At 56.9% G+C, this 57,671-nt stretch carries 48 protein-coding genes (1 of these 48 cut by a window edge); 12 read left to right on the top strand and 36 right to left on the bottom strand.

What is annotated here, in order from left to right; translation table 11 throughout:
* Positions 1-593, bottom strand: partial view of an acetolactate synthase 3 large subunit gene (locus QPM17_RS20000; RefSeq protein WP_285393203.1) — the start only. 1,126 nt of this gene lie to the left of the window's left edge; only the first 593 of its 1,719 coding nucleotides appear in the window; it begins with the start codon at positions 591-593; its stop codon lies beyond the left edge, outside the window.
* Positions 594-1,091: 498 nt separating this feature from the next.
* Between QPM17_RS20000 and QPM17_RS19995 the strand changes: the two genes are divergently transcribed.
* A complete protein-coding gene (locus tag QPM17_RS19995; RefSeq protein WP_285393201.1) occupies positions 1,092-1,550 on the top strand; it encodes a DUF4124 domain-containing protein in 459 nt (152 codons plus the stop codon).
* A gap of 80 nt (positions 1,551-1,630) precedes the next feature.
* Here the strand turns inward: QPM17_RS19995 and clpB are convergent, their stop codons facing one another.
* The 3 genes from clpB to rluD form a co-directional block, all read right to left on the bottom strand.
* Positions 1,631-4,210: an ATP-dependent chaperone ClpB gene (clpB, locus tag QPM17_RS19990; protein ID WP_285393200.1), complete on the bottom strand. Its 2,580-nt coding sequence runs from the start codon at positions 4,208-4,210 to the stop codon at positions 1,631-1,633.
* Between the two features lie 144 nt (positions 4,211-4,354).
* Complete coding sequence (gene pgeF / locus QPM17_RS19985) at positions 4,355-5,098, bottom strand: peptidoglycan editing factor PgeF (protein WP_285393198.1); 744 nt, start codon at positions 5,096-5,098, stop codon at positions 4,355-4,357.
* The gene (gene rluD / locus QPM17_RS19980) at positions 5,088-6,065 is read right to left on the bottom strand and encodes a 23S rRNA pseudouridine(1911/1915/1917) synthase RluD (RefSeq protein ID WP_285393196.1); all 978 of its coding nucleotides are present in this window, start codon (positions 6,063-6,065) and stop codon (positions 5,088-5,090) included. The genes pgeF and rluD overlap by 11 nt, the downstream gene beginning before the upstream one ends.
* A gap of 138 nt (positions 6,066-6,203) precedes the next feature.
* Between rluD and QPM17_RS19975 the strand changes: the two genes are divergently transcribed.
* Positions 6,204-7,037 carry an outer membrane protein assembly factor BamD gene (locus tag QPM17_RS19975; RefSeq protein WP_285393194.1) on the top strand — a complete coding sequence of 278 codons (834 nt, stop codon included), beginning with the start codon at positions 6,204-6,206 and terminating at the stop codon, positions 7,035-7,037.
* On the opposite strand, the gene QPM17_RS19970 is transcribed toward QPM17_RS19975, so the two are convergent.
* Positions 7,038-8,702, bottom strand: a complete 1,665-nt coding sequence (locus QPM17_RS19970; RefSeq protein ID WP_285393193.1) for an NAD+ synthase — start codon at positions 8,700-8,702, stop codon at positions 7,038-7,040.
* Between the two features lie 86 nt (positions 8,703-8,788).
* Between QPM17_RS19970 and QPM17_RS19965 the strand changes: the two genes are divergently transcribed.
* From QPM17_RS19965 to QPM17_RS19955, 3 genes are all read left to right on the top strand, one after another.
* Positions 8,789-10,438: a sensor histidine kinase gene (locus tag QPM17_RS19965; protein ID WP_285393191.1), complete on the top strand. Its 1,650-nt coding sequence runs from the start codon at positions 8,789-8,791 to the stop codon at positions 10,436-10,438.
* A gap of 53 nt (positions 10,439-10,491) precedes the next feature.
* Positions 10,492-11,880: a sigma-54-dependent transcriptional regulator gene (locus tag QPM17_RS19960; RefSeq protein ID WP_285393189.1), complete on the top strand. Its 1,389-nt coding sequence runs from the start codon at positions 10,492-10,494 to the stop codon at positions 11,878-11,880.
* A gap of 119 nt (positions 11,881-11,999) precedes the next feature.
* Positions 12,000-12,545 carry a GspH/FimT family pseudopilin gene (locus QPM17_RS19955; protein WP_285393187.1) on the top strand — a complete coding sequence of 182 codons (546 nt, stop codon included), beginning with the start codon at positions 12,000-12,002 and terminating at the stop codon, positions 12,543-12,545.
* A gap of 13 nt (positions 12,546-12,558) precedes the next feature.
* On the opposite strand, the gene QPM17_RS19950 is transcribed toward QPM17_RS19955, so the two are convergent.
* The 12 genes from QPM17_RS19950 to murJ all read right to left on the bottom strand — a co-directional run bounded on the left by QPM17_RS19950 (position 12,559) and on the right by murJ (position 28,453).
* A complete protein-coding gene (locus QPM17_RS19950; protein ID WP_285393185.1) occupies positions 12,559-13,032 on the bottom strand; it encodes a type IV pilin protein in 474 nt (157 codons plus the stop codon).
* A 12-nt stretch (positions 13,033-13,044) separates the two neighbouring features.
* A complete protein-coding gene (locus tag QPM17_RS19945) occupies positions 13,045-18,039 on the bottom strand; it encodes a pilus assembly protein (RefSeq protein WP_285393183.1) in 4,995 nt (1,664 codons plus the stop codon).
* 21 nt (positions 18,040-18,060) lie between these two features.
* Entirely contained in the window at positions 18,061-18,663 is a 603-nt protein-coding gene (locus QPM17_RS19940; RefSeq protein ID WP_285393181.1) for a pilus assembly PilX family protein, read from the bottom strand.
* Positions 18,660-19,682 (bottom strand): PilW family protein, encoded by a 1,023-nt coding sequence (locus tag QPM17_RS19935; RefSeq protein WP_285393179.1) that lies wholly within the window; start codon positions 19,680-19,682, stop codon positions 18,660-18,662. The genes QPM17_RS19940 and QPM17_RS19935 overlap by 4 nt, the downstream gene beginning before the upstream one ends.
* Before the next feature lie 14 nt (positions 19,683-19,696).
* Positions 19,697-20,173: a type IV pilus modification protein PilV gene (gene pilV / locus QPM17_RS19930; protein WP_285393177.1), complete on the bottom strand. Its 477-nt coding sequence runs from the start codon at positions 20,171-20,173 to the stop codon at positions 19,697-19,699.
* Positions 20,174-20,176: 3 nt separating this feature from the next.
* The gene (locus QPM17_RS19925; RefSeq protein WP_285393175.1) at positions 20,177-20,686 is read right to left on the bottom strand and encodes a GspH/FimT family pseudopilin; all 510 of its coding nucleotides are present in this window, start codon (positions 20,684-20,686) and stop codon (positions 20,177-20,179) included.
* A 156-nt stretch (positions 20,687-20,842) separates the two neighbouring features.
* Positions 20,843-21,796 carry a 4-hydroxy-3-methylbut-2-enyl diphosphate reductase gene (ispH, locus tag QPM17_RS19920; protein WP_285393174.1) on the bottom strand — a complete coding sequence of 318 codons (954 nt, stop codon included), beginning with the start codon at positions 21,794-21,796 and terminating at the stop codon, positions 20,843-20,845.
* 171 nt (positions 21,797-21,967) lie between these two features.
* Positions 21,968-22,420: an FKBP-type peptidyl-prolyl cis-trans isomerase gene (gene fkpB, locus QPM17_RS19915; protein ID WP_285393172.1), complete on the bottom strand. Its 453-nt coding sequence runs from the start codon at positions 22,418-22,420 to the stop codon at positions 21,968-21,970.
* A gap of 25 nt (positions 22,421-22,445) precedes the next feature.
* Positions 22,446-22,952 (bottom strand): signal peptidase II, encoded by a 507-nt coding sequence (lspA, locus tag QPM17_RS19910; protein ID WP_285393171.1) that lies wholly within the window; start codon positions 22,950-22,952, stop codon positions 22,446-22,448.
* 25 nt (positions 22,953-22,977) lie between these two features.
* The gene (ileS, locus tag QPM17_RS19905) at positions 22,978-25,797 is read right to left on the bottom strand and encodes an isoleucine--tRNA ligase (protein ID WP_285393170.1); all 2,820 of its coding nucleotides are present in this window, start codon (positions 25,795-25,797) and stop codon (positions 22,978-22,980) included.
* A 35-nt stretch (positions 25,798-25,832) separates the two neighbouring features.
* Complete coding sequence (gene ribF / locus QPM17_RS19900; RefSeq protein WP_285393168.1) at positions 25,833-26,804, bottom strand: bifunctional riboflavin kinase/FAD synthetase; 972 nt, start codon at positions 26,802-26,804, stop codon at positions 25,833-25,835.
* A 65-nt stretch (positions 26,805-26,869) separates the two neighbouring features.
* Positions 26,870-28,453 carry a murein biosynthesis integral membrane protein MurJ gene (gene murJ, locus QPM17_RS19895; RefSeq protein ID WP_285393166.1) on the bottom strand — a complete coding sequence of 528 codons (1,584 nt, stop codon included), beginning with the start codon at positions 28,451-28,453 and terminating at the stop codon, positions 26,870-26,872.
* A 285-nt stretch (positions 28,454-28,738) separates the two neighbouring features.
* Here murJ and rpsT point away from each other — a divergent pair, with 285 nt between their 5' ends.
* On the top strand, positions 28,739-29,008 hold the full coding sequence (gene rpsT, locus QPM17_RS19890) for a 30S ribosomal protein S20 (RefSeq protein WP_285393164.1): 270 nt from the start codon (positions 28,739-28,741) through the stop codon (positions 29,006-29,008).
* Positions 29,009-29,229: 221 nt separating this feature from the next.
* Here rpsT and proB read toward each other — a convergent pair whose 3' ends face one another.
* The 4 genes from proB to rplU all read right to left on the bottom strand — a co-directional run bounded on the left by proB (position 29,230) and on the right by rplU (position 32,461).
* Positions 29,230-30,354, bottom strand: a complete 1,125-nt coding sequence (gene proB / locus QPM17_RS19885) for a glutamate 5-kinase (RefSeq protein WP_285393162.1) — start codon at positions 30,352-30,354, stop codon at positions 29,230-29,232.
* A 164-nt stretch (positions 30,355-30,518) separates the two neighbouring features.
* Positions 30,519-31,715 (bottom strand): Obg family GTPase CgtA, encoded by a 1,197-nt coding sequence (gene cgtA / locus QPM17_RS19880; RefSeq protein ID WP_285393160.1) that lies wholly within the window; start codon positions 31,713-31,715, stop codon positions 30,519-30,521.
* Positions 31,716-31,852: 137 nt separating this feature from the next.
* The gene (gene rpmA / locus QPM17_RS19875) at positions 31,853-32,113 is read right to left on the bottom strand and encodes a 50S ribosomal protein L27 (RefSeq protein ID WP_137437961.1); all 261 of its coding nucleotides are present in this window, start codon (positions 32,111-32,113) and stop codon (positions 31,853-31,855) included.
* 36 nt (positions 32,114-32,149) lie between these two features.
* The gene (rplU, locus tag QPM17_RS19870) at positions 32,150-32,461 is read right to left on the bottom strand and encodes a 50S ribosomal protein L21 (RefSeq protein WP_285393158.1); all 312 of its coding nucleotides are present in this window, start codon (positions 32,459-32,461) and stop codon (positions 32,150-32,152) included.
* Positions 32,462-32,691: 230 nt separating this feature from the next.
* Between rplU and ispB the strand changes: the two genes are divergently transcribed.
* Positions 32,692-33,660: an octaprenyl diphosphate synthase gene (ispB, locus tag QPM17_RS19865; protein ID WP_285393156.1), complete on the top strand. Its 969-nt coding sequence runs from the start codon at positions 32,692-32,694 to the stop codon at positions 33,658-33,660.
* A 139-nt stretch (positions 33,661-33,799) separates the two neighbouring features.
* Here the strand turns inward: ispB and QPM17_RS19860 are convergent, their stop codons facing one another.
* Entirely contained in the window at positions 33,800-34,786 is a 987-nt protein-coding gene (locus QPM17_RS19860; RefSeq protein ID WP_285393154.1) for a glutathione S-transferase family protein, read from the bottom strand.
* Between the two features lie 278 nt (positions 34,787-35,064).
* On the opposite strand from QPM17_RS19860, the gene QPM17_RS19855 reads away from it, so the two are divergent.
* Positions 35,065-35,976, top strand: coding sequence for a LysR substrate-binding domain-containing protein (locus tag QPM17_RS19855; RefSeq protein ID WP_285393152.1), 912 nt, complete (start codon positions 35,065-35,067; stop codon positions 35,974-35,976).
* Positions 35,977-36,089: 113 nt separating this feature from the next.
* Positions 36,090-37,619 (top strand): WS/DGAT/MGAT family O-acyltransferase, encoded by a 1,530-nt coding sequence (locus QPM17_RS19850; RefSeq protein ID WP_285393150.1) that lies wholly within the window; start codon positions 36,090-36,092, stop codon positions 37,617-37,619.
* A gap of 47 nt (positions 37,620-37,666) precedes the next feature.
* On the opposite strand, the gene QPM17_RS19845 is transcribed toward QPM17_RS19850, so the two are convergent.
* Positions 37,667-38,341, bottom strand: a complete 675-nt coding sequence (locus QPM17_RS19845) for a DUF2057 family protein (RefSeq protein WP_285393148.1) — start codon at positions 38,339-38,341, stop codon at positions 37,667-37,669.
* A gap of 271 nt (positions 38,342-38,612) precedes the next feature.
* On the opposite strand from QPM17_RS19845, the gene QPM17_RS19840 reads away from it, so the two are divergent.
* A complete protein-coding gene (locus tag QPM17_RS19840; RefSeq protein ID WP_137437968.1) occupies positions 38,613-38,816 on the top strand; it encodes a DUF6316 family protein in 204 nt (67 codons plus the stop codon).
* Positions 38,817-38,856: 40 nt separating this feature from the next.
* On the opposite strand, the gene QPM17_RS19835 is transcribed toward QPM17_RS19840, so the two are convergent.
* The 8 genes from QPM17_RS19835 to glyA all read right to left on the bottom strand — a co-directional run bounded on the left by QPM17_RS19835 (position 38,857) and on the right by glyA (position 45,488).
* A complete protein-coding gene (locus tag QPM17_RS19835) occupies positions 38,857-39,384 on the bottom strand; it encodes a phosphatidylglycerophosphatase A family protein (RefSeq protein WP_285393146.1) in 528 nt (175 codons plus the stop codon).
* 3 nt (positions 39,385-39,387) lie between these two features.
* Positions 39,388-40,338 carry a thiamine-phosphate kinase gene (gene thiL / locus QPM17_RS19830; RefSeq protein WP_285393144.1) on the bottom strand — a complete coding sequence of 317 codons (951 nt, stop codon included), beginning with the start codon at positions 40,336-40,338 and terminating at the stop codon, positions 39,388-39,390.
* 3 nt (positions 40,339-40,341) lie between these two features.
* The gene (nusB, locus tag QPM17_RS19825; protein WP_422732787.1) at positions 40,342-40,821 is read right to left on the bottom strand and encodes a transcription antitermination factor NusB; all 480 of its coding nucleotides are present in this window, start codon (positions 40,819-40,821) and stop codon (positions 40,342-40,344) included.
* The gene (ribH, locus tag QPM17_RS19820) at positions 40,818-41,294 is read right to left on the bottom strand and encodes a 6,7-dimethyl-8-ribityllumazine synthase (RefSeq protein ID WP_285393143.1); all 477 of its coding nucleotides are present in this window, start codon (positions 41,292-41,294) and stop codon (positions 40,818-40,820) included. The genes nusB and ribH overlap by 4 nt, the downstream gene beginning before the upstream one ends.
* Positions 41,295-41,349: 55 nt before the next feature.
* Complete coding sequence (gene ribBA, locus QPM17_RS19815; RefSeq protein WP_285393141.1) at positions 41,350-42,465, bottom strand: bifunctional 3,4-dihydroxy-2-butanone-4-phosphate synthase/GTP cyclohydrolase II; 1,116 nt, start codon at positions 42,463-42,465, stop codon at positions 41,350-41,352.
* A gap of 69 nt (positions 42,466-42,534) precedes the next feature.
* A complete protein-coding gene (ribD, locus tag QPM17_RS19810; RefSeq protein ID WP_285393140.1) occupies positions 42,535-43,650 on the bottom strand; it encodes a bifunctional diaminohydroxyphosphoribosylaminopyrimidine deaminase/5-amino-6-(5-phosphoribosylamino)uracil reductase RibD in 1,116 nt (371 codons plus the stop codon).
* Positions 43,647-44,165, bottom strand: a complete 519-nt coding sequence (nrdR, locus tag QPM17_RS19805; RefSeq protein WP_285393138.1) for a transcriptional regulator NrdR — start codon at positions 44,163-44,165, stop codon at positions 43,647-43,649. Before nrdR ends, ribD begins: the two co-directional genes overlap by 4 nt.
* Before the next feature lie 66 nt (positions 44,166-44,231).
* Positions 44,232-45,488: a serine hydroxymethyltransferase gene (gene glyA / locus QPM17_RS19800; protein ID WP_285393137.1), complete on the bottom strand. Its 1,257-nt coding sequence runs from the start codon at positions 45,486-45,488 to the stop codon at positions 44,232-44,234.
* Between the two features lie 361 nt (positions 45,489-45,849).
* Between glyA and ettA the strand changes: the two genes are divergently transcribed.
* Together ettA and radA are read left to right on the top strand one after the other, a co-directional pair.
* Positions 45,850-47,511: an energy-dependent translational throttle protein EttA gene (gene ettA, locus QPM17_RS19795; RefSeq protein WP_285393135.1), complete on the top strand. Its 1,662-nt coding sequence runs from the start codon at positions 45,850-45,852 to the stop codon at positions 47,509-47,511.
* 133 nt (positions 47,512-47,644) lie between these two features.
* A complete protein-coding gene (gene radA / locus QPM17_RS19790) occupies positions 47,645-49,024 on the top strand; it encodes a DNA repair protein RadA (RefSeq protein WP_285393133.1) in 1,380 nt (459 codons plus the stop codon).
* A 226-nt stretch (positions 49,025-49,250) separates the two neighbouring features.
* Here the strand turns inward: radA and QPM17_RS19785 are convergent, their stop codons facing one another.
* From QPM17_RS19785 to QPM17_RS19765, 5 genes are all read right to left on the bottom strand, one after another.
* Positions 49,251-49,619, bottom strand: coding sequence for a PilZ domain-containing protein (locus QPM17_RS19785; protein ID WP_285393132.1), 369 nt, complete (start codon positions 49,617-49,619; stop codon positions 49,251-49,253).
* 260 nt (positions 49,620-49,879) lie between these two features.
* Entirely contained in the window at positions 49,880-50,950 is a 1,071-nt protein-coding gene (gene hemE, locus QPM17_RS19780; RefSeq protein WP_285393130.1) for a uroporphyrinogen decarboxylase, read from the bottom strand.
* 124 nt (positions 50,951-51,074) lie between these two features.
* On the bottom strand, positions 51,075-52,493 hold the full coding sequence (locus QPM17_RS19775; protein WP_285393128.1) for an FAD-dependent oxidoreductase: 1,419 nt from the start codon (positions 52,491-52,493) through the stop codon (positions 51,075-51,077).
* A gap of 77 nt (positions 52,494-52,570) precedes the next feature.
* Positions 52,571-57,019 (bottom strand): glutamate synthase large subunit, encoded by a 4,449-nt coding sequence (gene gltB, locus QPM17_RS19770; RefSeq protein WP_285393126.1) that lies wholly within the window; start codon positions 57,017-57,019, stop codon positions 52,571-52,573.
* Between the two features lie 256 nt (positions 57,020-57,275).
* The gene (locus tag QPM17_RS19765) at positions 57,276-57,542 is read right to left on the bottom strand and encodes an SPOR domain-containing protein (protein WP_285393220.1); all 267 of its coding nucleotides are present in this window, start codon (positions 57,540-57,542) and stop codon (positions 57,276-57,278) included.
* Positions 57,543-57,671 lie beyond the last annotated feature (129 nt).

The following is a 57,671-nucleotide window of genomic DNA, read 5'->3' as shown; positions in this document are numbered from 1 at the left end:
TTCTTGATCTGGCCGGCATGGCCGCGAATGGCCGGATTGTAAGAGCGCAGTTTCACCTTCTTCGGGAAAACATACTCGTAGCGCTCGTTGGGTGTGGTCATATCCTTGGGGATATCGACTACCACCGGCCCGGGCCGACCGGTTGCGGCGATGTAATAGGCCTTGCGGATGATTTCCGGGATATCCTCCGGATGACGAACGCTCAGGTTGTGCTTCACAACAGGACGGGAGACACCGATCATGTCAGTCTCCTGGAACGCATCTTCACCAATCAGGTTTGATGCAACCTGACCGCACAGAACCACCATGGGGATGGAGTCCATAAATGCGGTGGCAATGCCTGTAATGGTGTTGGTGGCTCCAGGACCCGAGGTCACCAGTACGGTACCCGGCAAGCCGGTGGCACGGGCATAACCGTCGGCCATATGGACCGCCGCCTGCTCGTGACGCACCAGAATATGCTTGACCTTGTCCTGCCTGAACAACGCATCATAAATATGCAGCGCTGCACCACCCGGATAGCCGTATATGTATTCGATCCCTTCATCTTGCAGGGACCGGATCAGCATATCGGCGCCAGACAATAACTCCACGATGTTCTACCCTCTTCTACGAGTGAATGAGCCGGGGAAACGTCCCGGTTGCCTGGATGTCCGAACCTCCGGCTTCTTGTGAAAGCCGAACCGGATACTCCGCCACACCAGCTGTAAGAGGTTGTCTCCTGGCCAGCCGCCCTCCTGAGGGTTGCGGAGAACGACCAATCAACGGGTTGCACGTAAGCAACAACCCGTCCGCGACCTGCGCGGGGCATTCGGTGTGGTAATTAACAGGGGATACTCGCACGGGATTGCCTGCCGTATTGACCCCAGTCTTCAGGCGATCTGCAATTTTGACAGCGCTGAACTCCCTGTCAATAGCGGCGGCGGTATTCTCTGCCCCATACCCGACAAAGGTCTGCCATACTTTGTGCCAGTATTTGAACCAGACTCGAGAAAGTTACCTTTACAAATGGCATGATAAACATAGGCTAGACAGAGATGGTGCTGTTTTAGGCAGTACTCCGACGAGGCTAACGCGGAATGAGTAGAGGCATGAACAGAAAAATTCTCACCCTGGCAGTACTTCTGGCTGTGGCACCGACGATGTCTTCGGCTGCCTCCGTCTACAAATGGACCGATGAAGAGGGGGTTACGCACTTCGGGGACCGGCAGCCAACCGGACAACAGGCAGAATCGGTCAGCATACGTACCGGCAAGCGCTCAGAGAACAACCGTCAGAGCCCGCAGGAGCGGGTTGAAGCTCTGGAAAACCGGGAAGCCGAAAATGCCGAACGGCAAAAAGAAACCGCCCAGGAAGAGGCACGCCGCAAGCAGCGGGAAGCAAACTGCGAAACTGCACGCAGCAACCTCAGCATATTGAAGCGTAACAGCCGGATTCGTGTGGAAGAGGATGGTGAGCAGCGTTACCTGTCGGAGGAAGAAATTGAAGAGCAGCGCAAGAAATTTGAGGAAATAGCCGAAGAGAATTGCGGCGAGCCTTCCGGAGACTGAACCTGAAAGGCACAAAGCAAAAGCCTTCAGGAATGCAGGAATAAAAAAAGGCGGAGCGAGCTGCTCCGCCTTTACCCCAATTATCCAGCCTTGGAAAATTCCAGAGCGTGATCCTTGACTGTCCCTTTGATGGTATCCCCGGGCAGGAAGTCACCCTGGAGGAGCCTTTGCGACAGCGGGTTCTCTATCATTCGCTGGATGGCGCGCTTCAATGGGCGGGCACCGTAAACCGGGTCATAACCCACTTCTGCCAGCAACTGCATGGCTCCATCGTCCAGCTCCAGCTTCATATCCTGTTCTTTCAGGCGTTTGCTGAGGATCTCGATCTGGATCTTGGCAATGCCCTGAATCTGGCTTTCTGCCAGCGGATGGAACACAACCACTTCATCCACCCGGTTGATAAACTCGGGCCGGAAGTGAGTGCCCACTTCTTCCATGACTGCTGACTTCATGGCTTCGTAATTCTCTTCACCTGCTTTCTGTTGGATGATATCCGAGCCCAGGTTAGAGGTCATCACGATGACAGTATTCCGGAAATCCACAGTCCTGCCCTGACCATCCGTCAGGCGACCATCTTCGAGCACCTGCAGCAGAATGTTGAATACGTCCGGATGCGCCTTCTCAACTTCGTCCAGCAACAACACTGAATAAGGCCTGCGACGCACAGCTTCAGTCAGGTAGCCACCCTCCTCGTAGCCAACATAGCCAGGAGGCGCACCAATCAGTCGGGCAACGGAGTGTTTCTCCATGAACTCGGACATATCGATCCGGACCATGGCTTCTTCCGTGTCAAACAGGAACGAAGCCAGCGCCTTGCACAACTCGGTCTTACCCACACCCGTTGGCCCCAGGAAGAGGAACGATCCATTGGGACGATGAGGATCCGAAAGGCCTGCGCGGGAACGCCGCACGGCATTGGAAACCGCTTCCACGGCTTCGGTCTGACCGATGACACGGCTGTGCAGCGCTTCTTCCATGCGAATGAGCTTGTCGCGCTCGCCTTCCAGCATCTTCGATACAGGAATGCCCGTCCACTTGGAGACCACTTCGGCGATTTCCTCGTCCGTCACACGGTTGCGAAGCAGTTTCATCTCCATCATTTCGGCCTGGCTCGCCATATCCAGCTGACGCTCCAGCTCTGGAATCTGGCCGTACTGCAGCTCGGACATGCGGCCGAGGTCACCGGCGCGACGGGCGTTTTCCAGGTCAATCCTGGCCTGCTCCAGCTGGCTCTTGATCTTCTGGGAGCCGTGCAATGCCGCTTTCTCAGTGTTCCAGACCTCTTCCAGATCCGCGTATTCCCGCTCAACACCGCTTATCACATCCGAAAGCTCTGAAAGTCGCTTTTTGGATGCCGCATCGGTTTCCTTTTTCAGCGCCTCACGCTCGATTTTCAACTGGATCAGGCGCCGCTCGAGGCGATCCAGCGCTTCCGGCTTGGAGTCCATTTCCATACGGATCTGGCTCGCCGCCTCGTCCACCAGGTCAATGGCCTTGTCCGGCAACTGGCGGTCCGTTATATAGCGGTGGGACAGCTTGGCTGCCGCGATAATGGCGCCGTCCGTCACTTCCACCCCATGGTGAACTTCATAGCGTTCCTTGAGGCCACGCAGTATTGCGATGGTATCTTCCTCATTGGGCTCTGAAACCAGTACCTTCTGGAAACGACGCTCAAGGGCTGCATCCTTTTCGATATTTTCGCGATACTCGTCCAGGGTTGTCGCGCCCACACAATGCAACTCACCCCGCGCCAGGGCAGGTTTGAGCATGTTGCCGGCATCCATGGACCCTTCGGCTTTACCAGCGCCTACTACGGTGTGGATTTCATCGATAAACAGGATGATCTGCCCTTCCTGCTTGGCCAGCTCATTAAGCACGGCTTTCAGGCGCTCCTCGAAATCACCACGGAATTTGGCACCGGCAATAAGCGACCCCATGTCCAGCGACAATACGCGCTTGTTCTTGAGGCCTTCCGGTACTTCGCCATTCACGATTCGCTGGGCAAGCCCCTCCACAATGGCGGTCTTGCCCACACCCGGCTCACCGATGAGCACCGGGTTGTTCTTGCGGCGACGCTGCAACACCTGGATGGTCCGACGAATTTCATCATCACGACCGATAACCGGGTCCAGCTTGCCGGCCTCGGCACGTTCAGTCAGGTCAATGGTGTATTTGGACAGAGCCTGGCGGTTTTCTTCCGCCGAGGCATCATCGACCGGTTCGCCACCGCGCACTTCATCAATCGCGCTTTCAAGTGACGACTTGTCGACGCCTTGCTCCCGCAGAACCCGCCCGAGGGTCCCCCGGTCTTCCAGGGCCGCCAGCAGCATCAGCTCACTGGAAATAAACTGGTCGCCGCGTTTCTGCGCCAGTTTGTCAGCGATATTGAACAGACGCCCCATGTCATTGGACATGGACACATCACCCGCCGAACCCTGTACTTCCGGCAGTTTCTCGATTTCCTGAACCACAGCCTGTCGGATACGGCCCGGCTCAGCACCAGCCTGTTTCAGTAGTGGCTTGATGGAGCTGCCTTCCTGATCCATCAGTGCCTGCATCAGGTGCACCGGCTCAATAAAATTATGATCCCTGCCCACCGCAAGGGACTGTGCATCCGCCAGTGCGGTCTGCAGTTTACTGGTCAGTTTGTCGATTCTCATGATCTTGGATTCCCCAATTTTTTCTCATGCCGCCCGGAACATTTCTCCGAGGGCAGCATTTGGTCTGCTTTGACAGTTAATGTAGGGGCGATCGGCAGGACTTCAAGCGACCGGGCTAAAGAAGTGTCAGAAAATTGACGGGCATCATGTAATATAGATCAGGCTGGCCATTCGTCCGGTCTGGCCATCACGGCGGTATGAAAAAAACCGATCCTGGTCCGTCACCGTGCAGAATTCGCCACCATACACCTGCAGCACGCCGGCGGCGGCCAGTCGCTGCCTGGCAAGTTGGTAAATGTCAGCAAGGTAATGCGCGTCATTGCGAGGGCTGGGGACAAAAGCTCCAGCTGCCAGCGGATCATTCAGAAGGAAGATCTCCCGCACCTCAGGGCCCACCTCGAACTGATCCGGGCCAATGGCCGGCCCCAGCCACGCCATAACGCAGGCGGGATTTCCGAACTGCGCAACCACCCGTTCAAGCACGCCATCCGCAAGCCCCCGCCAGCCGGCATGAGCCGCAGCCACCCGCCCATTGGATGGATCGCAGAAAAGAACCGGCAGGCAATCCGCGGTCAATACCACGCAGACGTTTCCTGCCGTGGATGTAACGCTGGCATCGGCGCGAACGTGCCCTGTGCCCGGCAACTCCACCACGTCAGTACCATGCACCTGATTCAGCCAGCCAAAACGCTCTGCTCCGGGACCCAGCCGTTGACGCAGAATATTGCGATTGCGATCCACATCCTCCGGCGCATCGCCTACATGAGCGCCAAGGTTCAGGGTATCCCAGGGCGCGCCGCTTACTCCGCCTGACCTGGTTGTACAGACAGCCCGGACCCAGTCCGGTGCCGGCCAGTCCGGAGTGATGAGGGGCAGATCAGAGGTCATGATGCTCCATGTCCTTGACGTGTTTACGCAGTGCTGCGAGTAGCGTCTCCATGTCCTCGGGCAGGGGCACTTCCCAGGTCATCACCTCCCCTGTTTTGGGATGTTGCAGGGTCAGCTGCCTGGCGTGGAGCGCCTGACGCTGAAACCCGGCCAACACATCCCGAAGTTCGTCGGTCGTTCCCTTGGGAAGGCGAAGCCGGCCACCATACTGCGGGTCGCCAACCAGAGGATGCTTGACATGGGCCATGTGGACACGGATCTGGTGTGTGCGACCACTTTCGAGCTTACACCGCACATGGGTATGCGCAGCGAAGCGTTCGACCAGCCGGTAGTGGGTAACAGCGGGCTTGCCCGTTGGCACCACTGCCATTTTCTTGCGCTCACGAGGGTGGCGGCCAATAGGCGCGTCCACTGTCGAGCCTCCTGTCAGGGTTCCCACCACGATTGCTTCGTACTCCCGCCCCATGGTGCGAGTCTGCAACTGGTCAACCAGTGATGTATGGGCAATCAGACTGCGAGCTACCACCATGATTCCCGAGGTATCCTTATCAAGCCGATGCACGATCCCGGCCCTTGGCAGATTTTCCACCTCAGGGGCGTAGTTGAGCAGCGCGTTCACCAGGGTACCATCCGCATGACCCGCGGCCGGATGCACAACCAGACCCGCCGGCTTGTTGATCACCAGCAGGTGCTCATCCTCATAGACCACATCCAGTGATATCGATTCCGCCTGCCAGCTTACCTGAGCCTCTGGTTCGGCATCCAGTTCGAGCCTGTCCCCCAGCATGACCTTGTCACGAGGCTTGCAGGTCTTTCCATTCACCGTCAACGACCCGCTTTTGATCCAGCCCTGCAGTCGTGAGCGCGAGTGTTCCGGCATCAACTCCGCCGCGGCCTGGTCCAGACGACGGTCGCTGTATTCCGGCGGTACGGAGAAGCTGGCGATAATACGGTTTTCAGATGACATTAAGCCCCCGGGGCCGGTGATAAGTGTTACGTGTGAGTCAGAAATTCCCCTTCGGCGGCGAGTGCCACTGCACAAGGGAGCAGATCCCCGTTACAATGGCTCACCATTCGAATATTCGCCATTATACGGGATTCCGGCATGAGATCAGTTTTTCGATTACTGCTAGTGACCATTGCAGCACTGATGATCAGTGCCTGCGCCTCCAACAAGCAGGAAGAAGTATTGCCGGAAGAGACCTATTACGAGAATGCCCGGGACGCAATGAACTCGGGCAATTTCAACGAGGCAGAACGGAACCTCGATTACCTGGAGACCTATTATCCGTTCGGCCGCTATGCGGAACAGGCCCAACTGGACCTGATCTATGCCCGCTACCAGAACCTTGACCTTGAAGGGGCGCGCGCAGCGGCTGATCGCTTCCTTCGCCTGAATCCCCAAAGCGACCACGCCGATTATGCACTCTATATGCGTGGCCTGGCCTCGTATAATCTGGATATCGGCCTGGCAGCAAGATACTTCCCTGTTGAAGTTGCGGCCAGGGATCCCGGCGAACAACGCCAGGCCTTCCGGGACTTTTCCGAGCTGCTGAACCGCTACCCTTCCAGCGAGTACGCTCCCGACGCCCGCCAGCGCATGATTGCCATCCGCAACCGTCTGGCCGAGCTTGAGCTCTTTGCAGCCCGCTACTACATCAGCCGCGAAGCCTATATCGCGGCCAACAACCGGGCACGCTTCATTGTGGAGAATTACTCGACCACGCCCTCGGTTGAAGAGGCGCTGATCATTCTCGCCGAAACTTTCAGCTTCATGGATCTGAAAAAAGCGTCGGCCGATGCAGTGGCCATGCTGCAGGAAAACTTCCCGGACAGCACGGCTTTCAATGAAGACGGTGAGTTCCAGGCAGATGTACTCAAGCGCGAGGACCGCTCGCTGTCCAGCGTGGTCACCTTTGGCCTCATGGGTGACGAATAGTCAGTTTCCGCTCTTCCAGCCATTGGTGATGGGGTAGCGGCGATCCTTGCCAAAGCCCCTTTCTGTAATTCGCACACCAATGGGCGCCTGCCTGCGCTTGTATTCATTGATATCCACCAGACGCACAACCCGATCCACGTCTGTCCTGTCGAAGCCCTGGGCGACGATGGCGTCGGCGCTCAGGTCCCGCTCCACATACAGGTTGAGTATCTGGTCGAGCACGTCATAACCGGGCAGGCTGTCCTCGTCTTTCTGATCCGGCGCCAGTTCAGCCGACGGCGGGCGGGTAATAACCCTTTCAGGAATGACCTGGGAAAGGCTGTTTCGATACCAGGCCAGCCGGAAAACCAGCGTCTTCGGGACATCCTTGAGCACGTCAAAGCCACCGGCCATATCGCCGTAAAGGGTTGAATACCCCACCGCCAATTCGCTCTTGTTACCCGTCGTCAGCACCATTGACCCAAACTTGTTGGACAGGGACATCAGCAACACGCCCCGCAGCCTCGCTTGCAGGTTTTCCTCGGTAGTGTCCGGCTTTGTTCCTTCGAAAGGGGCTGCCAGGGTTTTCATGAACGCATCGTACATGGGCTCGATGGAGAACACGTCATACTGCACGCCCAGGGTGGCTGCTTCGGTCTCCGCGTCCTCAAGACTGATACTGGCTGTATAACGAAAAGGCATCATCACGGCACGCACACGGTCGGCACCCAGGGCATCAACCGCCACCGCCAGGGTTACCGCGGAATCAATGCCCCCGGACAGCCCGAGAACCACCGATTTGAACCCGTTTTTATTAACGTAATCCCGCACCCCCAGCACCAGCGCCCTGTAGACATTTTCTTCCAGGGACGGCTCGGGAATGGCTGGCTGTAAAATTGGCTGGCAATGGTGCTCACAGATGAAGTCCACAGGATAGAGCCCTTCGCTGAACTGGGGAGCCTCGGCGGCGAGGCTGCCGGAGTGGTCGTACACCATTGAACCGCCGTCGAAGACCAGCTCATCCTGACCGCCCACCAGGTTCACGTAGACAATACTGACCCGGTTCTCACACGCCTTACGCTCAATCAGAGCCTTTCGGCGGGCCTGCTTGTCAATATCATAGGGGGACGCATTCAGGTTAATAACCAGTTTCGCGCCCGCTGCGGCAGCACTCTCCACGGGGCCATCGCTCCATATGTCCTCGCATACGGTGACACCCACCGGGACCCCCTGGATGTCCATTACGAGGGTATCCCGGCCATCGGCAAAGTAGCGCTTTTCGTCGAACACCTGATAGTTGGGGGGAAACTGTTTGAAATAGCGGCCGGTTATCTCGCCGCGCTCAATAATTACTGCAGCATTGTATAACAGCGCACCCTCTCTGACCGGTGCGCCGATGATGATTGAAGGACCGAGCTGTTCTTCACGCAGGCGTTCCAGAGCTTCCGCAATACGGACTTCCATGCTCGGGCGCAGGAGCAGATCTTCCGGAGGATAGCCGGTCAGGCATAGCTCCGGGAAAACCACCAGGTCTGCCTGGTGCTCCGTTTCCGCACGCCGGGTGGCCTCAATCACCCTGCCCGTGTTACCGGGAATATCGCCTACCAGGAAATCGAGTTGGGCCATGACCACTCTCAATTTGCCAGGATCCCGACCGCCGGGTGATTGATCCTTTTGCACGGACATAAAAGCAGCTCCTGTAACTCATTGCCATTAAAAGGCTATTATAACCCCGCAGGGCAACAGAATTCTCGCGGGACACCCATCGTATTATGACAAAAACATCAACTGCTGATCTCCAGCCCAACGCGGACGCTCCTCCCGCCAGCCAGAGAGGCAGGCTGTTTCGTATCTACAACCACTACAGAGTGGTCGTCAGCATTATCCTGGTGGCGCTTTTATTTGTTGATCCCATAAACTTTGACTCCCGCTTCCGGGCCATGGACTACTACCAGGCCGGAGTTGTCAGCTACCTGGCCATCAACGGTTTTATCGCCCTGGTGATGCTGGCCGGTTTCCAGCCAAGAAGCCGCCACATTACCATCTCAATACTCATGGACATCCTGCTGCTCCATGTACTCCTGTTTACCAGTACCGGCATCACCAATGGCCTGGCCAATCTGGTCATCGTCTCGGTAGCAGCCGGGAATATCCTGACACCGAGCAGAATTGGTACCTTCTATGCAGCACTGGGGGCCATCTGTTCACTGAGCATCTCAACCTGGTCTGTCATGGTATTTGACGAATCAGCCGACGAAATTGTCCGGGCAGGATCACTGGGCATTCTCTATTTCGCCGCGGCCTTTATCCTGCAGTACATCTCCCGGCGCATGCTTCGCAGCGAGGCCCTGGCCAGCTCAAGAGCCCGCAGCATTGCCGAACTGGAACAGATCAATCGGCAGATCATACAGCGCATGCGCACGGGTATTCTTGTCTTGAACCGATTCGGGCACATCCGCCTGGCCAACGCTGCAGCCGAAGAGTTGCTTTTCGGCCTGGCCGGTGAACAAGCCGACCACCAATCCAGTCGGGGGCGCAACCTGCCACAGCCTCTGCGCCTGGGCCTTGAAGACTGGCTGAAAGATCCGGCCCGCAGAACCGCTCCCTTTCAGGCCACTCCGACCTCGCCCATGGTTCAGGTTAATTTTACCCAGCTTGACCAGGAGCGTGGCGACCAGATTCTGGTGTTCATCGATGACATGAGCAAGGTGACCCAGCAGGCGCAACAGATGAAGCTGGCCTCCTTGGGTCGACTGACCGCCGGCATCGCCCATGAAATCCGCAACCCGCTCGGTGCCATCAGCCACGCCTCCCAGTTGATGGGAGAGTCCCCCAACCTAGACGACGGCGATCGCAAGATGCTGGATATCATTGAGCGGCACTCTCGCAGAGTTAATGGCATCATCGAGAATGTGCTGGATCTGTCCCGCCGCCGTGCTGCAAATTCGGATCTGGTGGACATCAGTCAGTGGCTTTGTGCATTTCGTGACGAGTATCTCCAGACCCAGGATACTGAACACCAGAAACCTGCCCACATCGGGTTGCGAACGGAAGAGAACCTGCCACAGGCCCGCTTCGACGTGAGCCAGATCGAGCAGGTTATGGTGAACCTTTGTGACAACGGCTTACGATACAGTGAACAGGCAACCGGCGAGCGCAGGATTGAACTCTATGCCGGCGCCACGGCGGATGGAGAGAGAGCCTTCGTGGATGTTCGTGACTTTGGCCCCGGCATTGCCCCAGAGCACCGGGTGTCTGTTTTTGAGCCGTTTTTCACAACTGATAAAAGCGGGACAGGCCTTGGCCTTTATCTGGCACGTGAACTGTGCGAGGCTAATCAGGCCCATCTGTCCCTGGTGGATGACAACCTGCCCGGCTGTTGTTTCCGCATTACATTCGCCCATCACGGGCGGATGATATAACCAACCCGGAAGCCCGGCAGTGTGAACAACGACATGGAACTGACAACAATCCAATGACCACTCATACAGCGCTGATCGTAGACGACGAACCGGACATCCGGGATCTTCTGGAAATCACACTCACCCGCATGGGCATTCATACGCTGACGGCCCCGGATATCACCAGCGCAAAGAAGCTCCTGGGTGAGCACCGGCCACAGCTCTGCCTGACCGACATGAACCTTCCCGACGGCAACGGTATCGAGCTGGTGCAGTGGATCCAGCAGAACACCCCCTGCACCCCGGTGGCTGTTATCACCGCCTATGGCAATATGGACACGGCTATCGAGTCCCTCAAGGCCGGTGCATTCGATTTTGTTTCCAAGCCCGTTGAACTGCCCCGCCTGCGGGAGCTCGTCAACAGCGCCCTCAAGCTCTCGGAACCAGAATCCGAGGCTGATGTTTCCCCCGATGAACCGGGCCTTTTGCTAGGTAATTCTGGTGAGATAAAACGCCTGAGAAATCAGGTCAGGAAGCTGGCGCGAAGCCAGGCGCCGGTATTTATCAGCGGGGAATCAGGAAGTGGCAAGGAACTGGTTGCGCGTATGATCCACCTACAGGGGCCCCGCCGGGACAAGCCGTTTGTTGCGGTCAACTGCGGCGCGATCCCATCCGAGCTGATGGAAAGCGAGTTCTTCGGCCACAAGAAAGGGAGTTTTACCGGTGCCGTGGACAACAAGGACGGCCTTTTCCGTTCCGCCGACGGTGGCACCCTGTTTCTGGATGAAGTGGCCGACTTACCCCTGGCCATGCAGGTGAAACTGCTACGGGCCATTCAGGAGAAAGCCGTACGGCCGGTAGGTGATACCAGAGAAGTGCCTGTGGATATTCGTCTTCTCAGTGCGACGCACAAGGATTTGCCAGGGCTTGTCCAGGAAGGGGAATTTCGTCAGGACCTGTTCTACCGCATCAACGTGATTGAGCTGCCGGTGCCTCCCCTGAGGGAGAGACCGGACGACATCAGCCTGTTGGCGAACCATATTCTTGAACGTATTGCCCGGGAATACGAATGCGAACCCGCTTCCCTGACTCCGGATGCCATTGACCGCCTTAAAGCCCATGATTTCCCCGGCAATGTCCGTGAACTGGAGAATATTCTCGAACGCGCCTTTACGCTGTGCGATGCCGAGCTGATTGGACCGGAGGACCTGCACATTGGGAACACCCCCTCGCCTGCCGGGCTATCGGGTGCAAACAGTATTGGAGCCTCGTCGAAGGGCCAGGATACGCTGACCTTGCCCGATGGTGAGATTGACCTGGAGGGCTACCTGGAAACCATTGAGCGCCAGGCCATAGAGAAAGCCCTTGAGGCGACCCGCTGGAACAAGACAGCGGCTGCCAAGCGGTTGGGAATCAGTTTCCGGGCGTTAAGGTACCGACTCAAGAAGTTGGGGATGGAGTAAGGGATCAGAGTCTGTCCGGCAGTATTCAAACACAGGTTCAGATTGTTTAGTATAGCGACTGCTCAGGATGAGCACTTACGCCAGCGGCGTTGATAGACAACACGGGAAGGAGCCCAGTCATGATCAATCTCAACCAGGCCCGGGGCGTTACGCTCCTGGAACTCCTTATCACCCTTGCGATAGCCACAGCTCTGATGACTGCCGTCGTACCAGGCTTCAGTAATGTTATCGCCAACACTCAGGTAGAAACGGCCACAGACAAACTCATCAGGGCCGCTTTCCTGGCGAGAACCGAATCAATCAAACGCGGACAACGAGTCATCACGTGCCTGAGTAATACAGACACTGCGTGCGATTCCTCCTCGCCAGCCAAACTCCTGATCTTCGCAGACCCGGACCGCAGTGGAGCGCCAACATCGCCCGCCGACATAATTCGAACGCTTGAACTCAAAGAGCCGGCCATTACCATTACCTACAACCGCCCTTTTCTTGCTTACTTGCCGACAGGTCACGCGGCCGGAACCAATGGCACTTTTACGGTGTGCCATACGTCGGGAATCGGAAACATGATCATTATTTCCACTCTGGGACGTCCCCGAAAGGCCATCGACTATGACGGCGATGGCATCGTCGAGAAGACCCCTGGGAAACCGCTCAACTGCTAGATTGATGCAGCGATTACCAGCAGGTACTGGCAGGATTTGCTGTGCCCGCCTTGTTTTCGGAACTCTTCCCGGTATTTGTGTGGGAAATATTCCAGCACTCCTCATCATCTGCCTGGCCTTCTCCGGCTGCAGGCTGGGCGGTTAGCGTGAAGCACGAATAAACAGTTGTGCTGCCTCCGACCGTAGAACTGCAACTGGGATTACTCAGCGAGATCGTGTAAAGCCCCTCATCAGAGCTGATGCTCGTCGTCCCGGTCGCAATACTGGTGTCATCCAGCAGCGTTCTGAAGTCTGCCGCATAGGTTGCGGGTGAACTCCTGGTATAGAAGCGCTCCTGTGCAGCCGCCAACCGCGCTACCGTGGTCGTCGCATCTGCACGCTGGCTGCGAACAACCGAGTCCCGGTAACTTGGGTAAGCTATCGCAGCAATAATGCCCACGATAGCCACCACAATCATCAGCTCAATCAGCGAAAAACCCTTTTGCATAATAATTTCCAATTAGAAAGAGAGTGATTCGATCTGTCGCCATGACTGGCGACCACTCACCGGGGCTCCCACGGTCTGTTCCGTGGTATTGATGGCACCGGTCGACATGTTGGTAATCGCCTTCACCGTGCCGGACGTTCCCTGATGATACGTTATGCTTGACGCATAACCCGGTCCGAGGCCCACCACACTTCGCGACATCTCGCGCGAATTCACCACATACTCATTCGATGTGGATAGCGGCGCATCCGGTGTCGCAGTTCCCGTCAGGATAGACAACGCATACAGGAAACTCTCCCCATCCAGCTCACAACTGAGGGCTGGTGGCAGATACTCGGTAAACCCGAAACTCTTGCGATCCGCAGGGTTGAGAGTCGCTTTATTGGTAACCCGCCCAGACGCCTCACCAGCGGTGTAGCTCATCCGAATCTTCCAGCCAGGATAATCCCGGAGCGTCGACTCAAGCTGATCAAACGTCGAAACGGAGTCGCCGCCAATCGAGAGGGTTGCGACAGATCCCGAGGAGATATCCTTTACCTCGCCACTCTCTTCAAATACGGCCACATCCGTTGTATCAACCAGTGCGGACGGATCGACGGTACCGTAAGTCAGGTCACCATCAGTGCCGCGCGGCTCCTTGATACCGTAAAAATACTGCTGATCATCCAGCGCATTGTCATCTGGCACCAACAGCTTCCCTGTGCCAAATAGCAGCCAGCGTTCGCCAAAGGTGTCCCGAACCGTGGTGGGTGCAGCCTGAATTGGCAACCCGGGGTTCATCATCACACTCTGCTGAGCGCCGGAAAGCCCGTAGTAAGTCTTGCTTGCTCCATCATTATCTTCGATAAGAATTCTGTGCAGGCGGCCAGAAGGCGAGCCTGCAGAGCCTTCAATAGTACTGACGTAAAGTGCGTCTTCACTGCTATCACGATCCCAGTCAGCCGTCTCCATTCCACCGACATAACCATTGGCTCCACCCAGATCAAGGGGGTCACTTCCGGCAATTGTTGTAAAATAGCTGGTGGATGCGCTACCGGTGTTGGCATTCTGAACCAGCTGGTTCAGATCAATGGCAAACAACCGGGCCGTCTGATCGCTCTCTGCTCCGCTGGTGGCATTTGTTCCTCTGGGGCCACTACCAAGCACGAGATACCAGTCATTGACTGAAGGTGAGCTCCAGTCACCGGTAGTCGTGTCGGGCGCACGATTCTTTACGACTGCGGGCCGACTAAGCGTAAAGCCGAGTTCCGGAGCGGTCACCTCTCCAAGCAGTTTCGGCGGCTGTTCGGGGTCTGTCACATCAAAGATCACATAAGCCGATCTCATCACCTGGGAAGCCCCGTCCACCTCTATTTCAAGAGGAGCACCACCAAAACGCATGCCCATCACCATAACGGTTCCCCAACCATCCGGGTGTACAGCATCATCCGGGAATATGTTGGCGTCGAATACCACGGGCTCACCGTCCATGTAGTAAACATGCTGATAATCGGGCTCGGCCAGCCACCTTAGGTGTGGAAGGAGGTTTGACGGCACATAGGCCCACATTTCCTGCCCAAGAGGTCGAGTGGTCTTGCCAGTTGAGGTTGTGGAGAACTTTTTCTGGCCCGCATCCCAGAAGCCACCATTGAAGGCGTGGATCATGCCGCCATTGGAGCCCACATATACAACCTGCCTGCGGTTGATGTACTGATCCACGAAGTTTTCATAGGTAGAGTCACCGAACAGGCGGTCGTAATTACCATTAGGCGTTGCCACCACTGCCGGCGTGGAATGAATGATGTCTCCAAGTCGCCAGACTTCATCAACTCCATCGTTGTCATAATCAATGGTTCGATTTCGAAGCCCCGCGATCTCTTTGCCTCGCAAAAAGTCCACCAGATCACCGAGGCCAATAGCGCTGGGTAAGCCGAAATATTCATGGTAATCAGCGTAGCTGCTACCCATCGCAGAGCTCGTAAAACCAGTGACATCCTGCTCATCAATCTCGCCATCGCTATTTCTGTCCAGGGCCGTCAGGATATATCGGCGGTCAGAATCTGCACTCGTGTAGGTGCTCCGCTGTTCCTCGGGAAATGAAGTCTCCGCCAGGGAATCCACTGCACTCCAGATCGGCTTCAGATCATTCAACTCCACTGCTGTGCCTAAGGGAACCAGGTCACCACTGGTATCGAACTCATAACGCTGAACAAAGGTTTTCTCGACACTGGGGTCAAACTCAAGCTGGACAACTCTGTCGGTGTCGTAGTCATCCAGTTGGGCGTTGTTGTTGGAATCCTCCCGGAGAAGACCGGCGTCATCGATAAATATCGCACGGAGCGTACCAGTCCAGGTAACCGTGTTATTACCAACCGAGTTCTGGGGCTGGTACAGCGCCTGATACACAGCACCAACACCCGAGCTGCTGTTGGCAACCACGGCAGCATTAGTACCCGATGCTGTGCGCGCAACCAGGGCTTCAAATATGCGCTGCAGCTGGTTGACCAGAAGCCCCGGGTTGCTTGAGAAGAAATAGTTGTCGGGAATTCCGTCCGAACCGCTCTCCCCGGTCCGGTTATTCACCAGGTCCCACTCACGGGTATCGCCGGTTGACCCTTTGTATGTCGGGTCACCGCTGCCGTCCTTGTCAGCAAAGCCACCGTATTTCGCTGCCAGGAAAAGCGGCTTGTCGAGAAGTTCCCCGCCGGAACTTGTACTTGGCTGATAATTCTTCGCTACCGGATCGTAACCGTAGTCGCTGCCAGCACTGCCACATCCTACTGACGCCGAAGCTCCGGTAGTTGGAACAGGCATCAGCGGGTTACCATCTGCGCCGTCCTGGTCTACCTGACACAGGTCATTCCGATTCTGCCCTCCCGGCCGGAGCAACCAGTCACTGATACCATCATCGTCGCTACCGGTGACAACATAACCAAACCTGATATCAAAACCGGCTGCGGTGTATGCAACGCCCTGGGCGATTCTAAGCCGCCCACTTGGCACGGCAACATCGTCATAATCTGCACCAGTGCGGGTATCATTATCAGTGTCGCCGCAATCCGAGTCGGAACCGCCTACGCAGAAGCTTATGACCTGCGAACCATCAAGGTCATAGTCGCTACCCCAGGAAGAATCCTCCCAGTGAAACATCAGTGTGCCAGAGATAACGTTCCCACTTCCGTCAGTTTCGGTAGCAAGGACTTCAACATCAAAGAGACTACAGGGTATCCAGTTGGTACTTCCCGTGCTTTTGGACTGGCAAGCAGGAAGAAAACGGATGGTGCCGGAACCGACAGGAATCTCAAAACTCGGAACAGATTCCGCCAGCTCGACTCCATAGGTATCGACTGTTTGATTACCATCCATTCCGGAATCAGCTCTCAAATCTGCGGTCTTCGCATGACTGGCCAGACCTGCAATCTGATAGCTACCTTCAAGAGCCGGGGCTTCCGGGCAAATGCCCAAGGCCACGCTTAGATTGCTAACGCTCTTCGAAGTACAGATCAGATCCCCGGTAGACGTGGTCAGGTCGCCCACCAGGAAATTTTGCGGAAACGCGCCATATTCAGCGGTCCCCACAGCATTTGTCTTGGCGGACACATCACTTACTCCCGAGAGGCCCTCAATATCACTGACAGACCCCAGGTTGTCGCCATCAAACGACGCAACGCCGGACGAGATCATGATGATTGAACAGGCTGCGCAACGGGTATCCGTGTTGAGAGGATGTACATCGAGGCTGGCCGGCCAGCTGGCGTCCTTCAGAGCGCTGATATACGTGGTATCGGAGCCGCTCGAAAAGTCGGCTGTGGGGCCGGAGGCCCCGGAAAAGTAACGAACAGCCTCGGCATAAATCTCGGCAATCGGGTTACCCCAGTCACGGCAGGCGTTGGTCTTATTCTTGAAATTGGTAATGGATATACCCGGGCCACCGCAATCATAATCGGAGCCGTCCCAGCCGATGATCCGGATGGCATCAATGGACGATATAATGCCATCAACGTTATTGAACACGCCGTTGCTCAGGTCAACTTCATCGTCAGCCGGGTCAGGATTAGTGCCAATAAGGCTAATATTCTTGCGCAGCCTGCCCCCGGCGATGTAGTTCTCGTAACCGCCACTGATCAGCCCGAACTTCAGATCGCCACCTTCACCATATTGCTGTAACAGGCCGGCCGGCTTTGCATTCCCAGCACTGTACTGTCTGCAACTGCTGCTTTCGGAATCTTTTCCCGAAACGCAGGCTTTAACCCTGACAACATGCTCAGAGCCATTGTTCAGTTGATCATCGCTGGATGGACGATTCGCTCCAGATCCCCACTGGCACTGGCGCGACTCATTTACCGACCACCGCCTGTAACTGCCTTCCGCCAGACGCAACTGCGGCTCGCTGGTTGACGAGTATGGGTGGGCAGAGGAAACGTTACACATGGACAGTGCGCCATCATCCAGGCTCGTGCTTTCGTAAGGTGTAAAGCTCCGGATATCAGATCCGTCGTATACCTTTGCAAAAGCATGAACGTCACTTGGAATGTAGGCACGCTCAAGAATCGTGGAACTGGCCGTATCCGTAGAACGTTTGCCGCCGTACATCACGCGCCGCAAGACATCGACGCGCGTCATGGTTGCCCAGTTGAGGAAGTTACCACTCCACTGGCCAGACCCGCCGCAACTGTGCTCGTTGCTACCACCAGCAACCGCATCCGGCTCAAAGGCCTCATCCGTAGAATTGTAGGTATAGCACCAGTTGCTATCGAAATAGCCATAATAATCAAAGGTATCGATATAGGTGATGTCCAGCTCGCCATCACTATCGATATCCGAATAGTCTGTATACGCCTTGTAGAAAAGCTGGTTGTCGACCGACAGCCCTAGCATGACCAGCGGCGTTTCCTGGGAGGTCAGCACCGGCGGCTGCATCGTAAAGTCGCCCGATTTCAGAGTTGGCGAGTTCACGGTCACGCCCAGAGAGGTCTGGGACAGGAGCAGCAGACAGACAGCGCCAACTGAAACAATTTTGGTTTTCATATCCAGTCCTCCCGGTGCCTTTTAGTTCACCAGCTTATAGATTGATTGCAGCATGACCTGCGCGTCTGTCGATGAGCCACTGGCAACTGCAGTAATGCGGAATGACGGCGACCACTGGGCAAAAATATCCGGATCCGGGTCCGCATTGGTTGGGTCCCTTGGCACGAAGCACCGGAACTCAATGATATACCGGGCATTCTCAACGGTTCCGGTTACCTGTGTCTGAATAGATCTTGTCTTGCTCGCATCGGCCCAGAGTGCGCTGTTCTCCCACTCTTTCGTTGTCCCTGCATCACAGCTAGACACAGGAGTGGAAGAATTCTGGAACTCACCATGGAAACACAGCCCGCCATTACAACTTGACGAATAGCAGTTGGTTCCGGAACAGGCGGGATCCGTCAAAGCCCGATCGATATCAAAGGTTGTCTCTACAAACTCCTCGGCGTCCAGCAAAGCGGTCTCAGCCGTCTGGAAAGCAAGGTCATGATCACGGAAATTACCGCTCATTTTCTCTTCCAGATTGGTCATGTTCATGGCACTGACACCAACAATGGTCAGCAACAACAGGAACACCAGGCTGACAATCAGAACACTGCCTCTATTGGATCTGGACTGGATAATCATCGGTTTCTCAACCTCACTGTTCTGACGAAGTTTCGAACAATTGGAGCACCGTCAACCTGTGTCAGACTCTGTGCTTCCACATCAAGGCGAACGGCTATTACATCATTCCACTCATCTGCGGCCTCCACCACATCCGCAGTTTTGTACTGAATGTTGCTTCCGTCCCTGACACCGTAAAGAATTTCCAGATCTGAGACGCCTTCAACCAATGGCTGTTCAGTCGTTGAACCTCCCAGATAAGCAGCTCCGAGATTTACTCTGTAAAGCGTCGGGCTGGATATGGTGGCTACCTTGTCGGGATCTTTGATGTAGTAACCAATCGACTTGATAGAGAAAACGGTCGACCCATCGGAATAGGCCGTGCTACTCGCTCCTGCGGTATTGTCGCAATCGAAATTGCCCTTCAGGGCTTTCGTACAGTTACCAACCCCGGAAGTCCCACCAACGGTAAATGTCTTACCGGTATTATGAACCGCATTGTTTTTGGTTCCGGAACTGGGCCCGGTCAACAAAAATATCCCCTGACTGGAGCAATCACTATCGACAATCATGAGTATGCTGCCCACATCAAATTCATGGGTACCCACGATTGAAATTTGTGCTGCGTCGGGATTGTGGTTTGTCACAGGGAATTCATTGTCCGTGTCCGCCATATGAACAATGACCGCATCGGTACCGGCAAGCGCATCCGGGAATTGCGCCGCAGGCGGCGTTCCGGTGAACCCCTCAATTCCCTCCCCAAAACTGGCGAGTGATGGTGGAGGGTTCTCAACGCTGTTCGCCGTGGGCATCTCATTACTGCAACCGGTATAGCCAGCCATCCGGATATCGCTCGACAGAAACTCAAGGCTGAACCGGCCATTTTCCTGCACCTGGGAAACCGCATCCTGAACCTGATAGTCCTGTTTTGCGGATATAAAAATGGTAATCACACCAGCAGAGAGCAGCAGACCCAACACCAGTGCCACCATCAACTCAACGAGAGACAGGCCTGCCTGCCTGGCGCGATGGTAATTCATAGGGAGATGTGCCATCAGATCCTTACCCTGTAACGAAATATCTGGTCGGTTGCGCTTTCAGTGCTGCTGAACTCAACCTCGATTACATAACCTTGCCACGGAGTTGCAGTGCCGGTTGCCTCGGGTGTCAGCTCAACAAGCCCCCCGGGGAGCACCTCCTCAACCCGGGCCCGCCACTGCTGGAAATCAAATGCTGCGACTTCTGCAGGCGTACATTCATTGGCCGTACAGTCTTTGCCCCCGGTGGGAACCGTTTCCGTTTTGGTAAAGGTATAAAGCGCCGAGTTCGTTCGTGCCGTTTCCTGGTTTGCCCTGAGACGGTCCGCCATATCCATTGCCAGCAACGTAGCCTGAGTTCTGAAATAGGCCTCGTTGTTGAATCGAAGGCTCTGCGTCTGGAGGCCCGCCAGCCCCAGCAGCCCGATGGCCAACACCAGGACCGCAACAAGTACTTCAATAAGCCCTACACCCTGCTGGTGACGATAATTCATTTGTCAGCTACCCTTCATCGCTCGGCCCGTAACACCCAGATCGACTGTCCTGTCGTACTTGCTATCAGATGAGTGCGCAAAGGTGATAAGCCCATCGCCTCTCAGCAACATACCGCGACTGTTGTAGGTAATTCGATCATCGCTGCCGCCATGGGACATGCTTACCGCCCCTTCAAGGCCGGCGACACTCCTTACCACACGATCATCCGTATCAAGATTTCCATCCTGATTTCGGTCGACAAATACCAGCCAGCCATCATTCCAGGAGAGACTGTCGTCGCAACTGGTGGCGTTGGCTGATTTGCAGATGGTCACAGAGGTTCCGGACTTGATTGCTTCACTGCGGGCATAATTCAGTACCGTGAAAAATTCATCGCGGCTGAACGAGACGCTATTGGAGACAATGATATTCCGAAAGGAGGGGACTGCGATGCCCGCAATAATCCCGACGAGCGTCAGGGTTATGAGCAGCTCAATCAGCGTAAAGCCGTTTCTGGAAAACTTGTTGGACATGGTTCGCTTCCATTCTTGCATGGTGGAAGATTAAGCAATCTTCACAAAGCCATCCATAGCTTTTCGACGAGCGGTTACTGAAAAGAGATAGGCGGTATCGTGAGGTAGCGGTATGTGACGCGTGTCATTGTTTGAACAAACACCAGGCTCAAACCCTCAGGACACCTCCACCACATCAATCCGCAATTCTCTGGGCATGGAGAAAACGATATTCTCCTCACGGCCCGACACCTCCTCCGGCATATCACCACCAAGCTCCCGAAGCCTGGCGATCACATCATTCACCAACACTTCCGGCGCGGAAGCGCCAGCGGTCACGCCGATAGAGGTCTTGCCGTCAAGCCATTGCGAGTCGATCTGAGAAGCTTCATCAATAAGGTAGGCAGGAGTGCCCATACGTTCGGCCAGCTCCCGCAGGCGGTTGGAGTTGGAGCTGTTGGGAGAGCCAACCACCAGCATCAGGTCGCAGTCACCGGCGAGCTGTTTCACCGCATCCTGCCGATTCTGGGTGGCGTAGCAGATATCGTCCTTGCGAGGCCCCTGGATTTCCGGGAACTTCGCCCGCAGCGCATCAATTACGCGGGCGGTATCATCCATGGAAAGCGTTGTCTGGGTCACATAAGACAGCTTCGAAGGGTCTTTTACCGCCAATTCGGCAACGTCTTTCTCGTCTTCAACGAGATAGATCTCGCCACCATTGCCGTGATCATACTGGCCCATGGTGCCCTCAACTTCCGGGTGGCCATGGTGACCAATCAGAATACATTCACGGCCGTCACGACTGTATTTCATGACCTCCAGGTGAACCTTGGTAACCAGCGGACAGGTGGCATCAAAAACCTTCAGACCACGGCGTGCTGCTTCCTTCTGCACCGCCTGGGACACGCCGTGAGCACTGAATATCACCAGTTTGTCGTCAGGCACCTCTTCCAGTTCGTCGACAAAAACAGCACCACGCTCACGCAGGTTATCCACCACAAACTTGTTATGCACAACCTCATGACGCACATAGATAGGCGCACCAAACACATCCAGGGCACGGTTCACGATCTCAATGGCACGGTCTACACCGGCACAGAAACCACGGGGATTAGCGAGTCGGATTTGCATATTAATAATGGCCCTGCGATATCAAAAAAGTCTGCGGAAGTCGGTGGGCAGGCCACTTCGGGATCGTCAAAAACATGGATGTTTTTGTCGAGCGTACATGGACGTATTCACCGCGTATCCCGAAGTGGCCTGCCCACCGACTGACATGCACCTTAATAAAAGGCTGCGATGTCAGTGAGCGGCCCCAACAGGCTCCACATCAATAATTTCCACCTCAAACGTCAGTGTACGCCCCGCCAGAGGGTGATTAAAGTCCACCTCAACCTGATCCCCCTCAACATGGCTCACCACCCCCGGCAGCTCACTCTGGCGAGCATCCGCGAACGAGATCATAACGCCTTTTTCCAGCACCATATCAGCGCTGAATTCGCTGCGCTTGAAGGTCTGCACGTTATTCGGATTATGTTGCCCGAAGGCCTTCTCCGGCGGCACTTCATAGCTGTCCCGATCACCGGCCTTCATGCCCATCAGATAGGCTTCAAAGTTCTCCGGCAGGTTTTCATCACCGATCTCCAGCGTCGCCGGCTCCTTCTCGAAGGTGGAATCAATGACTTCACCATCACTGAACTTCAGCGCGAAATGGAGAGTGACACGGGTGCCCTTATCTATGGGAAGTTCTTTCATTAGCAGCTGTCGCTCCTGTCTTCCTTCACTCCGGGTCGCCGTCAGGCTCCCGGGGTTTACGGAAAATGTCGAGAATCATCATGCCGGCACCAATGGTGATGGCGGTGTCGGCAATATTAAAAGCAGGAAAATGGTAGCCGTTCCAGTAGAAATGCAGGAAATCCACCACATAGCCATGCACAACGCGGTCGTATACGTTGCCAAGAGCACCGCCAAGGATCAATACGATGGCAATGGCCGACCAGGTTTCATGGCGCCGCAGGGATTTCAGCCAGTACACCAGCACCACACTGACCACCAGCGCCAGAGTGATGAAGAACCAACGCTGCCACCCTGCAGCGCCGGCCAGGAAACTGAACGCGGCGCCCGTGTTGTGCAGCAGGGTCAGGTTGAACATCGGCATCACCGGCACCGGGTTGCCATAGGTCAGCATCGCGGTTGCCATAGCCTTGGTGCCCAGGTCCAGCACAATCACCAACACCGCCAGCCAGAGCCAGCGGAGCTTGGAGCCGGTTACTTCCCTATCGTTCATTACGCTTTCCACAGTCCGGCTTCCATCAAGCAAAGGAGCGGGTCTCACCCTGCCCTTCCACATTGGTCACACAACGGCCACAGAGATCGGTGTATTTTTCATTCTGGCCAACATCCGCGCGGTGGTGCCAGCAACGCTCGCATTTGGCATGGCCGGCCGGAGCCACTTTGACCAACAAACCTTCATGGGAGGTCTGTTCGGCATCACCAGCTTCTGACACCGGTTTCACCGTTGCCTCAGAGGTGATGAGCACAAACCGCAACTCTTCGCCCAGATAGTTGAGGTCATTCGCCAGATCGCCTTCACAGTAAAGTGTTACTTCCGCACTCAGCGAACCCTTGATCTCACCACGGCCACGGGCCTCTTCCAGGCGCTTGTTCACCGCTTCCTTGACGCTGTATATGCGGCTCCAGTAATCACGGCCCAGCTCGGCGTTTTCCGGCAGTGCCGTGAGGCCTTCATACCAGGTTTCATAGAACACCGTTTCACCGCGCTTACCCGGCAGGTGCTGCCAGATTTCATCAGCAGTAAAGCTCAGGATCGGCGCAATCCAGCGCACCAGCGCCTCTGCCACATGGTACAGGGCCGTCTGGCAGGAGCGACGCTCGCGGCTGTCGGCCTGGGTGGTGTACTGGCGGTCCTTGATGATGTCCAGATAGAACCCACCCAGGGTGGCCTCACAGAAGTTGTAAACCTTCTGGTAAATGCGCAGGAAGGCGTAATTCTGGTAGTCCTCATGCAGCTCTTCCTGAAGCCTCAGGGCCTTGTCCACCATCCAGCGATCCAGAGCGATCATATCTTCCGGTGCAACAGCGTGCTGTTGCGGATCAAATCCGGTGAGGTTACTGAGCAGGAAGCGGGCGGTATTACGGATTCGGCGATAGCCATCCGCCGTCTGCTTGAGGATATCCTTGGATACCGTCATCTCACCGCTGTAGTCGGTGGCCGACACCCACAGGCGCAGGATATCCGCGCCCAGCTCGTTCATGACCTCCTGTGGCGCAATCACGTTGCCCAGGGACTTGGACATCTTGCGCCCCTTGCCATCAACCGTGAAGCCGTGGGTCAGCACCTGCCTATAGGGTGCAACGCCATTCATCGCAATGGAGGTTTTCAGGGACGACTGGAACCAGCCCCGGTGCTGGTCAGAGCCTTCCAGGTACATATCCGCCGGGAACTGCCCCAACTCTGTACGGGGGCGCAGTACCGACTCATGAGTTACACCGGAGTCAAACCACACGTCCAGTGTATCGGTGACCTTTTCGTAATGGTCAGCGTCACTGCCCAGAAGCTCGGCGGTGTCAATGTCGTACCAGGCGTCAATCCCGCCCTTCTCGATTTCCTTTGCCACCGCTTCGATCAGGTTCTGGGTATCCGGGTGCAACTCCTGGGTTTCCTTGTGGATAAACAGCGTGATCGGCACGCCCCAGGTACGCTGGCGGGAGATACACCAGTCCGGGGACTGTTTGAACATCGCCTCAATGCGGTTCTGCCCCCAGGCAGGGATCCACCGTACACCCTTGATGGCTTCCAGAGCGTCATTGCGGAGGTTTTCCTTGTCCATGCTGATAAACCACTGCGGGGTTGCACGGTAGATCAGCGGCGTCTTGGTTCGCCAGCAATGTGGGTAGCTGTGGCTGAATTTCTCGGCCCGAACCAGCTTTCCCTCACGCTCAAGTGCCGAGCACACCGGGTCGTCCGCCTTGTATACGTGCACCCCGGCAAATTCGCCAGCGGCCTGGGTGTAAGTGCCGTCGGCCTTGACCAGGCTGATGGTATCGATGCCGTAGGCCTTGCCCACTTCAAAGTCTTCGATACCGTGGTCGGGAGCCGTGTGAACGGCGCCGGTACCTGCGTCAGTGGAGACATGGTCTCCCAGGATCAATGGAACCTGCTTGTCATAAACGGGGTGATGAAGAGCCAGCTTTTCCAGTGCGGCGCCCGGTACCGTGGCCAGAACCTCGAAGTGGTCGACACCCCAGCGCGACATGATGCCATCCACCATCTCGGCCGCCAGAATCATCCGCTCAGGGCCCTGGCCGGTATCTACCTGCACCAGCGCATAGTCCAGCTCGGCATGAATGGACACCGCCTGGTTGGCCGGAATGGTCCAGGGGGTGGTTGTCCAGATCACAACCGATACATCTCCCTCACCCTGGTCCGTGCCGAACAGGTCGAGTACGCGTTCCTGATCCACTACCGTGAAACGCACATCGATCTGTACCGAGGTCTTGTCCTGGTACTCGACCTCTGCCTCCGCCAGCGCGGACTGCCCTACCACGCTCCAGTACACCGGCTTGAAGCCACGCACCAGGTGGCCCTTGGCAACGATTTTACCCAGGGCACGCACAATCCCTGCTTCCACTTTCGGGTCCATGGTCAGGTAGGGCTTTTCCCACTCACCCATCACTCCCAGGCGGATAAAATCGGCTTTCTGGCCGGCAATCTGTTTGGTGGCGTAGTCACGACAGGCCTGGCGGAAGGTCTTGTAATCCACCTTCACTCCGGCCTTGCCGATTTCCTGCTCCACCTTGTGTTCAATGGGCAGGCCATGGCAGTCCCAACCCGGCACGTAGGGTGCGTCATAACCCATAAAACTACGGGATTTGACGATCATGTCCTTGAGAATCTTGTTGACCGCATGACCGATATGAATGCTGCCATTGGCGTAAGGAGGGCCGTCGTGGAGGATGAACTTCTCCCGGCCTTCGCGCTGCTTGCGCAGGGTGCCGTAGACATCCAGATCCTGCCAGCGCTTGAGCATGTCCGGCTCACGCTTGGCGAGGTTACCGCGCATCGGGAAGGCGGTTTCAGGCAGATTCAGAGTGTGCTTGTAGTCGCTCATGGTAATGGTGCGTAGCTCAGGTTGTTAAATGTCGGTCAGTGTCCGGTGGCCAGGGAGCCATGGTCTGCAATCCATGCCCGGGCGTTGTCGAAATCACGGGCAATCTGCTTTTTCAGGTCATCCACCGAGTCGAATTTCACCTCGTCCCGCAGTGCATGGCGGAAGACCACATCAATACGCTGGCCGTAAAGTGTGCCAGCAAAGTCAAACAGGTGCACTTCCAGCGATGGTTGCCTGCCATCCACTGTGGGGCGCAATCCGATGTTGGCAACGCCGTCCAGCACACGGCCATCCGCCAGGGTAGCGCTGACAACATAGACACCTTTCAGGGCTGGCATGTGGGGCAACAGGACATTGGCCGTTGGCGCTCCGATCTCCCGACCGAGCTGACGCCCGTAAACCACCCGCCCGCGAATACGGTAAGGGTGACCCAGCAGCTCTTCAGCCTCTTCAATCCGGTTCTCTGAAAGCACCTGACGGATACGGGTGCTGCTGACCCGCTCACCGTTCACGGTCACTGTGCGGGTATTTTCAACGGTAAACCCACGCTGCTCACCCACTTCACGCAACAGCCTGAAATCGCCGGCGCGGTCGCATCCGAAACGGAAGTCGTCTCCCACCACCAGATGGCGGACTCCGAGGCCATCAATCAGTACGTCTTCAATAAACCCCATGCCGGAGTAACTCCGGAACCGCTCGTTGAAACGCAGGCACAGGACAATATCAATGCCCGAGGCCAGCAGTGCCTCGAATTTCTGCCGGAATGCCGTCAGCCGGGGCGGCGCGTCCCGGCCCTGGAAAAACTCCCGCGGCTGGGGCTCGAAAACCATCACCACGGAAGGTACCCCCAGCTCCAGGGCTTTTTCATGGACCTGATCGATGATGGTCTGATGCCCAAGGTGGACACCATCGAAGTTCCCGATGGTCGCAACACACCCTTTGGCCAGCGGCCCCTCGGCCTGCTGCGCAAAGTGTTTCAGGTTGGTCAGGCCCCGGATCAGACGCATGTAAAGCGAACCCTTGTTTGCCAGCGGTGCATGGTTTCACTGGTGAGAAAACGCGCGATTATAACCTACCTGTGGCGGAAATGTCTTACCCGAACCCCGGCCAGTGCCAACACAATAAAATACACGGCAATGCCGGAGACTACGAGAATACCCATATCCGTGGCCCGTTGAAGGCCGCCGGCCCCCAGCCACCGATCCACCGGCGGCTGCAGCCACAGGATTGTCCCTGTCAGGGCGGCGTTGGCAAGCCCTATCTGAATCAGGAATCGGCGCCAGCCCGGCTGCCACTTCCAGGCACCCTCCTTGATCAGACCCCGCCACAACAGGCCTGTGTTCAGCCACGCTGACAGAGACGTGGCCAGCGCCAGCCCTGCGTGTGCCAACGGGAAGATCAGTGCCAGGTTGAACACCATATTGGCCACCATCGCAATGATCCCGATCTTGACCGGGGTCTTGGTGTCTTCGCGGGCAAAATACCCGGGCGCCAGCACCTTGATCAGCATGAAAGCGAGCAGGCCTGCTGAATAGGCACGCAGGCTCTGGGCCGCCATGGCGACATCCCGGTCGGTAACCTCCCCATAATGGAACAGGGTTGCGATCAATGGTTCCGCCAGCAGGGCCAGGGCCAGTGCGGCCGGTAGACCAATCAGAAGTACAGCCCGTACAGCCCAGTCCAGCGTCGCCGCAAACTGGTCTGCCGACGCGGCGGCGTGTTTGCGGGACAGGCTGGGCAGGATGACCGTGGCGATGGCAATACCAAAGACACCCAGCGGCAACTCAGAAAGCCTGTCCGAATAATAGAGCCAGGAAACACTGCCGGTCTGCAGGAAAGAAGCAAGCACGGTGTCCAGCAAAAGGTTGATCTGACTGACTGACACCCCGAACAGCGCTGGCACCATCAACTTCAGTATGCGGCTGACACCCTCATGCTTGTAATCCACCTTTGGTCGCGGCATCAGCCCCAACTGCATCAGGAAGGGAATCTGGAAGAACAACTGCAATGCACCGGCAATAAATACGCCCCAGGCCAGAGCAATGATGGGCGTTTCCATCAACGGGGACAGGAAGATGGCTGCCCCGATCATCGCCAGGTTCAGTAGTACCGGGGTGAAAGCGGGTATGGCAAAGCGGTCATAGCTATTGAGGATGCCGCCGGCAAAGGCCGTCAGTGAGATCAGCAACAGATACGGGAAGGTGATCCGCAACATGTCGCTGGCAAGGCCGAATTTGAGGTCGTCGTCCAAAAAACCCGGCGCGAAAACCGCGGTCAGCAACGGCGCCCCCAGCATGGCGACAGCAGTCACTCCCAGCAACACCAACCCAAGGGAACCGGCCACTGCGTTGACCAGGCGCCGGACTTCGGTGACGGACTCCTGCTCCCGATAGGAGGAAAGCACTGGCACAAAGGCCTGGGAAAAAGCCCCTTCGGCGAACAGGCGACGCAGGAAGTTGGGAATCTTGAAGGCGACAAAAAAGGCGTCAGCGCTGGCGCCGGCACCAAAATAGCGGGCAATCACCATGTCCCTCACCAACCCAAGGACTCGTGAGAGCATGGTCATTACGCCAACGACTCCGGACGACCTCAGTAGTCCCGGTGGTTTGGGCAACGCCTTCTGTTGCGTTTCTGTCTGCTCAGGTTCGGACGACATTCGTGGCCTGGAAGATGATTTGGTAAACTTCGGACAATTCGGGAGCACAACGGGCCCGGTTTCGGTAATTCCCTAGGACCATCGAGAAGTACTCCTGCGACGAGCGGCGAGTTTACCACAGGCCTTGTGAATACCGGGATGAAATAGCGTTGAGTCTTGACATTTTGGGACGTTGGCGGCATAGTTCCGCGTCATTTATTTCGACGCGCTGGTTTTGGCGCGCCCGCGATTTTTACGAATCGTTTCACACGAATTTCGGATTTCACAGATCTCAGGAGTTATACGGTGGCAAATTCCCCGCAAGCCAAGAAGCGCGCACGTCAGAACGAGAAGAACCGCAAGCATAATGCCAGCCTGCGTTCCATGGCGCGCACTTACATCAAGAAAGTCCAGGCCAACATTGAAGCTGGCAAGCCGGAAGAAGCGCAAGCGGCTTTCCTGAAGGCTCAGCCGATCATGGACAGCATGGTTAACAAGGGTGTGTTCGCCAAGAACAAGATTGCTCGTCAGAAGAGCCGTCTGAGTGCCCGCATCAAGGCTCTGAAGAGCGCGTAAAACGCTCTTTCGGAACTTTAATGAAGAAACCGGCCAGATTGGCCGGTTTTTTTGTGCCTGTCTGCTTCTTGCCTTTATGACTTCGAGCACAGTCAGGGCTGATCACCTACTCCGAAAACACGCCGTGAACCCATCCATGGGGGCTCGGCATTGCCATCCATGGCAATGCACGGTTTTCGGAGTAGGTGATCAGCCCTGCCTCCAGAGTTGGGAGAGAACTTCTAGACAATCACCATGTTGTCTCTGTGGACCATTTCTTCATCGGAGATGTAGCCCAGTACTTCGGTAATCCGGTCGCTGGAGCGGCCGGCGATGGCTCTGGCTTCGTCGGCGTCGTAGTTGACGAGGCCGCGGGCGATTTCTTTGCCGGTTTCGTCGACACAGGAGACCATTTCGCCGCGGCGGAACTGGCCGGAGACGCTTTTTACGCCAACCGGCAGCAGGCTGCGGCCGCCTCGGCAGAGGACGTTGACGGCGCCCTGGTCTAGGGTGAGTTTGCCGCGGGTCTGGAGGTGGCTGGCCAGCCATTGCTTGCGGGCGGCGATCCGGCCCTGTTCGGGGAGCAGGAGTGTACCGATGCTTTCGCCGTCACGCAGGCGGGAGATGGCTTTTTCGATCCGGCCGCCGACAATGACAGTGAAGGCACCGGAGCGCGCCGCCAAACGGGCCGCGCGGACTTTGGTCTGCATACCACCGCGGCCCAGGGCGCCCGCTCCGCCTGCGGCCATGGCGTCGAGTTCGGAGTCGCTGGCGCGGCGTTCGTCGACCATTTTTGCGTCCGGGTTTTTGCGGGGATCCTTGTCGAACAGGCCGAGCTGGTCGGTGAGTATGATCAAGCCATCCGCTTCGATCAGGTTGGCAACAAGAGCGCCCAGGGTGTCATTGTCCCCGAAGCGGATTTCATCGGTGACCACGGTGTCGTTTTCGTTGACGATGGGCACCACGCCGAAATCCAGCAAGGCTCTCAGGGTACTGCGGGCGTTGAGGTAGCGTTTGCGGTCAGACAGATCATCGTGGGTAAGCAGGATTTGAGCGGTATGAATGTCATGGCGCTTGAACTGGGCCTCCCAGGTCTGCACCAACCCCATCTGGCCAACGGCGGCTGCGGCCTGCAGCTCGTGCAATTGCTCAGGGCGAACAGTCCAGCCCAGGCGGCTCATGCCCTCAGCCACAGATCCTGAAGACACAATAACCACTTCAACCCCATCACTGACCAATTCGGCAATCTGGTCCACCCATAACCCCAGGGCGGCCACATCCAGACCACGGCCATCGTTGGTCAGCAGCGCGCTTCCGATTTTAACAACCAGGCGGCGGGCCTGGCGGAGCTGGGTGCGTTTACTCATTGACTTCCAATCCACGGAACGGTCGGGCAGATGCCCTGTTGCTGGATACGCGGTAAATACGTCCATGTACGCTCGACAAAAACATCCATGTTTTTGACGATCCATCAACAGGGCACCTGCCCGACCGATGATACTTGGCAGTTAACTCAGACAAAAAAGAGCCGCTATTCAGGAGCGTAAACCACTTCCACGTCGTAATCATCGTCATCGAAGTCGTCGTCATCATCGTCGTTCTGACGGGCCTCACGGCGGAACTGGCGCTCAGCTTCAATCCTGGCACGCGCCTCTTCGTCCATCTGGCGACGGCGCGCAGCTTCTCTCTCGGCGAACTCGGGATTCTCCGCCTCTTCCCGGGCCTGATCTTCAATCCAGCGCATTACTGCCTGGGTAAGCGGCTTGGTGCCTTCGCCGCTAAGGGCGGAGATACTGAATACCGGGCCTTTCCAGCCAAGCTCGTCGACAATTGCCTGGCAGTGGGCCTCCCGCTCTTCTTCCGAGACCATATCCACCTTGTTCAGTACCAGCCAACGCTCTCGGTTAGCCAGGGTTTCACTGAATTTTTCCAGTTCGTGCTCGATGGCGCGGACGCTGTCTACCGGTGAAGAGCCGTCATAAGGCGCCACGTCCACCAGGTGCAGCAACAAGCGAGTGCGAACCAGGTGCTTCAGGAAGCGAATACCAAGGCCAGCGCCCTCGGCCGCTCCTTCAATCAAGCCCGGGATATCAGCAATCACGAAGCTCTGGTGAGCCTGTACGCTGACCACTCCCAGATTCGGCACCAGGGTGGTGAACGGGTAGTCCGCTACCTTTGGCCGGGCCGCCGATACCGAACGGATAAAGGTGGACTTGCCCGCGTTGGGCATGCCCAGCAAACCGACATCCGCCAGCACTTTCAGTTCCAGCCGCAGGTTGCGAAGCTCACCTTCGGAGCCTTTTGTGGTCTGGCGCGGAGCCCGGTTCACCGAGGACTTGAAGCGGGTATTGCCCAGGCCGTGGAAGCCGGCCTGAGCCACTTTCAGTCGCTCACCGGCGCGGGTCAGATCGCCCAACACTTCGTGGGTGTCCATGTCCACAACCGTGGTGCCCACTGGCACTGGCAGCACAAGGTCTTCGCCCTTGATACCGGTACAGTTACGGCCGGAGCCCGGCTGCCCGTTCTCCGCCTTGTGTTTGCGCTGGAACCGGTAATCGATCAGCGTATTGAGCGCGCTGTCGGCTTCCAGGTACACAGACCCACCGTCGCCGCCGTCACCACCATCGGGGCCACCTTTGGGCACGTATTTTTCACGGCGGAAACTCAGGCAACCGTGGCCGCCCTTGCCCGCCTCAACAATGATGGTGGCTTCGTCTACGAACTTCATTCATTAACCCTTTGCGCACTGCGCATAAACTAAAAAGCCCCGCAGCCTCAAGGAAGCTATGCGGGGCTCCAGGTGGCTCTGATATCAAATCATATCAGGGCCGCCCAAGGTTCAACAGAACCCGAGATCGCCGCTGCTTACGCAGCCGGAACGATGCTCACGAACTTGCGGTTCTCAGGACCTTTCACCTCGAACTTGACCTGACCATTTGCAGTTGCAAACAGAGTGTGGTCCTTGCCGAGGCCAACGTTGTTACCCGGATGGAAACGGGTGCCGCGCTGACGAACAATGATGCTGCCTGCAGATACAGTCTCACCGCCGAAGCGCTTCACACCAAGTCGTTTCGACTCGGAATCGCGACCGTTACGGGTACTACCTGCTGCCTTTTTATGAGCCATTACAAGCCTCCTTATCTAAGGGGTTACTCGAGGGTCTTAGCCCTTGATACCCGTGATCTTGACTTCAGTAAACCACTGACGGTGGCCCTGACGCTTCATGGAATGCTTCCGACGACGGAACTTGATGATCTGGATCTTGTCGTGACGGCCGTGATTGATCACTTCCGCTGTCACTTTCGCACCATCAACAACCGGCGCACCAACCTGAACCTTGTCACCATCGGCGATCAGCAGAACGCGATCAAACTCGACGTTGCCGCCAGTCTCGACTTCCAGCTTTTCCAGCTTCAGAGTTTCGCCTTCTTTTACACGGTGCTGCTTACCACCGCTAACAATAACTGCGTACATTAACGTTCTCCGCGATTGACCCATCCCTGCTCTTATCCACCTGGTTCTAAGGGAAGCGCTTCGGCAACCCTATAGCAGGGAGCGCAGGTTGGGATGAGTTGGGCGCGTGATTGTACGAAAAGCGCTGACGCTTTACAAGCCAAGTTGACACTGATCACCGCAATACCTAGCATTGCGGCACCTGCCTATTTTACCAACGAAAACACCAGACAAGGGACCGGACCAGCCGCATGACAGCCCAGCCCATTTACGACACCGTCGCGGACGACTTCAGCCGCGTCAACGATCTGATCATCAAGCGGCTCTCCTCAGACGTTCCCCTGGTGGAAAAAATCGCCCACTACATTATTGAAAGCGGCGGTAAGCGCCTGAGACCACTACTTGTTTTACTTTCAAGCCGTGCGCTGGGCTATGACAGGGATGACCATCTCAAGCTCGCCGCAGTGATTGAATTCCTTCACACCGCGACACTTCTGCACGACGATGTGGTGGACACCTCCGACATGCGCCGGGGCCGCAGCACCGCCAATGCCCGCTGGGGCAATGCCCCCAGTGTACTGGTAGGTGATTTCCTCTACGCCCGCGCCTTCGAGATGATGGTCGAGCTACAGAGCCTCCGCATCATGGACGTTCTCTCCCACGCCACAGCAGTCATTGCCGAGGGCGAGGTGTTACAACTGATGAACGTAAAGAATCCGGACGTCAGTGAGGAAAAGTATATGGAAGTCATCCACAACAAGACCGCCATGCTGTTCGAAGCCGCCTCCCATACCGGCGCCTTGCTGGCCGGTGCCGATGAAGACCGGGAACGGGCAATGAAAGACTATGGCAAGCACCTTGGCCTGGCCTTCCAACTGGTGGATGACGTTCTGGACTATCGCGGCGACGCCGAGGCCATGGGCAAAAACGTGGGCGACGACCTGGCCGAGGGCAAAACCACACTGCCCCTGATTTACGCCATGGCCGAAGGCAGTGACGACGAGAAACAACTGATCCGCCAGGCCATCCGCAAGGGAGGGCTGGACGACCTGCCCCGCATTCTCCAGATCGTCAACCGCTCCGGTGCGCTGGAGTACACCATGGGAAAAGCCAGGGAGCAGGCGGCGCTGGCGGCCGATTGCCTGAAAAGCCTTCCCGAGTCAGATCATAAAGAGGCGCTGGTACTGCTCACGGAGATTGCGGTTGCCCGGGTTAGCTAGGGCTTCCCCAAGACCAGTTTGTCGGATTACGCTTCGCTAATCCGACCTACGCGGGATGAATCAGAGGTCAGTGCAAATCGTAGGTCGGATTAGGCGAAGCCGTAATCCGACAAGCCCCAATCTTCTCACCTCCAGCTACTCACCCCAAGGCTTCCCGCCCATGAGGCGCATCAAAATCCAAAGCCGGCCCCACCGGCACAATCTGCGTCGGGTTAATGGTCCGCTGGCTTACATAGTAATGCCTCTTGATCTGTCCTAGATCCACCGTCTCCGCCACACCTGGCACCTGATACAGATCCCGCACATAGCCGGACAGGGCCGGGAAATCCGAAATCCGCTGCCGATTGCATTTGAAGTGACTGTAGTAAACCGCGTCGAAACGGATCAGCGTGGTGAACAGCCGCCAGTCCGCTTCCGTCAACCGGTTTCCCGCCAGGTAACGCTGTCCTGAAAGCCGTTCCTCCAGCCAGTCCAGAGAGTCAAACAGCGCACCATACGCCTCCTCATACTTGTCCTGGGCTGTGGCAAATCCCGCCTTGTAAACGCCGTTGTTAACCATGTGGTAAACCCGCTCATTCACTTCGTCGATTTCGCCCTGCAACTGTTCCGGATAGAAATCCAGATCATCCCGAACACCCTCAAGCCCATCGAACGCTGAATTGAGCATCCGGATAATCTCAGCAGACTCATTGCTGACAATCGTCTGCCTCTTCTTGTCCCAGAGCGTGGGCACCGTCACCCGCCCGGAATAAGCCGGTGCGGCCTTCAGGTACACCTCGTAAAGGAAGCGCTTACCGTTAACCTCATCCTGATGCGCAGCATCCTCCGGCCGGAACTCCCAACCGTTTTCCAGCATATCGGGATGCACCACCGACACGGAAATATGCTCTTCCAGTCCTTTCAGAGCCCGAAAAATCAACGTCCGATGCGCCCAGGGGCAAGCCATGGACACATAGAGATGATACCGCCCCGACTCCGCCGGGAAACCACCATCCCCGTCCGGCCCGGGCAAACCATCCGCCGTCACCCAGTTGCGAAACCTGGCGGCCTCACGCTCAAACTTGCCACCGCTTTTCGAAGTGTCGTACCACTGATCGTGCCATTTGCCATCGACGAGAAGTCCCATAATTGTTTACTCCTGAAGCTGATGCACTGAGAAGGCAACCGCGAAGTGAGGTGATCGCGCCAGGGATGGGTAGGAAAAACCGTGCATTGCCATGGATGGCAATGCCGAGCCCCCAGGGATGGGTTTACGGCGTGTTTTTCCTACCCATCCCTGGCGTGATCTGACTCCGAGCCTTCAAATATTTGAATAAGTCTGCAATCTTTAACAGGAAGAATACCGGCCACCCTGCTACGCTCTCAAACAATCAATTCTGGCCAACACAATCAGATAATTCGAACATGCACACAGCCATCACCATAGACGCCCTCAAAGTCCTCGATGCCATCGACCGCAAAGGCAGCTTCGCCGGTGCCGCCAACGAACTCTTCCGCGTACCGTCCGCCATCAGCTACACCGTCCAGAAGCTGGAGGAAGACCTCAACGTTGCCATCTTTGATCGCACCGGACACCGGGCTGCCCTCACCCCGGCCGGTCGCTACCTGCTGGAGGAAGGGCGCACCCTACTGGAAGCCGCAGAGAACCTGGCTCATACCACCCGCCAGGTAGCCCAGGGCTGGGAAACCCGTCTTCGGATCGGGATCAACTCCCTGTTACCGGCCCAATGCCTGTTCCCGGCGGTTAAAGAGTTCTATGAGCTCGGGGTGCCTGTGGAAGTACAACTGGTGGAAGAGGTTTTTGCCGGGTCCTGGGATGCACTGCAAAGTCGTCGGGTGGACATTGTCGTTGGTGCCGACCAGATGAGTAAACCGGCTGGCTCATTTACCACCCGCCCACTCGGGGAAATGCGGTTTGTCTACGCCATAGCGCCTGACCACCCCCTGGCCGCGGCAATACAACCGCTGACCGAAGAGGACATCGCCCAATTTCCTGCGGCTGTGGCAGCCGACACATCACGCTCGCTGCCTCCGGGCCATGCCGGCATATTCCGCCGCCAGAGAACCCTTACCGTTGCCAATATCGACCAGAAAATCGCCATTCAGGAGGCTGGCCTTGCCGTTGGCTGGCTGCCAGAAGCACGTGTGCGCGACCAACTGGCCAGAGGCACCCTGGTTGCACTGGATGTTCACGAACCCCGGCAACCGATCATGCTGCATCTTGCCAGACACTCGGAAGACCAGGGCAAAGCGCTGATGTGGTTCTGGGAAAAACTGGGGCAGTCACCAGCCATTACTGCCTGGCTGCAGGACTGAATCGGGCTAGTGTCCCGTCTGGACGGACATTGCTGAGGCAAAAGAGCCAACGGAATTGCCGCCCATTCGTTTATACTGCCCCGACGCAAGAACCTGTGAACGGAGTTCAAATCATGCGGCAGCTGTCTGAGCTGGATGCCTCATTTCTCTACCTGGAATCGGAAACCGCCCCCATGCACATTGGCGGCGTGTACCTCTTCGATGCCCGGGATCGGGATCAACCGCTGGCGTTCAGCACCTTTGTAGCCTACCTTCGCAGTCGACTCCATGTGGTGCCACTGTTCCGCCAGCGCCTCAAGGAAATCCCCCTGGGACTTGGGCGCCCATACTGGATTGACGATCCTGAATTCAGTATTGAAAGACACCTCGCCTACGTAAATCTTGGCGATCATGGCAAGGTCGGAAGCCTGATGGGGCTTGCCTCCCGAATTCTGGAGGAGCCACTGAAAAGAGACCGCCCGCTGTGGCACATTACCTTTGTTGACGGCTTTCAACTGGACGAGAACGACCCCGACAGCAAGAGCTTCGCGCTGATCGTCAAACTGCATCACGCAGCCATCGATGCATTCAGCGGTGAAGAGATCATTGGCAAGCTACTTGAGTACACACCGGAAGCCCGCATCATTGAGCCGCCCCGGCCATGGAATCCACAACCGGAGCCATCAGAAGAACGGGTTATACTCCAGGCCGGCGCCAACCTCCTGCGCAAGCCCCTGCAGGTAACATCACTGGCCTTCAACGCTGCGGAAGCTACGGCCAGAGGGCTGATTCAGAAACAGATGCGGAAACTGCCGCTGCCATTTCCATTGTTTTCCGCACCCCACAGCCCCTTTAACCGGCAGATTACCGCCAACCGCCAGATCGTTTCCACCAGCCTGGACCTGTCTCGCCTCAAGGCCCTCAAGGCAACTCTGGGCAATGTCACATTAAACGACGTGGTCCTGGGCCTGTGCGCAGAAACCCTGCACCGGTATCTGGCGGGCCACAACGTGAAAACCGACCGTTCCCTGGTAGCCATGACCCCTATATCTGTTCGCTCCAGCAGCCTGCGCAAGGCGACAGGAAACCAGATGTCCGCCATGCTCCTGGATCTGGCCACCAATGAACCGAATCCCGCGAAACGGATTCACCGAATCCACTGGAATGCCGTGGAGTCCGAGCCATACCGGGAAGCTATCGCAGCAGACCGCCTCACCGAACTGCTGCCCTCCACCATGCTGGCGCTCTCTGCGCGGCTCTATTCCGAGCTTCAGATAGCCCAGCGGTATCAGCCGGTCTTCAATCTTCCAATCACCAACGTACCAGGGCCCCAGGTTCCGCTATACCTCCAGGGGGCCAGGCTGGTTCGCCAGTTCAACTCCGCGCCACTGTTTGACAGTCTTGGGCTGGTTATCGTGGCGGTCAGTTACCAGGGCAGCCTCACTGTGAACTTTACCCTGTGTCCGGATGTAGTGGCCGACGGCGAATCGCTGACAGGCCTGCTGGAAGAAAGCCTGTCAGCAATCGAGTCCGCAGCTTTAACTCTTGCACCGGAGAGCGAGGAGCCGGAATACCACCAGGACAGTCATAAAACCCTGACCGATGAAGCGCTCACTTTGATGGAAGGCGCAATGCGGAAAGTGTTTCAGCGGTTTCGCCGTTAACGCGCGTTGGAAAGAAAGGGGGCGGGCTGAATCCCGCCCCTTCAGTGTTACTCGAAAGCCCAGCGCAGGAAAGTGCGCCGTTCTTCTTCACTGGCCTCGCCCCAAAGCGCCTTGAGCTGCTCCAGAGTGTCCTTACCAGCGTCACCCTTAGCGGTTGCATCAGCCTCTCCAGAGCCAACAGGCGCCCGTGCAACCCTGGATTCGCCGCTTGCGCGACCGTCCCAGGAGTCAGAAGTTGCAACGACCTTACCGGCCGCGTTCACAATATCCGAGGAGAAGTTACTGGCAAATTCCTGTGCGTCACTCCGGTTTGCCGGCGATTCGAAACTGAAAGAATAGGTTTCACCCGCACGGGCATCAATAGTCACAACCTGCGGATCGGTTTCAACAACATGGACTTTGGACTCTCCATTGCGGACAACTCCGCTTTTGGCCCAGATGGTCTTGTAGGTGAACACCACCTGATTTTCGCCAGGAAGAAGCTCGTAGTCCAGGGCCAGATCATCCATCAGGAAATTGGTCAGCTTGCGGCCATTGACCTGTTGCACCTGGATCTGTCCGGGGGCTTTGAGTTCCGCAGTTTGTGAGGAATTTGCGTCTCCGTCCCAGGTTTTCACATTGCTCATGGTAGAGCTGCACCCGACAAGGGCGAACAACCCGACAAGGGCTGCCGCCAGGAATCGCGACTTCTTGAAAAAAAACGAAACGTGATAGATGCTCATGTTATATCCTTGTGCTGAGAACCGAGTGATACCCGTCGGATGATCGCTGGTGATTGAAAGGCATTTTGAAGAGTGACTGTGTGAAGAGCAAGACATGCCGCCTGTTTACAGCAGCCTGATGACAGTTCGATTACGTGAACGGAATCACGCCAGAGCGATAAATGTAAAAAAATGTTGAATTTGGCGGGAATTGATTTAATTTTAGACAATCGGTGAACAAATCATTCTACTGCTCGGCATAACGAAAACGATAAAGGGCTCAGGAGAAAACATGGACACCCAACGTCGGTCCGGAGAAAACGGTCCCGCACCTTTCCGAAGCAGTCGGTTCTTCTGCGTCGGAAGCAAGTGGTACTTCACGACCCGGGAGGGCTTTGACAGCGGTCCTTTCGCCTCCCGTCAGCGCGCGGAAACCGGTTTGAGGCGTTTTCTGCATGTCGTCCGGCTTCTTCCGGAAGAGCAACAGATTCACTGAACCGGGCCGCCCTTCCCGCCTCTGAAAAGCAGAAAAGCGTTCAGACAATGACCGGCATCAGCCACCGGTCAATGGCGAACAGGCTGGCCAATGCCATAAAACCCGCCACCACATCATCCACCATGATCCCGAGACCCCCGGGCATATACCGATCAAGCCAACTGATGGGCCAGGGCTTTACCACATCAAACAGCCGGAACAGCGCGAACGCCAGAAGAACGCCATACACCGTGTCCGGAAACAGCCCAAGAGCGATCCACATACCCACAAACTCGTCCCAGACAATCCCGCCGTGGTCATGAACCTTGAGGTCTTCTGCGGTCTTTCCACACAGCCAGATGCCCACCACGAAAGCGGCCAGCACAACCACCCAGTAGGCAACGGGAGGTAACCAGGAAAAACAGAACCAGACCGGTATCGCCGCCAGACTTCCCCAGGTACCCGGAGCTCGCGCCGCTGCACCACTGCCAAATCCGAACGCGAGAAGATGGACCGGATTCCGCAGAAAGCCGGGCGGCAACAGAGCATCGGGGACTTCGGGCTCCTGAGGGTTGTTATCGCTACTCATGATTCAGTTCCTGAAATGATCATAGCCGCCTGCCGGGAGGGCTTGTGAGTGGCCATCGTGCATGATGGTAAGTCCTTCCCCGGATACTATCTCACCAATGATGGTCAGTTCGCTGCGAACGTTCTCTGGCAGAAATCTCCAGGCCTCCGGACTGATGGTGATGCATAACTCATAATCATCACCGGCGTTAAGTGCCAGGTTGACTGCCTCCTGGCCGGCAAGTCGCCTCAATGGCGCCGACAACGGGAGTTTCCCCACCTCGAGACGAGCGGCTACCCCAGAGGCCTCGAGAATATGCCCCAGGTCCGCCACCAGCCCATCTGATATATCCACGGCAGAGGAAGCACGGCCACGCAGGGCCGAGCCGAGGGAAAGCCTTGGTTCCGGATAATGGTATCTGGCCAACACCGCTTGTTCATCCGGCCCGGGATTACCGCTGGAAAGGTAATGCAGGGCGGCACCTGCGTCCCCCAGAGTGCCGGAAACACAGATATAGTCCCCAACCCGCGCCCCGGAACGCCGAATCGCCTGCTCGCGAGGGACCGTACCATGGACCTGAATGCTCAGTGTTAGCGGCCCACGGGTGGTGTCCCCACCCGCCAGCGACAAACCGAAATGACGGGCTGCGGTTGCCAGCCCGCGGGCATAGGCATGCAGCCAATCGGGATCGGCATCCGGTATCGTCAAAGCCAGAGTAAAACAGGCAGGATCGGCGCCCATGGCCGCAAGATCACTCGCCGCTACGGCCAGGCTTCGCCAGCCAAGCTTTTCGGGGTCATAGTGATGGGGAAAATGGACACCTTCGACCAGCGCGTCTACCGAGAAAACCAGATCACTGTCGGGGTCCACGCGCTGGATCGCACAGTCGTCACCGGGCCCGAGCAGAACCGCAGAGGTGCTTCCCGCCTCGGCGATGGGGAAGAAGTACCTACGGATCAGCTCGAATTCACCCATCAGTCAGCGGGGGCGGGTCTCGGCCATGCGCAAGCGATGGCTGAGCTTGTCCAGTAGGCTGTTGACGAACTTGTGACCTTCAGTGCCACCAAATTTCTTGGCCATCTCGATGCCCTCATTAATCACGACCTTATAGGGCACATCCAGCCGGTGCTTAAGCTCATAAGCGCCAAGGCGAATGATGGCGAGCTCAATGGCATCCACTTCGTGGATCGGACGATCAAGAAAGGGCTCCAGCAATCGGTCCAGCTCGGCCTGCTCCCGATGCACGCCCCGAAGGAGGTCACGAAAGTAGGCGGTGTCCACCTTGGACATGTCGTTGTCGACAATAAACTCAGACTCAATGTCGGTAATCGAGCTCTTGCTGAAGTGGCGCTGATACAGGCCCTGCATGGCGAGAGCCCGTGCCCTGCGCCTGTCGCCAGCCTTGGGCTGGCCTGCAGGACCGGGTTGCGCGGTGCTGTCTTCCGTTGTGTTCATCATTCACCCAGCTTCTTGAACAGGCTGACCATTTCCAGGGCCGTAATCGCCGCTTCAGCGCCCTTGTTGCCAGCCTTGGTGCCAGCGCGCTCGATTGCCTGCTCAATGGAATCAACTGTCAGCACGCCAAAGGTAACCGGCACATCGGTCTCCAGGCTTACTGCACCCAGGCCACTGGATGCTTCACCGGCAACATACTCGAAATGAGGTGTACCACCCCGAATAACCGCGCCAAGAGCAATAATGGCATCGTGATTCCCGCTCTCGGCCACACGCTTGACCGCCAGCGGCATTTCGTAGGCACCCGGAACCCGTACGATGGTGATGTCCTCATCGGCAATGCCATGGCGACGCAGTGTATCAATGGCGCCTTCCACCAGACTTTCCACGACAAAACCGTTAAAACGCCCCACTACCAGCGCATATTTTCCACTGCAATGGGTAAAATCACCTTCAATTACTCTGATATCTGCCATACATGGCTCCTTTATTGGCAGCGCCGCCCTTCCGGTGCGGCACTGCCGGGGTTCATCATTCAGGGGTGTAAGGCACGTATTCCACCACTTCCAGCTCAAAACCGGAAATCGCGGAGAACTTGATGGGAGGGCTCAGAAGCCGCATTTTACCAACACCAAGATCCCGCAGGATCTGTGAGCCGGTACCGACAGTAAAATAGACACCGGAACTGCCCTTACCCGCAGACTTCTTGTCCTGCTCGAAGAATTCGTGGATGCGATCCTCAAGATTGTAGCTGTCTTCCGCACTGTTGAGCAGAACCACTACGCCACGCCCTTCCTCAGCAACCTTTTCCAGCGCGTGATGAAGTGGCCAACTGCGAGAATCCTTGCGACGGGCACCAAGAAGGTCTCGCAGGGTATCGGTGATGTGCACACGCACCAGCACCGGATCGTTGGCGGATATCTCCCCCATCACCATGGCCAGGTGAGTGGAGCCCTGTATGTTGTCGCGGTATGTGCGCAGGTTGAACACGCCATACTCGGTATCCAGGTCATACTCTTCAACACACTCGATAGTGCGTTCATTCAGCGTGCGATAGTGGATAAGATCGGCAATGGTGCCTATTTTCAGGTCATGGGTCTGAGCGAACTTTTCCAGATCCTCCCGGCGAGCCATGGAACCGTCATCATTCATGATTTCACAGATCACACCGGCAGGCTCACAACCGGCCAGCGCTGCCAGGTCGCAGGATGCCTCGGTATGGCCGGCCCGACTGAGAACTCCGCCGGGATCGGACATCAGCGGAAAGATATGCCCCGGCTGCACCAGATCTGACGCTTTGGCATTGCGGGCGACCGCCGCCTGAACGGTGCGTGCACGATCTGCTGCAGAGATCCCGGTGGTTACGCCCTCAGTCGCCTCAATGGACAGGGTGAACTTGGTACCAAAACCAGAGGCATTCTGCTGCACCATCAACGGAAGCCCCAGCTGCTCGCAACGCTGGCGAGTCATTGGCATGCAGATCAGGCCGCGCCCAAAACGGGCCATGAAGTTGATGGCTTCGGGAGTGCAGTGCTCGGCAGCCATCACCAGGTCGCCCTCGTTTTCCCGATCCTCATCATCCATCAGGATGACCATCTTGCCCTGACGGATATCTTCAATAATGTCTTCAATGCTGTTCAGTGCCATACCAGTTTTTCATCCTGTTGGTCTGACCGCCCGTTAATCAACGACGGCCAACCATGAATTTAGTAACCCTCAACCCGGAGCCAGAATCAGTCGCTGATCCTGGCCCAACTGACGGCGATCCAGCACTTTCCATTGCACCTTGTCCGCCAGGGATTCCAGTGGCAGATTGGCCGTCGGCCGCCCCGTGCTACCCAGGAATACCGGCGCCTGGTAAAGCCAGAGTTCATCCACAAGGCGCTCGCTTATAAAGGTCCCGGCCAGTGTCGGGCCGGCTTCCACCAGCAACTCGTTGATACCCAGCTCTCCAAGCGAGTCCAGTAACTCGCGAAGATCTACACCATTGTCTTTCCAGGCAACACCTGTCAGCCCCACACCCAATGCGGCAAGGTCCTGTGCGGCCGCGCTTGCCAGTGTCGGAGAGGCGCAATAGATCTGGACATTGCCCCCCTGAAGGATTGTGGCCTCTGGGGGGGTGCGTGCATCCCGGTCCGCTATCACCCGCAGGGGTTGACGAGCCGGTTCGGTGGCATCGCCAATGTCGCCCAGTTCACCCCGACGCACTGTCAGGGAAGGGTTATCTGCCAGCACCGTTCCCACGCCGGTGAGAATGGCATCGCTGATTGCCCTGAGCCGCTGAACATCGCGGCGGGCCGCACCCCCGGTAATCCACTGGCTTTCGCCCGAAGCCATGGCGGTCCTGCCGTCGAGACTGGCGGCCATCTTGAGCCGCACGTATGGCCGGCCAACGTTCATCCGCTTCATGAACCCGGGGTTCAGGCGGACCGCCTCCTGCGCCAGCAGACCTTCTGTCACGCGAACGCCCGCCTCACGGAGCATATTCAGGCCGCGACCTGAAACCGAAGGATTGGGGTCCTTGGTGGCGGCAAACACATGTGCAACGCCTGCCTCAATCAATGCCTTTGCACAGGGTGGTGTGCGTCCGAAATGACTGCATGGCTCCAGCGTGACATAGGCTGTCGCACCACGAGCATCCGGACCGGCCTGACTCAGGGCCCGGATTTCAGCATGGGCCTCACCGGCGCGCTCATGCCAGCCCTCTCCGAGGATCTTGCTGCCACTGGCAATCACACAACCCACACGCGGATTGGGATGAGTGGAATAGCGACCACGCCAGGCGAGCTGTACCGCCCTGGCCATAAAAGCGGTGTCCTGGGCGTCGATCATGCCTGCCCTTTGGACGAATGGTTGTCTGCCAGCACCTTGGCTACGTCCACCGGGTCCTCACCCGATGTTGCGGACAGGCGCTCGATCTCTTCCTTGAATTCGTTGATGTCCTGAAAACTGCGGTAGACAGAGGCAAAACGCACATAGGCCACCTTGTCCAACTGCCGGAGTTCCGTCATCACCTCTTCCCCGAGCTGCATGGACTTTACTTCCCGCTCACCGGTGGCACGCAACCGGAACCTGATACGATTAAGCGCCGCATCAATTTCCTCGATACTGACCGGGCGTTTTTCCAGGGCTTTCATAAGGCCCGCCCTCAGCTTTTCCTCATCAAACGGCTGACGAGTACCATCCTGTTTTACGACACGGGGCATTACCAGTTCCGCTGACTCAAAGGTAGTAAAGCGCTCGCGACAGGAAAGACACTCCCTGCGGCGACGCACCTGATCCCCCTCAGCCACCAGCCGAGAGTCGATTACCTTGGTATCCGCTTCACCACAGAAGGGGCAATGCATAAGCTGAAACTCCTGCAATCCGCCAGACGTTGCGCTGCAGTGCGCCTGACGGTGCGTTCAGACTGATTAGCCGGCGTAGACCGGGAAACGATCACACAGGCCTTCGACCTGCTGACGAACCCGGTCGTTAACCGCTTCGTCTTCCAGATTGTCCAGAATGTCGCACATCCAGCCTGCCAGATCACGGCATTCGGACTCACCAAAACCGCGTGTGGTTACCGCCGGGGTGCCGATGCGCAGGCCAGACGTCACAAACGGAGAGCGGGGATCATTCGGCACAGCATTCTTGTTGACGGTAATGTGGGCGCGCCCCAGGGCCGCATCCGCATCCTTGCCGGTAATATCCTGCTTGATCAGGCTGACCAGGAACAGGTGATTCTCGGTACCGCCGGAAATCACGTCAAAGCCACGAGACACAAATACCTCGGCCATGGTCTTTGCGTTCCTGATGACCTGCTTCTGGTAGACCTTGAAGTCATCGCTCATGGCTTCCTTGAAGCAAACTGCCTTGGCCGCAATAACGTGCATCAGCGGGCCGCCCTGACCACCGGGGAATACGGCAGAGTTGAGCTTCTTCTGCAGGTCAGCGTCATCACAGGCCAGGATCAGGCCGCCACGAGGGCCACGCAGTGTCTTGTGGGTTGTAGTCGCGACTACATGGGCGTGAGGTATGGGGTCCGGATAGACACCAGCCGCTACCAGGCCAGCCACATGGGCCATGTCCACAAAAAGATAGGCGCCAACCTTGTCGGCGATCTCACGGAAGCGGGCAAAATCCAGTGCCTGGGAATAAGCCGAGAAACCGGCAATAATCATTTTCGGCTTGTGCTCAAGCGCCAGGCTTTCCACTTCGTCGTAATCGATCAGGCCAGTGTCCGGATTGAGGCCATACTGCACGGCATTGTAGATTTTACCGGAGAAGTTAACGCTGGCGCCGTGGGTGAGGTGGCCACCATGGGCCAGGCTCATTCCCAGAACGGTATCACCCGGCTTGAGCAGTGCCATGAAAACAGCAGAGTTGGCCTGGGAACCGGAATGGGGCTGAACATTGGCGTAGGCGGCACCAAACAGTTCCTTGGCGCGACTGATAGCCAGGTCCTCGGCGATATCCACAAACTCACAGCCACCATAATAACGCTTGCCGGGATAGCCTTCCGCATACTTGTTGGTCAGTACACTACCCTGGGCCTCCATCACCCGAGGGCTGGTGTAGTTTTCAGACGCAATCAGCTCGATGTGAGCCTCCTGGCGCTTCTCTTCCGCCTGCATGGCGTTCCAGAGCTCGTCGTCAAAGCCGGCGATTTTCATATCACGATTAAACATTGATGCGCTGCCCCTGTGTGCGTAGCTACCCGAAAAAATGGGCCGCTATTCTATCTTACAAATGGGTGAAAAATCATCCTTTATACCGTCCGCAGATACCGACACTCAGCCAGAGACGGTTTTTGCTCAATTGCTATCCCTGTTTGGTTTCGATACCTTACTCGGTCAATATTCATTGGTTGTGGCTACTGTGGAGTACCGGCCATCGGGTAGGGCGATCCGGGATACGCTGTAAATACATCCCTGTACGCTCGACAAAATCATCCCTGATTTTGACGATCCCGAATCGCCCTACCCGATGGCCTCAGCCAGACACCTTCAGTATTTCCGAAACACACTTCGCAAGAAGGATTCTGACGACATGGCCCAGTACGTATATACCATGAACCGCGTGGGCAAGGTGGTTCCGCCCAAGCGCGAAATTCTCAAGGACATTTCCCTGAGTTTCTTCCCTGGCGCCAAGATCGGCGTGTTGGGCCTCAACGGTTCTGGCAAGTCCACTCTGTTACGTATTATGGCCGGCATAGATCAGGATTACATTGGCGAGGCGCGCGCCCAGCCGGGCATCAATATAGGTTACCTGCCCCAGGAACCTGAGCTGGACGACAGCAAGACGGTCAAGGAGATTGTCGATGAGTCGGTCTCCGGCATTCACGATGCCCTGGCCCAGCTGGACCAGGTCTATGCGGACTACGCCGAACCGGATGCCGATTTCGACGCCCTGGCGAAAAAACAGGGCGAACTGGAAGCCTTTATCCAGGCCAGTGACGGCCACGACATTGAGCGCAAGATGGAAGTGGCTGCCGATGCGCTGCGCCTGCCGGCGTGGGATGCCCCGGTGAAAAATCTCTCCGGCGGTGAGCGCCGCCGTGTCGCCCTCTGCCGCCTGTTGCTGTCCAGCCCGGACATGTTGTTACTCGATGAGCCCACCAACCACCTGGACGCAGAATCCGTCGCCTGGCTGGAGCGCTTCCTTCACGACTACACGGGCACCGTGGTTGCCGTTACCCACGACCGCTACTTCCTGGACAATGTCGCCGGCTGGATCCTGGAACTGGACCGTGGCCAGGGCATTCCTTTCGAGGGCAACTACAGTCAGTGGCTGGAAAACAAGGAAAAGCGCCTGGAGGTGGAAGCCAAGCAGGAAGCCTCCCGCCAGAAAAGCATCAAACACGAGCTGGAATGGGTTCGCAGCAACGCCAAGGGCCGCCAGTCCAAGAGCAAGGCTCGCCTGGCCCGCTTCGAGGAAATGAGTTCCCAGGAATTCCAGAAGCGCAACGAAACCAATGAACTGTACATTCCACCCGGCCCACGCCTGGGCGACAAGGTGATCGAGGTGGACGGGATCAGCAAGTCCTTCGGTGATCACCTGCTGTATGAGAATGTATCGTTCAGCGTACCCCCCGGCGCCATCGTGGGCATTATCGGCGGTAACGGGGCGGGCAAGTCCACCCTGTTCCGGATGATTGCCGGGCACGACAAGCCGGATTCCGGAACCATCACCGTGGGAGAAACGGTGAAGCTGGCCTACGTGGACCAGATGCGGGACCTCAACGGGGACAACACCGTCTGGGAAGAACTCAGCGACGGCAACGACATCATCAAGATCGGCAACTACGAGACCCCGTCACGGGCCTACGTCGGCCGCTTCAACTTCAAGGGCTCCGACCAGCAGAAGCGGGTGGCCGACCTGTCCGGCGGTGAGCGCAACCGCCTGCACCTGGCCAAACTGCTGAAAGAAGGCGGCAACGTGCTGCTGCTGGACGAACCCACCAACGACCTGGACGTGGAAACCCTCCGTGCCCTGGAAGAGGCACTGCTGAACTTCCCCGGCTCCGCCCTGGTGATCTCGCACGACCGCTGGTTCCTGGACCGGGTAGCCACCCACATCCTGGCGTTCGAGGACGACGGGGAGGTGGTCTACTTCGAGGGTAACTTCAGTGAGTACGATGAGGACCACAAGAAGCGCAAGGGCGATTCGGCCATGGTGCCTCAGCGGATGAAGTACAAGAAGTTGGCTTGATGTGTGGTGTCGGATTACGGCCCTGCGGGCCTAATCCGACCTACGCGGGATACATTATAGTTCGGCGCTAACCGTAGGTCGGATTAGGCGAAGCCGTAATCCGACAACCAACCCAGAAGGTCGCACCTCCACGATGGCAAAAGCCAAAACCTCCTACGTCTGCACCGAATGTGGCGCAGACTATTCCAAATGGCAGGGCCAATGCACCGCCTGTCAGGCCTGGAACACTGTCACCGAGGTTCGTGGCGTCAGTGGCGGCAATGCCAGGGGCGCCCGCGGCGCACGCTTTGAGGGCTTTGCAGGTAGCCTGTCAGAGGTAAAGAGCCTCGACGATGTCAGCCTGGCGGAACAGCCACGCATCAGTTCCGGCATGCAGGAGTTCGACCGGGTGCTCGGTGGCGGACTGGTGGAGGGCTCAGCCGTTCTCATGGGAGGGCACCCGGGTGCCGGCAAGAGCACCTTGCTGCTGCAGGCAGTTTGCCACCTGGCCTCCAGCGTTCCGGCTCTCTATGTCACGGGCGAGGAATCACTGCAACAGGTCGCCATGCGAGCCAAGCGCCTGGGATTACCGACCAAAGACCTCAAAATGCTTTCGGAAACCAGCGTCGAGCGGGTGATGCAGGTGGCGGAAACCGAGAAGCCCCGCATCCTGGTGGTGGACAGCATCCAGGTGATGCACGTGGCCGAAACGGAATCCGCCCCCGGCAGTGTCTCCCAGGTTCGCGAAAGCGCTGCCTATCTGACCCGATTTGCCAAGCAGACCGGTACCATCCTGTTCCTGGTGGGCCACGTCACCAAGGACGGCAGCCTCGCGGGTCCGAAGGTACTGGAGCATATGATTGACTGCTCCATCCTGTTGGAGGGCTCCAGTGACAGCCGTTACCGTACACTGCGCGGCATCAAGAACCGTTTTGGTGCGGTGAATGAGCTGGGCGTGTTTGCGATGCTGGAGCAGGGTCTGAAGGAGGTAAAGAACCCCAGTGCAATCTTCCTGAACCGGGGCGAGGAGGCGGCCCCGGGCAGTGTGGTCATGGTAGTCTGGGAAGGCACTCGGCCGATGCTGGTGGAGATCCAGGCGTTGGTGGATATGGCTCAGGGGGGCTACCCGAGGCGCGTTGCAGTGGGGTTGGACCAGAATAGGCTGGCAATGCTTCTGGCGGTTCTACATCGTCATGGGGGCATGCATGTGTCGGATCAGGATGTGTTTGTGAATGTGGTGGGTGGCGTAAAGGTCAATGAAACCAGCGCGGACCTGGCGCTGCTGGCAGCCATTGTGTCGTCCTTCCGCGACCGCGCCCTGCCCCAGGATCTGGTGATCTTTGGCGAGGTCGGCCTATCCGGCGAAATCCGTCCTGTACCCAGTGGCCAGGAGCGCATTTACGAGGCTGCCAAGCATGGGTTCACACGCGCGCTGGTGCCTAAATCCAATGCGCCTCGTAAGGCTATTGAGGGGATGAAGGTTATTCCCGTGACCAAGCTTAGTGATGCGTTATCGGCTTTGGAGGAGCTCTAAGGCTTGGTTTCTAGCCTGATTGTTTGGTGCCAGGCAGGATTGGAAGGGCCTTTCCAAAAAACGCTTCAAGCACATCCATGTGCGCTTGGGCTCCGCCATCCATGGCTCCGCACATTTTTGGAAAGGCCCTTCCAATCCCGCCTGCAAACTTCACAGTTATCTCACGAACTTTCTGAATGTAGGTCGGATTAGGCCACCAGGCCGTAATCCGACAACAACCATCAGGCTACTCAATCAAATGCGCAAACTCCCTCTCCAACAACGCCTGATCCCCCAGGTTCAACTCCACCAGTCTCTTCAGATGAGTCGCGCTCTCAAGATCAATATACTGGCACTTGAACCCCAACCGGTGCTCTTCGATGTGGCGTAGCTCCACGGCCATCACAATCGCGGTTTCATGATCATCAAGATGGATAATCACCTCACAGGGCTGTTTCAATGGGACATCCCATCCCTTCGGCCGCTTAACCAGAATGCCCTTCAGCGAAATATCCAGCACCTCACTTGGCCACACTTCGTCCTGCCAGTGCAGTTCGCAATCGGCATCGAAGGAGATTCTGTGGAAACGACGTTTTTCGGGGGACTTGGCTGGCAAGGGTTACTCCTGTTTACCGGTCTTGTCTGGTATGACTATAGACCTCACAGGCACTTCTATCTAGCGGTAACGGGAGTTGCATCGTGGAGGGTGCAGGCACGCAACAAAGCTGGAGAGCAGGCCGTCAGGCTCTGCTCAGAACCGTGGAGCGCCAGGGATGGCGCGACCGAGCCCTACATGGAGGTATTCACGGGCGTGTTCTGAGCAGAGCCTGATGGCTTGCGAGAGCTTCCAGGCAGAACACCTGCTACTCCCAACTATCAATCCTGATTGTGATACGGAGGGCTAAGCTCAGTAACAGCGCGAATAAACGCCCCGGCATGCTCCGGATCTACATCCGGGGTAATCCCATGCCCTAGGTTGAAAATGTGCCCCGGACCGGAACCGTAACGGGACAGGATATCCGCCACTTCCTGGCGAATGCGCTCCGGCGGCGCATACAGCATGGCCGGGTCCATATTGCCCTGCAGGGCAACCTTATCGCCAATACGGGCACGGGCATTGCCAATGTCCGTTGTCCAGTCCAGCCCCACAGCGTCGGCACCGGAATCTGCGATGGACTCCAGCCACTGGCCGCCGTTCTTGGTGAAAAGAATCACTGGCACATGGCGTCCGTCATTCTCACGAATCAGTCCGGCGACGATCTTCTTCATGTAATTGAGGGAGAATTCCTGGTACGCCCAGCTGCTCAGTACGCCGCCCCAAGTGTCGAAAATCTGCACAGCCTGGGCACCGGCGCGAATCTGGCCGTTCAGGTAGTCAATCACCGAGTCCGCAAGATGATCCAGCAACTGATGCATCACCTCTGGCTGGCCGTACATCAGCTTCTTGGCTTCGCGGAAGTCCTTGGACGAGCCGCCTTCAATCATGTAGGTGGCCAGGGTCCAGGGGCTGCCAGAGAAACCGATCAGTGGAACACTGCCACTGAGCGCGCCACGGATGGTGGACACCGCATTCATCACGTAGTCCAGGTCCACTTCCGCATTGATCTTCGGCAGCGCGGCGACATCGGCGGCAGAACGAATGGTATTGCGGAATTTCGGGCCTTCTCCGGTTTCGAAGTAGAGCCCAAGCCCCAGGGCATCCGGGATGGTGAGGATATCCGAGAACAGGATCGCAGCGTCCAGCGGGAAGCGCTCCAGGGGCTGCAGGGTGACCTCGCAGGCAAGAGGCGTGTTCTTACAGAGACTGAGAAAATCCCCTGCTTTGGCACGGGTTGCACGATACTCCGGCAGGTATCGGCCAGCCTGACGCATCATCCACACTGGTGTGCGATCAACGGGCTGACGCATCAGCGCACGCAGGAAACGGTCATTTTTCAGCTCAGTCATAGCATTCCCAGTCTGCTGTCTGTAAAAGTTCTGGAGGGCAATGATACCCGGTTTGTCACAATAAAAAAGGGCGGCTCACCATCAGCAAGCCGCCCTTCTGATCCGGGTCAAATACCGAAGGCAATCAGATATCCAGGTAATCCATAATACCTTCGGCTGCCTGACGTCCTTCCCAGATAGCCGTTACGACCAAGTCCGAGCCGCGGACCATGTCGCCGCCGGCAAAAATCTTGGGATTACTGGTCTGGAACCCGAACTCCACTTCTTCCGGTGCGCTAACACGACCGGAATCGTCGGTATCCACCTTCAGCTTTTCAAACCAGTCGGCAGGGCTCGGACGGAAGCCAAAGGCAACCAGTACGGCATCTGCCGGGATGACTTCCTCGCTGCCGGCAACCACTTCGGGACGACGGCGACCGTTTTCGTCTGGCTCACCAAGGCGGGTCTGGACCACCTTCACGCCTTCAACCCGGTCCTCACCAATGATGGCAATGGGCTGACGGTTGAACATGAATTTCACGCCCTCTTCCTTGGCGTTGGAGACTTCACGGCGGGAGCCCGGCATGTTCTGCTCGTCCCGGCGATAGGCACAGGTAACGCTTGCTGCCTGCTGGCGAATTGAGGTGCGGTTACAGTCCATGGCGGTATCACCGCCACCGAGAACCACCACGCGCTTGCCTTTCATGTCGATGAAGTCGTCATCATCTTTTTCAAATCCAAGGCGGCGATTCACGTTTGACACCAGGAATGGCAAGGCATCATGGACGCCCGGCAGGTCCTCGCCAGGAAAGCCGCCCTTCATGTAGGTGTAAGTACCCATGCCCATGAAGACAGCGTCATATTCCTCAAGGATATCCTCCATCATCACATCCTTGCCCACTTCCGTGGACAGGCGGAATTCAACACCCATCTCTTCGAACACCTTACGGCGGCGGGTCATGACGGACTTCTCGAGCTTGAACTCGGGAATTCCGAAGGTCAGCAGACCACCGATTTCCGGATAAATATCGAAAACCACCGGCTTTACACCGTTGCGTACCAGCACATCGGCGCAGCCAAGGCCTGCCGGGCCGGCACCAATGACCGCAACCTTCCTGTCTGTCCATTTAACGGCAGACATGTCCGGTTTCCAGCCCAGAGCAAAGGCAGTGTCAGTAATATACTTTTCCACCGAACCAATGGTTACTGCGCCATACCCGTCGTTCAGGGTACACGCCCCTTCACACAGACGATCCTGGGGGCAGACACGGCCACAGACTTCCGGCAGTGAGTTGGTCTGGTGGCACAGCTCAACCGCCCTCATGATGTTGCCTTCCGATACCAGCTTCAGCCAGTTCGGGATGTAATTGTGTACCGGACACTTCCACTCGCAATAGGGGTTACCGCACTCCAGGCAGCGATGTGACTGCGACGCCGCCTGATCCTGGGTATAGGGTTGGTAGATTTCACCAAACTCTTTCTTGCGCTTCTTTGCCGGTACCTTTTTCGGGTCGACACGCCCTACTTCGACAAACTGGAAGTCGTTACTCAGTCGTTCTTTCATTATGACGCTCTCATCAGACTCAATTTCGACGCAAGCGCTGCCTCACGGGCAACGCTACGAACCTGTTCCATCCGCCCTTACTCCGGACGCGCCCGGGTACTGGCCAGCAGGCTGCGAAGGCTCGCCGCCTTGGGTTTGACCAGCCAGAAACGGCCGATGTAGTCGTCGAAATTGTCAAGAATATGCTCTGCCCATTCGCTCGCAGTCTCGGAAATATGCTCCCGGACAACACCACGGAGGTGGTTCCGGTAGGATTCCATGTCCTCGCTGGAGATCCGCTGAATCTCCACGAGCTCGTGGTTGTATTTGTCCACGAAAGTGTTGTTCAGATCCAGCACATAGGCAAAACCACCGGTCATACCAGCACCGAAGTTGTGGCCAGTACTGCCGAGGACGGTTATCAGCCCCCCCGTCATGTATTCACAGCAGTGATCACCTGCGCCTTCCACTACGGCATGGGCACCAGAGTTACGTACACCGAAGCGCTCACCAGCTGTACCGGCAGCAAACAGCTTGCCTCCCGTTGCGCCATAGAGACAGGTGTTGCCTACGATTGAGGTTTCCTGGGATTTGAACGCACTACCAGTGGGCGGCCGGACCACCAGCTTGCCACCGGTCATGCCCTTACCCACATAATCGTTGGCATCCCCTTCGAGCAGCAGATTCAGGCCGCCCACGTTCCAGACCCCGAAGCTCTGCCCGGCGGTGCCGGTCAACTCCAGAGTGATCGGTGCGGACACCATCCCCTGGTTACCGTGTGCCTGGGCAATTTCACCCGACAGACGGGCTCCGATAGAACGGTCGCAGTTGGTGACCCTGTAGGACCAGATCCCTCCGGCTTTGGCCGCAATGGCGTCCGCCGTGTCTTTCACCATCTGCTCAGCCAATCTGCCCTCATCGAACGGATGGTTACGCTCCACCTGACAGGTGTTGGGCTTATCCGCCGGAATGTGATCATTGGACAGCAGGCGCGTCAGGTCCAGCTTCTTCTGGCGCGGGGTATCACCCGGCAGGCGCTCCAGCAGGTCAACACGCCCGACCAGTTCTTCAAGAGTGCGGACGCCCAGTCTGGCCATCCACTCCCGGGTCTCGGTTGCAACGAAGCGGAAGAAGTTCATGGCCATCTCGACCGTGCCCTTGAAGTGCTCCTCCCGTAAATGCTCATTCTGGGTGGCAACACCGGTAGCACAGTTGTTCAGGTGACAGATCCGCAGATACTTACAACCAAGGGCGACCATCGGCGTGGTACCGAAACCAAAGCTCTCTGCGCCCAGAATCGCACCCTTGACCACATCCAGGCCAGTCTTTATGCCACCATCGGTTTGCAGGCGAATCTTGCCCCGCAGGTCGTTGGCGCGCAACGCCTGCTGCGTCTCACTAAGACCAAGCTCCCAGGGGGAACCCGCATACCGGATGGAGGTCAGCGGGCTGGCTGCGGTGCCACCGTCATAACCGGAGACCGTAATCAGATCGGCATAGGCCTTCGCCACACCGGCAGCGATTGTGCCGACACCAGGTTCCGATACCAGTTTCACGGAAACCAGGGCGTTCGGGTTAACCTGTTTGAGATCGAAAATCAGCTGCGCCAGATCCTCGATCGAATAGATATCGTGATGCGGCGGCGGTGAAATCAATGTCACACCCGGCACCGAGTAGCGCAGTCGGGCAATCAGATCATTCACCTTGCCACCCGGCAACTGGCCACCCTCACCTGGCTTGGCACCCTGGGCAACCTTGATCTGCATGACATCTGCACTACGCAGGTATTCCGCTGTCACACCGAAGCGGCCCGAAGCAACCTGCTTGATCTTGGAGCGCTTCTCCGTGCCATAGCGGGCCGGGTCTTCGCCCCCCTCACCGGAATTTGAGCGGCCGCCCAGAGTATTCATGGCTACGGCCAAGGCTTCGTGGGCTTCGGGCGACAGTGCGCCCAGGGACATGGCCGCAGAGTCGAAGCGCGGGAAGATATTTTCCACCGGTTCAACTTCCGACAGATCAATAGCCTTGATGTCCTTACGGAAACCCAGCAGATCCCGCAGCGTCGAAACCGGACGCTCGTTCACCAATCCGGCATATTCCATATACTGCCCGTAATCCCCACTGGTAACGGCTTCCTGAAGCTTGCCGACCACGTCTGGATTGAAGGCGTGATATTCCTGACCGTGAACATACTTCAACAGGCCACCCTGGGAAATCGGCTTGCGATGCTTCCAGGCTACAGCCGCCAGTTGCTCCTGATCCTGCTGGAAATCGAAGAATCCAGCACCCTGGATGCGGCTGGGAACACCCTTGAAACAGAGATCCACCACCTCATCCGCCAGACCGATTGCTTCAAACAACTGGGCGCCACGGTAGGAGGTGATCGTGGAGATGCCCATCTTGGACAGGATCTTCAACAGCCCTTTGTTGATCCCCTTGCGATAGTTATTTTTCGCATCAATGGGATCCATCATCAGTTCACCAGTGCGGATCAGATCATTGAGCACCTGATAGGCCAGATATGGATACACCGCAGTGGCACCAAAGCCAAACAGCACGGCAAAATGATGCGGATCACGGGCCCAGCCAGTCTCAACCAGAATGTTGGAGTCACACCGCAGCCCCTTGCGGACCAGATGGTGGTGAACCGCGCCGGTCGCCATCATGGCGTTCACCGGCAACTCACCCTCCTTCAGCTCCTTGTCGGTCAGGATCAGGATAACCTTGCCACTGCGAACCGCCTGCTCGGCTTCGTCGCACACTTTGCGTACGGCCTGCTCCAGCCCCATTTCCGGGCTGTAGCTCATGTTGATGCGGGCGACTTCAAAACCTGGCCGATCATTATTGGCGATCTTCAGGAACTTGGCCGGTGACAGCACCGGCGTTGTCAGGATAATACGGTTGGCATGCTCCGCCGTCTCCTCGAATACGTTACGTTCCGCGCCAATGCACGTCTCCAGGGACATCACGATGGACTCCCGCAGCGGGTCAATGGCCGGATTGGTAACCTGGGCAAACTTCTGACGGAAATAGTCCGCTACATGCCTGACGCGGCTGGACAGCACCGCCATGGGAGTATCGTCACCCATGGAACCCACGGCCTCCTGACCGTTCTCCGCCAGCGGACGCAGCACCTGATCGCGCTCCTCGTAGGACACCATGAACATTTTCTGGTGTATATGGAGATCATCCGACTGCATCAGCTTGAACTCTGGCGTCTCCTGGTTCAGCGTGGTCTCGACCCGCAGTGAATTCTCCCGCAGCCAGCGTTTATAGGGCTGGGCTGATTTAAGACGGTTATCTACATCTTTGGTGTGCAGCACCTCACCGGATTCGGTATCAATCGCGAGCATCTGCCCGGGTCCCACACGACCCTTTGCCACCACATCCTCGGGCTTGTACCCATAGGTACCGATCTCAGACGCGAGGGTGATGAAATCGTCCTTGGTGATGACCCACCGCGCTGGGCGCAGTCCGTTACGATCCAGCATACAGACGGCATACCGGCCGTCGGACAGAACCAGACCGGCCGGGCCGTCCCAGGGCTCCATATGCATGGAGTTGTATTCGTAGAACGCTCGCAGTTCGGAATCCATGGTGTCCACATTCTGCCACGCCGGTGGAATCATCATGCGCACTGCACGGAACAGATCGACACCACCGGCCAGCAGTACTTCCAGCATATTGTCCATGCTGGAAGAGTCAGAGCCAGTAAGGTTCACCAGTGGCTGAAGCGTTTGCAGGTCCGGCAGTTCCGGAGCGCTGAATTTGGCAGCGCGGGCAATGGCCCAGTTACGGTTGCCGTCAACCGTATTGATCTCACCATTGTGGGCGAGATAACGGAAGGGCTGGGCAAGCGGCCAGCGCGGCATGGTGTTGGTGGAGAAGCGTTGGTGAAAAACGCAGATGGCAGTCTGGAGGTCAGGGTCGCCCAGATCCTTATAGAAATTGGCCAGATCCGCCGGCATCATCAGACCCTTATAGGCCAGTGTGCGGTGAGACAGGCTGCAGATGTAGAATTCGGAGTCTTCTGCCATGTCCCGCTCCGCATGGCGGCGACCAACAAACAGCGCGATGGCGAATTCCTGCTCGGTCTTTGCACCAGGCACCACAAATACCTGCTCAATCCAGGGCAGGCAATCCAGCGCCATCGGGCCAAGGCAGCTATCGTCAGTGGGAACCTTGCGCCAGCCCATGATTTCAAGGCCCTGCTCTGTCAGGCGCTTTTCAATGGCCGCACGGCCAGCAGCGGCTTTGCTCTCGTCCGGGCTAAGGAATACCTGACCCACAGCAAGCAGCCCTTCAGGCTCCTTACCGAATTCCGCCTTTGCGGCCTTGCGTAAAAAGGCATCGGGGCTCTGGATCAGGAGGCCACAACCATCGCCGGTCTTTCCGTCTGCAGCGATACCACCTCGGTGGGTCATGCAGGTCAGCGACTCGATGGCAGTTTGCAACAACTTGTGGCTGGCCTCGCCCTTCATATGGGCGATCAGGCCGAAGCCACAGTTGTCCCTGAATTCATCGGGATGATACAAACCTGTCATCATAAGCGTTCTCTCGCGTAGAAATGCTTTTCAATCAAAGAGTTATTCGCACAAAAACGATAATTCCACCCTTTGACACTGAAAATGGGGGCTGGCTATTTTACACGCGTAGAAATACGTACTCAAACCAAAGCGTTTTTATTTTAGGGAGTGAACTCCCCCATTACGAGTGTTGCCAGTCACAACAAATATTACTTAGGGAATGCGCAGATTATTGTTTTTAAAGAACTAAATAAGACGCCAGGTTGCCCGCAGACAATCAGAAATTGCGCGATTGCCTGACCCAGGGTGATTGGTTTCGCAGCGACTGAGGAAGCCGATCAACCGCCTTCCCGGCCGCCTCTCGTGAAGAAAACTCCCCGTAGAAGCCAACAAACCAGTCCTGACCCTGCCTCTGGGTACGGGTATAGAGTATATCCGATAGGGACGGATATTGATCAATCAGGCTAAGCACTGTCTGCTCTCGGTTGCCGGCAATAAGCTGGATGGTCCAGCCGTCCCGCTGCCTTACGCTTTCAACGTCCATAAAAACAGAGGGACGGGAGGGAGTAAAATCTGGCTCTGGCTCTGGCTCTGGCTCTGGCTCTGGCTCTGGCTCTGGCTCTGGCTCTGGCTCTGGCTCTGGCTCTGGCTCTGGCTCTGGCTCTGGCTCTGG

Source organism: Marinobacter azerbaijanicus (genome assembly GCF_030250645.1).
In the GTDB taxonomy this organism is placed as follows: Bacteria; Pseudomonadota; Gammaproteobacteria; order Pseudomonadales; family Oleiphilaceae; genus Marinobacter; species Marinobacter azerbaijanicus.
The sequence above is the reverse complement of the archived record's forward strand: the minus strand, read 5'-3'. Positions and strand labels throughout refer to the sequence as shown.

Bases quoted from the DNA above. Each gene is read 5' to 3' on its own strand.
- QPM17_RS19995 (WP_285393201.1), top strand. From the start codon at position 1,092: ATGAACAGAAAAATTCTCACCCTGGCAGTACTTCTGGCTGTGGCACCG.
- clpB (WP_285393200.1), bottom strand. From the start codon at position 4,210: ATGAGAATCGACAAACTGACCAGTAAACTGCAGACCGCACTGGCGGAT.
- pgeF (WP_285393198.1), bottom strand. From the start codon at position 5,098: ATGACCTCTGATCTGCCCCTCATCACTCCGGACTGGCCGGCACCGGAC.
- rluD (WP_285393196.1), bottom strand. From the start codon at position 6,065: ATGTCATCTGAAAACCGTATTATCGCCAGCTTCTCCGTACCGCCGGAA.
- QPM17_RS19975 (WP_285393194.1), top strand. From the start codon at position 6,204: ATGAGATCAGTTTTTCGATTACTGCTAGTGACCATTGCAGCACTGATG.
- QPM17_RS19970 (WP_285393193.1), bottom strand. From the start codon at position 8,702: ATGTCCGTGCAAAAGGATCAATCACCCGGCGGTCGGGATCCTGGCAAA.
- QPM17_RS19965 (WP_285393191.1), top strand. From the start codon at position 8,789: ATGACAAAAACATCAACTGCTGATCTCCAGCCCAACGCGGACGCTCCT.
- QPM17_RS19960 (WP_285393189.1), top strand. From the start codon at position 10,492: ATGACCACTCATACAGCGCTGATCGTAGACGACGAACCGGACATCCGG.
- QPM17_RS19955 (WP_285393187.1), top strand. From the start codon at position 12,000: ATGATCAATCTCAACCAGGCCCGGGGCGTTACGCTCCTGGAACTCCTT.
- QPM17_RS19950 (WP_285393185.1), bottom strand. From the start codon at position 13,032: ATGCAAAAGGGTTTTTCGCTGATTGAGCTGATGATTGTGGTGGCTATC.
- QPM17_RS19945 (WP_285393183.1), bottom strand. From the start codon at position 18,039: ATGAAAACCAAAATTGTTTCAGTTGGCGCTGTCTGTCTGCTGCTCCTG.
- QPM17_RS19940 (WP_285393181.1), bottom strand. From the start codon at position 18,663: ATGATTATCCAGTCCAGATCCAATAGAGGCAGTGTTCTGATTGTCAGC.
- QPM17_RS19935 (WP_285393179.1), bottom strand. From the start codon at position 19,682: ATGAATTACCATCGCGCCAGGCAGGCAGGCCTGTCTCTCGTTGAGTTG.
- pilV (WP_285393177.1), bottom strand. From the start codon at position 20,173: ATGAATTATCGTCACCAGCAGGGTGTAGGGCTTATTGAAGTACTTGTT.
- QPM17_RS19925 (WP_285393175.1), bottom strand. From the start codon at position 20,686: ATGTCCAACAAGTTTTCCAGAAACGGCTTTACGCTGATTGAGCTGCTC.
- ispH (WP_285393174.1), bottom strand. From the start codon at position 21,796: ATGCAAATCCGACTCGCTAATCCCCGTGGTTTCTGTGCCGGTGTAGAC.
- fkpB (WP_285393172.1), bottom strand. From the start codon at position 22,420: ATGAAAGAACTTCCCATAGATAAGGGCACCCGTGTCACTCTCCATTTC.
- lspA (WP_285393171.1), bottom strand. From the start codon at position 22,952: ATGAACGATAGGGAAGTAACCGGCTCCAAGCTCCGCTGGCTCTGGCTG.
- ileS (WP_285393170.1), bottom strand. From the start codon at position 25,797: ATGAGCGACTACAAGCACACTCTGAATCTGCCTGAAACCGCCTTCCCG.
- ribF (WP_285393168.1), bottom strand. From the start codon at position 26,804: ATGCGTCTGATCCGGGGCCTGACCAACCTGAAACACTTTGCGCAGCAG.
- murJ (WP_285393166.1), bottom strand. From the start codon at position 28,453: ATGTCGTCCGAACCTGAGCAGACAGAAACGCAACAGAAGGCGTTGCCC.
- proB (WP_285393162.1), bottom strand. From the start codon at position 30,354: ATGAGTAAACGCACCCAGCTCCGCCAGGCCCGCCGCCTGGTTGTTAAA.
- cgtA (WP_285393160.1), bottom strand. From the start codon at position 31,715: ATGAAGTTCGTAGACGAAGCCACCATCATTGTTGAGGCGGGCAAGGGC.
- rpmA (WP_137437961.1), bottom strand. From the start codon at position 32,113: ATGGCTCATAAAAAGGCAGCAGGTAGTACCCGTAACGGTCGCGATTCC.
- rplU (WP_285393158.1), bottom strand. From the start codon at position 32,461: ATGTACGCAGTTATTGTTAGCGGTGGTAAGCAGCACCGTGTAAAAGAA.
- ispB (WP_285393156.1), top strand. From the start codon at position 32,692: ATGACAGCCCAGCCCATTTACGACACCGTCGCGGACGACTTCAGCCGC.
- QPM17_RS19860 (WP_285393154.1), bottom strand. From the start codon at position 34,786: ATGGGACTTCTCGTCGATGGCAAATGGCACGATCAGTGGTACGACACT.
- QPM17_RS19855 (WP_285393152.1), top strand. From the start codon at position 35,065: ATGCACACAGCCATCACCATAGACGCCCTCAAAGTCCTCGATGCCATC.
- QPM17_RS19850 (WP_285393150.1), top strand. From the start codon at position 36,090: ATGCGGCAGCTGTCTGAGCTGGATGCCTCATTTCTCTACCTGGAATCG.
- QPM17_RS19845 (WP_285393148.1), bottom strand. From the start codon at position 38,341: ATGAGCATCTATCACGTTTCGTTTTTTTTCAAGAAGTCGCGATTCCTG.
- QPM17_RS19840 (WP_137437968.1), top strand. From the start codon at position 38,613: ATGGACACCCAACGTCGGTCCGGAGAAAACGGTCCCGCACCTTTCCGA.
- QPM17_RS19835 (WP_285393146.1), bottom strand. From the start codon at position 39,384: ATGAGTAGCGATAACAACCCTCAGGAGCCCGAAGTCCCCGATGCTCTG.
- thiL (WP_285393144.1), bottom strand. From the start codon at position 40,338: ATGGGTGAATTCGAGCTGATCCGTAGGTACTTCTTCCCCATCGCCGAG.
- nusB (WP_422732787.1), bottom strand. From the start codon at position 40,821: ATGATGAACACAACGGAAGACAGCACCGCGCAACCCGGTCCTGCAGGC.
- ribH (WP_285393143.1), bottom strand. From the start codon at position 41,294: ATGGCAGATATCAGAGTAATTGAAGGTGATTTTACCCATTGCAGTGGA.
- ribBA (WP_285393141.1), bottom strand. From the start codon at position 42,465: ATGGCACTGAACAGCATTGAAGACATTATTGAAGATATCCGTCAGGGC.
- ribD (WP_285393140.1), bottom strand. From the start codon at position 43,650: ATGATCGACGCCCAGGACACCGCTTTTATGGCCAGGGCGGTACAGCTC.
- nrdR (WP_285393138.1), bottom strand. From the start codon at position 44,165: ATGCATTGCCCCTTCTGTGGTGAAGCGGATACCAAGGTAATCGACTCT.
- glyA (WP_285393137.1), bottom strand. From the start codon at position 45,488: ATGTTTAATCGTGATATGAAAATCGCCGGCTTTGACGACGAGCTCTGG.
- ettA (WP_285393135.1), top strand. From the start codon at position 45,850: ATGGCCCAGTACGTATATACCATGAACCGCGTGGGCAAGGTGGTTCCG.
- radA (WP_285393133.1), top strand. From the start codon at position 47,645: ATGGCAAAAGCCAAAACCTCCTACGTCTGCACCGAATGTGGCGCAGAC.
- hemE (WP_285393130.1), bottom strand. From the start codon at position 50,950: ATGACTGAGCTGAAAAATGACCGTTTCCTGCGTGCGCTGATGCGTCAG.
- QPM17_RS19775 (WP_285393128.1), bottom strand. From the start codon at position 52,493: ATGAAAGAACGACTGAGTAACGACTTCCAGTTTGTCGAAGTAGGGCGT.
- gltB (WP_285393126.1), bottom strand. From the start codon at position 57,019: ATGATGACAGGTTTGTATCATCCCGATGAATTCAGGGACAACTGTGGC.
- QPM17_RS19765 (WP_285393220.1), bottom strand. From the start codon at position 57,542: ATGGACGTTGAAAGCGTAAGGCAGCGGGACGGCTGGACCATCCAGCTT.